This window comes from Paraplanobispora takensis (genome assembly GCF_016863195.1).
Classification (GTDB): Bacteria; Actinomycetota; Actinomycetes; order Streptosporangiales; family Streptosporangiaceae; genus Planobispora; species Planobispora takensis.
Genome location: NZ_BOOK01000070.1, coordinates 1 through 43,569, shown reverse-complemented (window position 1 = coordinate 43,569; position 43,569 = coordinate 1). Strand labels below are relative to the sequence as shown.

Annotated in this window: 46 protein-coding genes and 3 pseudogenes; 20 read left to right on the top strand and 29 right to left on the bottom strand. The window is 70.6% G+C overall.

Features of this window, described 5'->3' with window-relative positions:
* A partial coding sequence (locus Pta02_RS37375) for a hypothetical protein (RefSeq protein ID WP_203879749.1) occupies positions 1 to 352 on the top strand: 352 nt, incomplete at its 5' end.
* A gap of 54 nt (positions 353 to 406) precedes the next feature.
* Here Pta02_RS37375 and Pta02_RS37370 read toward each other — a convergent pair.
* A complete protein-coding gene (locus Pta02_RS37370) occupies positions 407 to 1,339 on the bottom strand; it encodes a WD40 repeat domain-containing protein (protein ID WP_203879748.1) in 933 nt (310 codons plus the stop codon).
* 245 nt (positions 1,340 to 1,584) lie between these two features.
* Between Pta02_RS37370 and Pta02_RS37365 the strand changes: the two genes are divergently transcribed.
* Positions 1,585 to 2,583: a hypothetical protein gene (locus Pta02_RS37365; protein WP_203879747.1), complete on the top strand. Its 999-nt coding sequence runs from the start codon at positions 1,585 to 1,587 to the stop codon at positions 2,581 to 2,583.
* A 142-nt stretch (positions 2,584 to 2,725) separates the two neighbouring features.
* Here Pta02_RS37365 and Pta02_RS37360 read toward each other — a convergent pair whose 3' ends face one another.
* Together Pta02_RS37360 and Pta02_RS37355 are read right to left on the bottom strand one after the other, a co-directional pair.
* On the bottom strand, positions 2,726 to 3,487 hold the full coding sequence (locus tag Pta02_RS37360; protein ID WP_203879746.1) for a phytanoyl-CoA dioxygenase family protein: 762 nt from the start codon (positions 3,485 to 3,487) through the stop codon (positions 2,726 to 2,728).
* Between the two features lie 142 nt (positions 3,488 to 3,629).
* On the bottom strand, positions 3,630 to 4,586 hold the full coding sequence (locus Pta02_RS37355) for a radical SAM protein (protein ID WP_203879745.1): 957 nt from the start codon (positions 4,584 to 4,586) through the stop codon (positions 3,630 to 3,632).
* A 281-nt stretch (positions 4,587 to 4,867) separates the two neighbouring features.
* Here Pta02_RS37355 and Pta02_RS37350 point away from each other — a divergent pair, with 281 nt between their 5' ends.
* The 4 genes from Pta02_RS37350 to Pta02_RS37335 all read left to right on the top strand — a co-directional run bounded on the left by Pta02_RS37350 (position 4,868) and on the right by Pta02_RS37335 (position 7,039).
* Positions 4,868 to 5,563 (top strand): DJ-1/PfpI family protein, encoded by a 696-nt coding sequence (locus Pta02_RS37350; RefSeq protein ID WP_203879744.1) that lies wholly within the window; start codon positions 4,868 to 4,870, stop codon positions 5,561 to 5,563.
* 43 nt (positions 5,564 to 5,606) lie between these two features.
* On the top strand, positions 5,607 to 5,933 hold the full coding sequence (locus Pta02_RS37345) for a DMT family transporter (protein ID WP_203879743.1): 327 nt from the start codon (positions 5,607 to 5,609) through the stop codon (positions 5,931 to 5,933).
* 162 nt (positions 5,934 to 6,095) lie between these two features.
* Positions 6,096 to 6,656 (top strand): GNAT family N-acetyltransferase, encoded by a 561-nt coding sequence (locus tag Pta02_RS37340; RefSeq protein WP_203879742.1) that lies wholly within the window; start codon positions 6,096 to 6,098, stop codon positions 6,654 to 6,656.
* Positions 6,657 to 6,715: 59 nt separating this feature from the next.
* Positions 6,716 to 7,039: a DUF952 domain-containing protein gene (locus Pta02_RS37335; protein WP_203879741.1), complete on the top strand. Its 324-nt coding sequence runs from the start codon at positions 6,716 to 6,718 to the stop codon at positions 7,037 to 7,039.
* Positions 7,040 to 7,154: 115 nt separating this feature from the next.
* On the opposite strand, the gene Pta02_RS37330 is transcribed toward Pta02_RS37335, so the two are convergent.
* The 5 genes from Pta02_RS37330 to Pta02_RS37310 all read right to left on the bottom strand — a co-directional run bounded on the left by Pta02_RS37330 (position 7,155) and on the right by Pta02_RS37310 (position 11,062).
* Complete coding sequence (locus Pta02_RS37330) at positions 7,155 to 7,958, bottom strand: ABC transporter permease (RefSeq protein ID WP_203879740.1); 804 nt, start codon at positions 7,956 to 7,958, stop codon at positions 7,155 to 7,157.
* A 4-nt stretch (positions 7,959 to 7,962) separates the two neighbouring features.
* Positions 7,963 to 8,721: an ABC transporter permease gene (locus tag Pta02_RS37325; RefSeq protein WP_203879739.1), complete on the bottom strand. Its 759-nt coding sequence runs from the start codon at positions 8,719 to 8,721 to the stop codon at positions 7,963 to 7,965.
* A 3-nt stretch (positions 8,722 to 8,724) separates the two neighbouring features.
* Entirely contained in the window at positions 8,725 to 9,630 is a 906-nt protein-coding gene (locus tag Pta02_RS37320; protein ID WP_203879738.1) for an ABC transporter ATP-binding protein, read from the bottom strand.
* 135 nt (positions 9,631 to 9,765) lie between these two features.
* A complete protein-coding gene (locus Pta02_RS37315; RefSeq protein WP_203879737.1) occupies positions 9,766 to 9,945 on the bottom strand; it encodes a DUF6203 family protein in 180 nt (59 codons plus the stop codon).
* 148 nt (positions 9,946 to 10,093) lie between these two features.
* Positions 10,094 to 11,062: a tyrosine-type recombinase/integrase gene (locus Pta02_RS37310; RefSeq protein WP_203879756.1), complete on the bottom strand. Its 969-nt coding sequence runs from the start codon at positions 11,060 to 11,062 to the stop codon at positions 10,094 to 10,096.
* Between the two features lie 238 nt (positions 11,063 to 11,300).
* Here Pta02_RS37310 and Pta02_RS37305 point away from each other — a divergent pair, with 238 nt between their 5' ends.
* The gene (locus Pta02_RS37305; protein WP_203879736.1) at positions 11,301 to 11,552 is read left to right on the top strand and encodes a hypothetical protein; all 252 of its coding nucleotides are present in this window, start codon (positions 11,301 to 11,303) and stop codon (positions 11,550 to 11,552) included.
* A gap of 69 nt (positions 11,553 to 11,621) precedes the next feature.
* Here Pta02_RS37305 and Pta02_RS37300 read toward each other — a convergent pair whose 3' ends face one another.
* The 5 genes from Pta02_RS37300 to Pta02_RS37280 all read right to left on the bottom strand — a co-directional run bounded on the left by Pta02_RS37300 (position 11,622) and on the right by Pta02_RS37280 (position 15,354).
* Complete coding sequence (locus Pta02_RS37300; protein ID WP_203879735.1) at positions 11,622 to 12,218, bottom strand: CBS domain-containing protein; 597 nt, start codon at positions 12,216 to 12,218, stop codon at positions 11,622 to 11,624.
* 210 nt (positions 12,219 to 12,428) lie between these two features.
* The gene (locus tag Pta02_RS37295) at positions 12,429 to 13,481 is read right to left on the bottom strand and encodes a zinc-dependent alcohol dehydrogenase family protein (RefSeq protein WP_373872437.1); all 1,053 of its coding nucleotides are present in this window, start codon (positions 13,479 to 13,481) and stop codon (positions 12,429 to 12,431) included.
* Positions 13,482 to 13,619: 138 nt separating this feature from the next.
* A complete protein-coding gene (locus tag Pta02_RS37290) occupies positions 13,620 to 14,090 on the bottom strand; it encodes an SAM-dependent methyltransferase (protein ID WP_203879734.1) in 471 nt (156 codons plus the stop codon).
* Between the two features lie 11 nt (positions 14,091 to 14,101).
* Entirely contained in the window at positions 14,102 to 14,374 is a 273-nt protein-coding gene (locus tag Pta02_RS37285; protein ID WP_239131531.1) for a DoxX family protein, read from the bottom strand.
* A 170-nt stretch (positions 14,375 to 14,544) separates the two neighbouring features.
* Positions 14,545 to 15,354, bottom strand: a complete 810-nt coding sequence (locus tag Pta02_RS37280) for an ABC transporter permease (RefSeq protein WP_239131530.1) — start codon at positions 15,352 to 15,354, stop codon at positions 14,545 to 14,547.
* A gap of 128 nt (positions 15,355 to 15,482) precedes the next feature.
* On the opposite strand from Pta02_RS37280, the gene Pta02_RS37275 reads away from it, so the two are divergent.
* Complete coding sequence (locus Pta02_RS37275; protein ID WP_203879733.1) at positions 15,483 to 16,115, top strand: TetR/AcrR family transcriptional regulator; 633 nt, start codon at positions 15,483 to 15,485, stop codon at positions 16,113 to 16,115.
* Between the two features lie 50 nt (positions 16,116 to 16,165).
* On the opposite strand, the gene Pta02_RS37270 is transcribed toward Pta02_RS37275, so the two are convergent.
* Both Pta02_RS37270 and Pta02_RS37265 read right to left on the bottom strand, forming a co-directional pair.
* Complete coding sequence (locus tag Pta02_RS37270) at positions 16,166 to 16,831, bottom strand: response regulator (protein WP_203879732.1); 666 nt, start codon at positions 16,829 to 16,831, stop codon at positions 16,166 to 16,168.
* Positions 16,828 to 18,117 carry a sensor histidine kinase gene (locus tag Pta02_RS37265; protein WP_239131529.1) on the bottom strand — a complete coding sequence of 430 codons (1,290 nt, stop codon included), beginning with the start codon at positions 18,115 to 18,117 and terminating at the stop codon, positions 16,828 to 16,830. The genes Pta02_RS37270 and Pta02_RS37265 overlap by 4 nt, the downstream gene beginning before the upstream one ends.
* A 1,082-nt stretch (positions 18,118 to 19,199) precedes the next feature.
* On the opposite strand from Pta02_RS37265, the gene Pta02_RS37260 reads away from it, so the two are divergent.
* A complete protein-coding gene (locus Pta02_RS37260; RefSeq protein ID WP_203879731.1) occupies positions 19,200 to 19,469 on the top strand; it encodes a DUF1876 domain-containing protein in 270 nt (89 codons plus the stop codon).
* 296 nt (positions 19,470 to 19,765) lie between these two features.
* Here Pta02_RS37260 and Pta02_RS37255 read toward each other — a convergent pair whose 3' ends face one another.
* Genes Pta02_RS37255 through Pta02_RS37245 form a run of 3 tightly spaced genes read right to left on the bottom strand, consistent with a single transcriptional unit; the run spans position 19,766 to position 21,456 of the window.
* Entirely contained in the window at positions 19,766 to 20,251 is a 486-nt protein-coding gene (locus Pta02_RS37255; protein WP_203879730.1) for an OsmC family protein, read from the bottom strand.
* A 57-nt stretch (positions 20,252 to 20,308) separates the two neighbouring features.
* Positions 20,309 to 20,863: a GNAT family N-acetyltransferase gene (locus Pta02_RS37250; RefSeq protein ID WP_203879729.1), complete on the bottom strand. Its 555-nt coding sequence runs from the start codon at positions 20,861 to 20,863 to the stop codon at positions 20,309 to 20,311.
* A gap of 44 nt (positions 20,864 to 20,907) precedes the next feature.
* A complete protein-coding gene (locus Pta02_RS37245) occupies positions 20,908 to 21,456 on the bottom strand; it encodes a helix-turn-helix domain-containing protein (protein ID WP_203879728.1) in 549 nt (182 codons plus the stop codon).
* Positions 21,457 to 21,826: 370 nt separating this feature from the next.
* On the opposite strand from Pta02_RS37245, the gene Pta02_RS37240 reads away from it, so the two are divergent.
* The 5 genes from Pta02_RS37240 to Pta02_RS37220 all read left to right on the top strand — a co-directional run bounded on the left by Pta02_RS37240 (position 21,827) and on the right by Pta02_RS37220 (position 26,470).
* Positions 21,827 to 22,678, top strand: a complete 852-nt coding sequence (locus tag Pta02_RS37240) for a pentapeptide repeat-containing protein (RefSeq protein ID WP_203879727.1) — start codon at positions 21,827 to 21,829, stop codon at positions 22,676 to 22,678.
* A 102-nt stretch (positions 22,679 to 22,780) separates the two neighbouring features.
* Positions 22,781 to 23,218 (top strand): alpha-ketoglutarate-dependent dioxygenase AlkB, encoded by a 438-nt coding sequence (locus Pta02_RS37235; protein WP_373872436.1) that lies wholly within the window; start codon positions 22,781 to 22,783, stop codon positions 23,216 to 23,218.
* 78 nt (positions 23,219 to 23,296) lie between these two features.
* Positions 23,297 to 23,830, top strand: coding sequence for a PadR family transcriptional regulator (locus Pta02_RS37230; RefSeq protein WP_203879726.1), 534 nt, complete (start codon positions 23,297 to 23,299; stop codon positions 23,828 to 23,830).
* Complete coding sequence (locus Pta02_RS37225; RefSeq protein ID WP_239131528.1) at positions 23,827 to 24,609, top strand: ABC transporter ATP-binding protein; 783 nt, start codon at positions 23,827 to 23,829, stop codon at positions 24,607 to 24,609. Before Pta02_RS37230 ends, Pta02_RS37225 begins: the two co-directional genes overlap by 4 nt.
* 7 nt (positions 24,610 to 24,616) lie before the next feature.
* On the top strand, positions 24,617 to 26,470 hold the full coding sequence (locus tag Pta02_RS37220) for an FtsX-like permease family protein (RefSeq protein ID WP_203879724.1): 1,854 nt from the start codon (positions 24,617 to 24,619) through the stop codon (positions 26,468 to 26,470).
* Positions 26,471 to 26,495: 25 nt separating this feature from the next.
* Here the strand turns inward: Pta02_RS37220 and Pta02_RS37215 are convergent, their stop codons facing one another.
* From Pta02_RS37215 to Pta02_RS37200, 4 genes are all read right to left on the bottom strand, one after another.
* The gene (locus tag Pta02_RS37215) at positions 26,496 to 27,653 is read right to left on the bottom strand and encodes an RNA polymerase sigma factor (protein ID WP_203879723.1); all 1,158 of its coding nucleotides are present in this window, start codon (positions 27,651 to 27,653) and stop codon (positions 26,496 to 26,498) included.
* 6 nt (positions 27,654 to 27,659) lie between these two features.
* Positions 27,660 to 28,067: a YciI family protein gene (locus Pta02_RS37210; RefSeq protein ID WP_203879752.1), complete on the bottom strand. Its 408-nt coding sequence runs from the start codon at positions 28,065 to 28,067 to the stop codon at positions 27,660 to 27,662.
* Positions 28,068 to 28,187: 120 nt separating this feature from the next.
* Entirely contained in the window at positions 28,188 to 28,685 is a 498-nt protein-coding gene (locus Pta02_RS37205) for a pyridoxamine 5'-phosphate oxidase family protein (RefSeq protein WP_203879722.1), read from the bottom strand.
* A gap of 184 nt (positions 28,686 to 28,869) precedes the next feature.
* A complete protein-coding gene (locus Pta02_RS37200) occupies positions 28,870 to 30,078 on the bottom strand; it encodes a coiled-coil domain-containing protein (RefSeq protein WP_239131527.1) in 1,209 nt (402 codons plus the stop codon).
* Between the two features lie 197 nt (positions 30,079 to 30,275).
* Between Pta02_RS37200 and Pta02_RS42415 the strand changes: the two genes are divergently transcribed.
* Both Pta02_RS42415 and Pta02_RS37195 read left to right on the top strand, forming a co-directional pair.
* A complete protein-coding gene (locus Pta02_RS42415; RefSeq protein WP_373872438.1) occupies positions 30,276 to 30,410 on the top strand; it encodes a hypothetical protein in 135 nt (44 codons plus the stop codon).
* Positions 30,368 to 30,932 (top strand): annotated as a pseudogene (locus Pta02_RS37195) (transposase family protein); the annotation flags it as partial. The gene Pta02_RS42415 and the pseudogene Pta02_RS37195, both read left to right, overlap by 43 nt.
* Before the next feature lie 241 nt (positions 30,933 to 31,173).
* Here the strand turns inward: Pta02_RS37195 and Pta02_RS37190 are convergent.
* On the bottom strand, positions 31,174 to 32,334 hold the full coding sequence (locus tag Pta02_RS37190) for a glutathione-independent formaldehyde dehydrogenase (protein WP_203879720.1): 1,161 nt from the start codon (positions 32,332 to 32,334) through the stop codon (positions 31,174 to 31,176).
* 341 nt (positions 32,335 to 32,675) lie between these two features.
* On the opposite strand from Pta02_RS37190, the gene Pta02_RS37185 reads away from it, so the two are divergent.
* Positions 32,676 to 33,785 carry a DUF2267 domain-containing protein gene (locus Pta02_RS37185; RefSeq protein ID WP_203879719.1) on the top strand — a complete coding sequence of 370 codons (1,110 nt, stop codon included), beginning with the start codon at positions 32,676 to 32,678 and terminating at the stop codon, positions 33,783 to 33,785.
* A gap of 347 nt (positions 33,786 to 34,132) precedes the next feature.
* Here the strand turns inward: Pta02_RS37185 and Pta02_RS37180 are convergent, their stop codons facing one another.
* Positions 34,133 to 36,643, bottom strand: a complete 2,511-nt coding sequence (locus tag Pta02_RS37180; protein WP_203879718.1) for an ATP-dependent Clp protease ATP-binding subunit — start codon at positions 36,641 to 36,643, stop codon at positions 34,133 to 34,135.
* Positions 36,644 to 36,755: 112 nt separating this feature from the next.
* Between Pta02_RS37180 and Pta02_RS37175 the strand changes: the two genes are divergently transcribed.
* The gene (locus tag Pta02_RS37175; RefSeq protein WP_203879717.1) at positions 36,756 to 37,010 is read left to right on the top strand and encodes a hypothetical protein; all 255 of its coding nucleotides are present in this window, start codon (positions 36,756 to 36,758) and stop codon (positions 37,008 to 37,010) included.
* Positions 37,011 to 37,152: 142 nt separating this feature from the next.
* Here the strand turns inward: Pta02_RS37175 and Pta02_RS37170 are convergent, their stop codons facing one another.
* The 3 genes from Pta02_RS37170 to Pta02_RS37160 form a co-directional block, all read right to left on the bottom strand.
* Positions 37,153 to 38,328, bottom strand: coding sequence for a zinc-dependent alcohol dehydrogenase (locus Pta02_RS37170; protein ID WP_203879716.1), 1,176 nt, complete (start codon positions 38,326 to 38,328; stop codon positions 37,153 to 37,155).
* Positions 38,325 to 38,867: an SRPBCC family protein gene (locus tag Pta02_RS37165; RefSeq protein ID WP_203879715.1), complete on the bottom strand. Its 543-nt coding sequence runs from the start codon at positions 38,865 to 38,867 to the stop codon at positions 38,325 to 38,327. The genes Pta02_RS37170 and Pta02_RS37165 overlap by 4 nt, the downstream gene beginning before the upstream one ends.
* Positions 38,868 to 39,263: 396 nt before the next feature.
* On the bottom strand, positions 39,264 to 39,644 hold the full coding sequence (locus Pta02_RS37160) for a hypothetical protein (RefSeq protein ID WP_203879714.1): 381 nt from the start codon (positions 39,642 to 39,644) through the stop codon (positions 39,264 to 39,266).
* Between the two features lie 293 nt (positions 39,645 to 39,937).
* On the opposite strand from Pta02_RS37160, the pseudogene Pta02_RS37155 reads away from it, so the two are divergent.
* Positions 39,938 to 40,204: pseudogene (locus Pta02_RS37155) on the top strand (ArsR/SmtB family transcription factor); the annotation flags it as partial.
* On the opposite strand, the gene Pta02_RS37150 reads toward Pta02_RS37155, so the two are convergent.
* Positions 40,103 to 40,747 carry a phosphotransferase gene (locus tag Pta02_RS37150; protein ID WP_239131526.1) on the bottom strand — a complete coding sequence of 215 codons (645 nt, stop codon included), beginning with the start codon at positions 40,745 to 40,747 and terminating at the stop codon, positions 40,103 to 40,105. The pseudogene Pta02_RS37155 and the gene Pta02_RS37150 sit on opposite strands and share 102 nt — an antisense overlap.
* A gap of 135 nt (positions 40,748 to 40,882) precedes the next feature.
* Positions 40,883 to 42,451 carry a Tn3 family transposase gene (locus Pta02_RS37145; RefSeq protein ID WP_203879713.1) on the bottom strand — a complete coding sequence of 523 codons (1,569 nt, stop codon included), beginning with the start codon at positions 42,449 to 42,451 and terminating at the stop codon, positions 40,883 to 40,885.
* A 730-nt stretch (positions 42,452 to 43,181) separates the two neighbouring features.
* Between Pta02_RS37145 and Pta02_RS41665 the strand changes: the two are divergent.
* A pseudogene (locus tag Pta02_RS41665) lies at positions 43,182 to 43,316 on the top strand (DUF5999 family protein); the annotation flags it as partial.
* Between the last annotated feature and the right edge of the window lie 253 nt (positions 43,317 to 43,569).

The following is a 43,569-nucleotide window of genomic DNA, read 5'->3' as shown; positions in this document are numbered from 1 at the left end:
GAAGAACGGGCAGACGAGCGGCGGCACCGTCACCGGCGCGATCACCTTCAAGGAACTGCGCAAGTCCTCCCGCTGGTTCGGCCACTCATCCCACAGCTCCTGGGGCGATGACACGAAACTCTCCTACACCCTCACGCTGACCCGGGCGGGCCTGATCGGCAGAGTGCAGAGCACCTGCACCCTGGCCGGGGGCCCGGACGAAGTGGTGGGCAAGACCTTCCACGTCGACACCCGCTACGACCGGTGGGGCGACAAGGCGTCGATCAAGGCGTCGATCAAGGCGCCGGACCGCCGTGAGACGACCACCGAGCTGTGTGTCGAGGGTGTGTGCAACTGGCGCCTTCCGAGCTGACGCGGCCCGCGCGTGAGCGGCATGCCGTACGGCGCGCAGGCGCGGCCGGTGTGATCAGAGGTCGGGCAGCCCGGCGATGACGTCGATCTCGTCACGTGAGCGGTTCGTGAAGGTGTCGAGCACGCGCATGTCGTCGCTGGCCCTGCGCCAGCGGAAGGTGGTGAGGTCTCCGTGGGAGCTCTCGGTCACTCTGGTCAGGAGGTCGAGGTTGCCGGCCCGGTCCCACAGCAGCCACCGCCCCTCCTCACCGAAGGGGATCTCCAGCGGAGCCTCGGCCGGGCGGCCGGTGGCCAGGTCGACGAACCGGATGCGGTGGGTTCCGTCCCGGCGGTGTCCGCGGTCGATGTAGGCGATCGTCGTGCCGTTCATGTGGAGCGCGCCCGGGGGCGTGCGGACCTTGCGCACCACGCTCCAGTCGGCGGTCGAGTACACCACGACCGTGTTGTCGCCCTCGTAGGCGAGCAGATAGGCGTTGTCGGGGCTGAAGCTCCACGGGACCCGCAGGGCGGGCAGCGGGTGCGTCCGGCCGGTGACGGTGTCCAGCACCCGGCGCGGCTCGAGATGATCGCCTCGCAGGGTGACGAAGCGCCCGCCGGGTGAGAGGCCGATCTGCAGGGGGAGCTCTACGGGCCACTTGATCCCCGGTACGGCGCGCGCGACGCCGGTGGTGACGTCACGCACGACCAGGGCGCCGTCCTTCAGACGGAAATAGGCAGCCTTGCTGCCGTGCGGCGACAGGGCGAAGGGCGCCCGGGCCCCTCTTCCCGGCCCGGTGAACACCCGGGCCTCCTTCAGGCGGATCACTTTTCCGTTCCTCAGCGACAGCCGCCACGGCGCGCAGACGTAGTACTCCTCGTCCTCACCCAGACAGCTGTCGTCGGCGTAGCGGACGAAGTCCTTCCTGGCCGTCGCGTCCACCGAGGACCCGGAGACGGCCGACAGCGTCACCGCGAGAGCAAGAGCCCCCCATCGCCATGTGCGCCGCATCGCCGCCCCTTGATCGCCGAAGTTGGTCCGATTATCCATCGCGCAATCTGGGAGAAGAACCGCCCGCCGTACCACCGGATCCTGTGGGAGGCGCGGCGGCCGTGGGCCGGGGACGTCCCCCCCGGGCGGGACGGGCGGCTGCGATCCGGGTGCCGGCGCCGCACCGTGCGAGGTCCTGTCGTGCTGTCCTGTCGTGCTGTCCTGTCGTGCTCTGACAACCGTTGTGCTCGTCTGAGGAGACGCCCATGGCGCAAGACCACATCGTCGCGGCCCCATCGGACAGGCCCGGCCGGCCGGTGGCGCAACCCGCCGCGGCGGCCACCTCCGTCTTCGTCAACGGCGCTTTCCCGCGCAGGCGCGGGCTGATCATCCTGGTCGGCAGCCTGGTGGGCTTCCTGCTGACCGTGGTCTGGTCGGCGGAGTTCGTCGACCAGACCATCGGCGACAACGTCGCCAACACGCTGCTGGGGCACGACGCCAAGCAGACACCGATCGCCGGCATCGCCGCGGGCATCGCCTTCGCCTTCGTCAGCGGGCTGGCCGGGTCGTTCACGGCCTGCAACATCGCCGCGTTCGGCGCGGTGGCGCCGATGCTGGGCGGCGTCGGGAGCCGGTGGGGCCGCCTGGTGCACACGCTCAAGCCACTGGGCTGGCTGGCGGTCGGCATGACGGTCGTCTCGGCGCTCTACGGGGCGCTCGTCGGATTCGTCGGCACCGCCATGCCGCAGTTCTCCACCGCGCAGAACGTGCCCGGGTCTCTGTCGCCGCGCGGCATCCAGTCGATGGTGGTCTACGGGGTGATCGGCCTGGTCATGATCTACATGGGGCTGGCCGCGCTCGGCCTGGTGCCCGACCCGTTCGCCCGCCTGTCGCGGCGCTTTCCCAACGCCCCGATGGTGTTCATGGGCGCGCTGATCGGCGCCTTCCTGATCGGGCGGCCGTTCCCGCTGTTCCGGCAGATGTTCCGGGACGCCGCCGAGAGCGGCAACCCGCTGTACGGCGCGGCGGCCTTCGTACTGCAGTCGCTGGGCAACATCCTCATCATGGCGGTGCTGTTCGTCGTCCTGTCCTATGCCGCCGGCAGCCGGCTGCAGCGGTGGCTGACGGCCAAGCCCTCCCGCATCGCCGCGCTGACCGCCGTGTCCCTGATCGTGGCCGGGGTCTTCACCTTCCTGTACTGGGACGTGCGCATGCTCGCCCGGCGGGAGATCATCCCGTGGTATCCCACGGCGCCGTGGTCGTGAGGCGGCCCATACCCTTCGTGAATCTACATTGTAAAGCCAGGGTCGGGGGAAACGCCGAAGATCGGAGAAGGAACCGCGTCGTCTACGGCGGTCTCACCGCCCAGGAGGCGATTCTCGAGAAGAACCGCTGAACGAAGCCCGATCAGGCCAGGCCCAGGCCGAGCCGTATGGCCTGCTCGACGGGGGAGTGGGCGCCGTCGGGGCGGTCGAGCTCCAGCGGCCCGGTCGGCAGCAGGGGAGGCTGGGACATGAACCGGGGCCGGGTGCCGGTGTGCTCCTGGGCGGCGTGCACCAGGAACGGGTGGCACACGAACACGTCCCCGGCCCGCCCGGTGGCGTGCACCACGGGGCGGTGGGCGCTGGCGGCCTCCACCAGCGGGCCCAGCTCGAAGAACTCCACGCCCTGCTCGCCGTGCGGCTGCAGCAGTTTGGGCACGTCCAGGTGGGAGCCGGCGCGGATGCGGGTGGGGGCGTCGTCGGGTCCGACGTCGGAGAACAGCAACAGCAGCAGCAGCGCCCGGCCCTGCGAGCGCAGGTTGACACCGTAGGTGCCGTCGCCGCGGTCGATGCTTGCGTCGATGTGCCAGCCGCGGTCGTCGTCGGGCGGGTTGACGGGGAAGCGGATGGGGAAGACGCCTGCCTCGCGGCGCGGCACCCAGCGGCCGGGCCCGACGAGGGTGTCGAAGGCCTCGTGCAGGGCCGGGGCGTTGACCGCCTGATCGAAGACCGGGCTGCCGCTGTGGTCCATGGCCCACACCACCGGCTTGGTCCAGCCCGCGGGGTCCTCGGGGCTCAGCCCGATCTGCTGCCACAGGATCTGACGGCCCCGCTCGGCCAGCTCCGCCGGGAACGCGCTTTCCATCTTGACGAAGCCGTCGGCGAGGAACCGTTCGATCATCTGCATGCCCGCACGTTAGGCCGCCCTCCCGGCCCCTGTCGAAAGGTTTTCCGCGCCGGACTTTGAAATCTACATTGTAAAGCCGATGGGATTGTGAAACCCATCGAAAAGCAGGCACCCCGGCAGCGAAGGGGAAGGGGGCCGGGCCTCAGATGAGGAACAGCTGGCGGGCGGCGGCCTCGGCGGGCTGGGCCGGGGGGCGGCCGGTCTGCAGCCCGTAGCGGGCGGCCAGGGCCTGCACCTGGGCGGTGAGGCGGGTGACATAGCCGGAATCGGCGTCGGGGCCCTTGCCGTACAGCTCCTGATAGCGCGCCACGAGGCCGGGGTGGCGTTCGGCGAGCCAGGACAGGTACCACTCGCGGGCGCCGGGCGGCAGGCGCAGCACGCGGGGGGACAGGCTCAGGGCTCCGGCGGCGGCGATGCGGCGCACGGTGGCGGTCAGCTGGTCGGGGGAGTCGGTCAGCAGCGGAAGGATCGGCGCCATCGCCACGCCGCACGGCACACCGCGCTCACTCAGCTCCGCCACCAGTTCCAGGCGCTTTTGCGCGCTGGGCGCGCCCGGTTCGACGGCGCGCCGGATCTGGTCGTCGACGAAGGCGACCGAGACCATCACGCCCGCTCCGGGCAGGTCGGCCAGCAGGTCGGCGTCGCGCAGGATCAGCGGGCTCTTGGTGTGCACGGTGAACTCGGCCCCGGCCTCGGCCAGCGCGCCGGTCAGCGAGGGCATGAGCTTGTAGATCTCCTCGGCGTGCTGGTAGCAGTCGCCCGACAGGCCCACCGAGATGTGGCCGCCGTCCCACTTGCCGGTCAGTTCGGCGCGCAGCCGCCGGACGATGTCGGTGCGCACGACGATCCGCGAGTCGAAGTCGGTGCCGGTGTTCAGGCCCAGGTAGCGGTGGCCGCGCCGCGCCGAGCAGTAGCGGCAGGCGTGGGCGCATCCGCGGTAGGGGCTGAGCGCCCAGCCGTCGGCGACCGCCTCAAGGGCGGTGCGCGCCTTGACCTCGTAGCAGGTCAGCGCGCCGTGGACCCGGGTCACCGCGGTGCGTTCGATGCGGGGCCGGGTGTCGGGGGCCGCGGCCAGCAACGCGGGGGAGTCCCATCCCATGCGGATCAGTGGAACACGCTTTCGACTCCGCTCGCAAGGGCTTCGCGGTGATGGGGGTGATCGTGTCGTCGCGGTGGAGGCGCGGGCGCCCCGGTCCGGATCCCTGCGATCCGCAGGTCGCCGCGCGCTTGCGGGCCCCGGGGCGGCGCAGGGGAGCCGGGGCGGGATGCCGGGGTCGGCGGGAAAAGACAGGGCGCCCAAGAATCCGGACCGGCGCGCGGCCGCGGCTCGCGCCCCGGCGGCGGGCCCGGCCACGGTGGGGAGGACGAGAGGAGATTTCCGTGAGGACCGTCGCGTTCGTGCTCTATCCCGGGATCACCGCCCTGGACCTGGTCGGCCCGTTGCAGGTGATGTCGGTTTTCGCTGCCTTCGATCCCTCCTGGCGCATCGTGGTGGCCGCCGAGGCCCGCCGGGCGATGCCCACCGACACGCCGCTGAGTCTGGCGCCCAGTCACACCTTCGAGGAACTGGAGAAGGAGGAGGCGCCGTACGCGGTCATCGTGCCCGGCGGGGTGGAGCCGACCTTCGCGGCGATGGCCGACGATCGGCTGCTGGAGCGCATCCGGTTCGCCGCGCGGCGGGCGGAGGTGATCGGCTCGGTGTGCACCGGCTCGCTGTTGCTGGGGGCGGCGGGGCTGCTGCGGGGCCGGCGCGCCACCACCCACTGGGCGGCCCTGGAGCTGCTGGCGAGGCTGGATGCGGTGCCGGTCGGCGAGCGCGTCGTACAGGACGGTCCCGTCGTCACCGCGGCCGGGGTCTCGGCCGGCATCGACATGGCGCTGGCGCTGGTGGCCCGGCTGGCGGGTGAGGAGATGGCCCGCACCGTCCAGCTCATGATCGAGTACGACCCGCAGCCGCCGCACGGGCCCATCGACTGGCAGGCGGTCGACCGGCCCGCGCTGGCGCCGCTGGTGATGAGCACGCTGACGACGGCGCTGGCCGGCCACCCCCGGCTGCTGGAGCGTCTCACCTCCTAGACTTGGATGCCCGTACGGGTTCGTTTGGGAGAGAAGTCCATATATGGCCTGGTTTATGCTGGCTGGTGCGATCGTCGCGGAGGTGCTGGCCACCTCCGCGCTCAAGCTCAGCGAGGGCTTCACCCACAAGGGCTGGTCGCTGGTGGTGCTGGCCGGGTACGGCACCGCCTTCTACCTGCTGTCGCAGGCGCTGAAGCTGCAGATGGAGGTCGGCGTCGCCTACGCGGTGTGGGCCGGGGCCGGTACCGCCGCCATCGCCGCGATCGGCGTGCTGTTCCTCGGCGAGACCATCTCACTCGCCAAGATCGCGGGAATCGTCCTGATCATCGGCGGGGTGCTCGTGCTCAACCTGGCCGGGGGCGCCCACTGACCGCCCGCGGCGCCGCCGGGGCGTGATGCGTGGCGGCGCCGTATGGCCGGGGAGGAGACGTCCGGGCCGCGGATGCGGGAACGCGCGGGAACACCGGTGTGGAAATATCAGTGTGGAAATATCGCATCGCCTGCCACCTTTGCCCTGTCCTAGGCTGGCCGGGTGCTGAAGCCTGAATACCCGATCCGCACCGAACGCCTCCTGCTGCGCCCCTACACCCCCGACGACCTGGAGGCCATGTACGCCTTCCAGTCGCTGCCCGAGGTCACCCGCTATCTGTACTGGGGACCCCGTGACCGCGAGCAGGTCCGTCAGGCTCTGGAGATCAAGCTGTCGCAGACGCAGCTGCTGGAGGAGGGCCAGGCCCTGGCGCTGGCCGCGGAGGTCGCCGACACCGGGGAGGTCATCGGCGACGGGCTGCTGTTCTGGCACAGCCGCGTGCACCGCTCCGGCGAGATCGGCTACGTCTTCCACCCCGGCCACCACGGCAAGGGGTACGCCACCGAGCTGGGCCGGGTCCTGCTGAGGCTCGGCTTCGAAGGACTGGACCTGCACCGGATCACCGGGCGCCTGGACGCCCGCAACACCGCCTCGGCCCGGGTGCTGGAGCGGCTGGGCATGCGCCGCGAGGCTCACCTGGTGGAGAACGAGTGGGTCAAGGACCAGTGGACCGACGAGCTGGTCTACGCGATCCTGCGGCGCGAGTGGCAGGCCCGCGACTGACGGGCCGATCCCCCGGGGGACCTCTCCGGCCGACAGGCCCGGCCGGGCACACTGGTCCGGTGACGATTTTGCACCTGGCGCTGAGCGCCGACTGGGACCGGGCCCGCGCCGCGGGGGAGTATCGCATCTCCACGCTGGGCCGCACCCTGGAGCAGGAGGGCTTCATCCACGCCTGCGCCGACCACGTCCAGCTGGCCGGTGTGGTGAGGCGGTACTACCGCGACGTCACCGAGCCGCTGACCCTGCTGACCGTCGACCCCGAAGGGCTGGACGTGCGCCTGGAGGTGCCCCCGGGCGCCGCCGAGGCCTTCCCGCACATCTACGGGCCCATCCCCGTCTCCGCGGTCCTCTCCGCCACCCCGTTCACCCTTCCCCCTCCCTGAAATCCCCGGTCTCCCCCTTCCGCGCGCTCAGCGGCTCTGCCGCCTGTCCTTGAGAGACGACCCGGCACGGAGGATCACCCAGAGCAGGCCGGCCTGCATCAACCCGCCGGCCGGCTCACACGCACAGGGTGCGCTGGATGCGCCGGGCCGCGAAGACCAGGCCCGCGGCGCCCATCGCCAGGAGATACGCCGTGTTGCCCAGCAGCCCCCAGCTCAGCTCGCCGATCGCCAGGCCCCGCACCAGCTCCACCGCGTGGTACAGCGGTGTGGCCGCCACCAGGATCTCCATCGCCGCCGGGTAGTCCTGCACGGGGGAGAACGTCCCGGAGAACAGGAACAGGGCGAACTGCCCGGTGGTGAGCATGTCGAAGTCCTGCCAGCCGCGCATCAGCGTGCTGATGGCCATCCCGACGCCGCCGAAGGCCAGGCCCACCAGCAGCGTCGCCGGCAGGGCCGCCAGCGCCCACCCCGGTGAGGTCAGTCCCAGGGCCACCATCACCACCAGGAACGCCCCGGTGTAGACGGAGCTGCGCACCAGCGCCCACGACAGCTCGCCCAGCGCGATCTCGAACGGCTTGACCGGCGTGGCCAGGATCGCCTCGAAGGTCTTGGCGTACTTCATCTTGAAGAAGAAGTTGAACGTCGTCTCCGACAGCGCCCCCGACATCGCCGAGACCGCCAGCATCGCCGGGGCGACGAACTGGGCGTATTCGATCACCCGCCCGTCGGGCAGGGTGATCGGGCCGACCAGCGCGCCCACCCCGATGCCGATCGACAGCAGGTACAGCAGCGGTTCGAAGAAGCCCGAGAGCAGGACCAGCCAGTAGGACGGGCCGCTGCGCAGCGCCCCCACGTTGCGGTTGATCACCGCGCCGACCCGGGAGGGGGAGATCCGGGCGGCCAGCATCGTGGTAACCATGGCCTCAGTCCTGAAGTCGCTTGCGGAAGGCCGTCATGGCCCACGCCAGCCCGGCGACGGCGAACAGCGCCAGGCATCCCACATGGAGCGCCGCGGGCCACGGGGGGGCGACGCCCAGCGTCGCGGCCCGGCTCAGCTCCACCCCGTGCCACAGCGGCGAGAGGTAGGCCAGCAGGCGCACCGGCTCCGGCAGCTGGTCCACCGGGAAGAACACCCCGGCGAACAGCGTCGAGGGGATCATGACGAACCGGAACAGCAGCGCGAAATAGCTGTCGTGCTCGATGCTGGCGGCGAAGGCCGTCACCGGCGCCGCCGCGGCGACCGCCACCAGTGCGGCGATCAGCGGTGTGAGCGCGGCCCACGGCGAGTGCAGCGCCCCGAACAGGCCGGTGACGCCCAGGAACACCACTGCGGCGATCTCCACGCGGAACAGGATGTAGAGCATCCAGCCGGCCACCATGTCGTGGACCTCGACCGGGGTGGCGCGCATGGCGTGGTAGGCCCGCACCCACTTGAAGTCGCCCAGCACCGAGTAGGTCGACTCGCCGATCGCCATCTGGAAGGCGGTGGAGGCCATCACCCCCGGCACGATCCACGCCAGGTAGTCGACCCCCTGGATCTGGCCGACGTAGCCGCCGACCCCGATGCCGATGCTGATCAGGAACAGCACCGGCAGGATGAAGGAGGAGAACACCGAGGCCCGCCACAGCCGCCGGTACAGATGAAGGTGCCGCTCCAGCACGGCCACCGTCGGATGGGCCATGGCTCAGTCCACCAGCGTCCGGCCGGTCAGCTGCAGGAACACATCCTCCAGGGAGGATCGGCGCACCAGCACGCTGGAGGGGGTCAGCCCGCGGCGGTGCACCTCGTTGACGGCGGCGTCGCCGTCGTCGGCGTAGAGCAGGATGCGGTCGGGCAGCGGGTCGATGCGGCCGATGCCCTCCAGCTTGCCGGTGTAGTCGACCTCGTCGGTGAAGCGCAGCTCGACGACCTCGGGCGTGGAGTAGGTCTCGATCAGCGAGCGCGGCGAGCCCTCGGCGACGATGCGGCCGCCGTCCATCACCACCAGCCGGTCGCACAACTGCTCGGCCTCGTCCATGTAGTGCGTGGTCAGCACCAGTGTCGTGCCCTGCTGCTTGAGCCGGAACAGCCGCTCCCACAGCAGGTGGCGCGCCTGCGGGTCCAGGCCCGTGGTCGGCTCGTCCAGCAGCACCAGGTCGGGGGCGTTGATCAGCGCCCGTGCGATCGTCAGGCGCCGCTTCATGCCGCCCGACAGCGGCTCGACGGTGCTGGTGGCCTTCTCCTGCAGCTGCACGAACTCCAGCAGGTTCTGCGCCCGGCTGCGCGCCTCCGACTTCGACAGCCCGAAGTAGCGGGCGTAGGTCGTGAGGTTCTCCCGGACGTTGAGATCCGGGTCGAGGTTGTCCAGCTGCGGGCACACCCCCAGCCGCGCGCGGATGCGCGAGCCCTCGCGCACCGGATCCATGTCCAGGATGCGCAGCTCACCGGCCGTCGGCATCGACACGCAGCTGATCATCCGCATGGTCGAGGACTTCCCGGCCCCGTTGGGTCCCAGGAACCCGAACGCCTCGCCCGGCGCCACATCCAGATCGATGCCGTCGACCGCGGTGAAGTCGCCGAAGCGTTTGATCAGGCCACGCGCGTGGATCATGGATTGTTGAGACACGCCCGCGACCGTAACAGACCCCTCCGACAATTCCGCAAACGGTTTTCGGGGCGGGGGAGGGGCCCGGCGCGCGGGGTGCGGCAGGAGACACGGCAGGCGGGCGGGAGGGAAACCCCCTGCTCAGACGCGGACGCGGGATCTGCGGCCCGAGCTCATCTGCCGCAGCGCCTGCGCCTCGCGCGCCTGGCGGGCCCGCCGCTTCCTGCGCCGTCCCAGCAGCCAGCCGGCGCCCAGCACCGCCATGCCGAATGGAGTGCGCGCCAGCCACCGGGTCGCCATGAGTTTGAGGAACTTGTTCATGACGTCCTCACCTGCCCGCCAGGGCCGATGCCATGCCCGCCACTTATAAATCTATATTGTAAAGGCGAGTCCTCTGTTCGACCCACCAAGATCAAAAGCCTGGAGAAGCACAACGGCGGAAGAAGGGCGCGCATCCCCAGGAGATCGGTCAGCTTTCCAGGCGGCCGAGCACCTCGTAGGCCGGGTTGCCCCGGGCGGCCCGGCGCACCTCGCGGGCGGTGGAGGCCACATACGCCTGGCCCGTGACGATGGAGGAGTGGCCCAGCAGTTCCATCAGCTCGTGCGCCGAGGCGCCCCGCTCCGCCAGGCGGGTGGCGAACTCGTGGCGCAGCGCGTGCACCAGCGTGCCCTTCTGCACCCGGTCGTGGACGCCGGCGTGGCGGTAGCACTGCCGTACCAGATACTGCAGGCCGCCCCGGCGCAGCGGCCGGTTGGCGGTGTCGACCAGCAGCGCCGCCGAGCGGGGCAGCGTCGCCAGTCCGAAGCGCTCCAGTCTGCTGTGCAGATAGCGCTCGAGGAGGTGCTCGATGGGCGCTTCGATCGGCAGGGAGCGGGATTTGCCGCCCTTGCCGACGACCTGGATGCGGCGGTCGCCGGGGGAGCCGCCGATGGAGCCCAGGGTCAGGCTCAGCAGTTCGGCCGAGCGCATGCCCGTCACCAGGGCCAGGGCCAGGACCGCCAGGTCGCGCTCGATCCAGGGGTCGCGGGCTTTGCGGGCTCCGGCGGCGATGCGTTCCAGCAGCGTCGCCGAGGCGCTGCCGTCGCCCAGCAGCGGTTTGGGGGCTTTGGCCGGTTGCCTGGGGCGGGGTACGGCGGCCATGGGGTTGCCCGCCAGCATCCTCTCGGCGACGCAGAAGGTCAGGAACTGGTTCCAGGCGCTCCAGGCGCGGTTGACGCTGGCCGGTGAGCGCGGGCCCGCGAAGTCGGCGAAGGCCGTGCGGATGAGGCGTCCCGACAGCCGGCGCACCTCCAGGTCGGCGGGTGCGAGCGCGGCCGCCGCGGCGGCGATGCCGGTGACGGTGCGCAGGTCGCGGCTGTAGCCGGCGATGGTGTGGGCCGAGAGTTTCTTGGCGCGCAGGGAGGACAGGAACTCCTCGACGGCCTCGGGGACGCGCATGAGCACCAGTGGGTCGTGGGCGGCGGTTTCCTGGGCCGTGGGGGCGGGCTCCTGGTGACGCATAGGTGAAATTATGCGTACGCAACGGATCCTGCAGGAGGGCGACACGCCTGGGAGGGGTGGAACGGCCGGCCCCGGTGAACCCGGTGAGCAGGGGACGGGTCCGGCGTGGGCCGTCATCCCGGGATGCTTCGCCGTGCTACAGACACCGGCCGATCGGCGGGGCTATCCTCGTGCCATGGCGGACATGATCAGAATCGTCGTGCTGACGGCGGTCGTCGTGATTGCGATCATCGGTTTGATCTGGTTCGCCGTCCGGCTGGCGCACCGGCCGCGTAACACCCTGCTGGGCGGGGCGTTGAGTCCGGAGCTGGTCAGCAGGGCGCGGGAGATCAAGGAGAGCGGCCAGTTCGATGAGGCGGTCTTCCTGATCCGTGGTGAGACGGGCATGAGTCAGCGTTCCGCCGCCCGCCTGGTGCGCCGCCTGTGAGGGTGCGCGCCTGACGGGCGTCCCGGCGGGTGTCCGCCTGTCGCCGGGACGCGTGCGTGCGGGGTGCGGTTATGCCAGGTGGCGTACGCGCACGATGCCGGGGACGGTGCGCACGATGAGGTCGGCGATCTGGTCGTGGTGTCCGCCCGCGTGGCCGCGTAGTTCCGCCACTCCCTGGCGTACGGCGACCTCCCAGCTGGGCCCGAACGGGTACTGCTCGGCCAGTGCCGCCAGGGCGTCGGCGCGCAGGTCCTCGTCGGGGCGGGCGAGCACGGCCATGAGGTCGCTGCGGCTGACCATTCCCACCACCTGGTCCTCGGCGACCACCGGCAGGCTCTTGATGCGTTTGACGACCAGCAGGTCCACCAGTTGTGTGGCGTCGGTGGAGGGGGTGACGGTGACGACCTCGCGTGTCATCACCTCCGAGACCCGGTAGGGCGGTGGTGTGGCGTGTTCGGGTACGGCGCGCACGGTGGCGCGCGGATCGGGCTGGAACTCGCCCTGCAGCAGGTCCATTTCGCTGACGATGCCCACCAGTGCTCCGGACTCGTCCAGGACGGGGGCGGCGGTGATGCCCTCGGCGTACAGCACCCGTACCGCTGTGCGCACCGGGTCGGTGGACAGGACCGTGATGGCGGGGCTGGTCATGACCTCGCGTACCAGCATTACCGGTTCCCTTCGATCATGTCCGTGTTCCGGGCCGGGCCGGATGCGTCCGGTCGTCCCTCACCGATCGCGCTTTGGCCGATCTCGCCGTGCTGCACGCGCATCGCCTCCCTCGTGGCATCGTCGTGTCCTCCATACCCCACCCCCACATACCGGCATATATCAGTACTTCTGGTCAACCGGCGACACGGCCCGATGCGGCTCGGCTCTTCATCCGGAGTCCTTCACCCGCAGTACGGCCGCGCCGGTGACGCGGCCGGCCGCCAGATCGGCCAGGGCCCGGTCCGCCTCGCCGAGGGCGTAGGGGGTGGTGCTCACCCGCAGGGGATGACGGGCGGCGAAGGACAGCAGCTCGCGCCCGTCGGCGCGGGTGTTGGCGGTGACGCTGCACAGGGTCCGCTCGTTGAACAGGTGCCTTTGGTAGTCCAGCGCCGGGATGTCGCTGAGGTGGATGCCCGCCACCGCCAGCGTGCCGCCGCGCTCCAGCGCCTGCAGGGCCACCGGTACCAGGTCGCCGACGGGCGCGAACAGGATGGCGGCGTCCAGCGGCTCGGGGGGAGCGGCGTAGGCCTCGCCGGCCGAGGCCGCCCCCAGCTCCAGGGCCAGGCGCCGGGCCTGCTCCGAGCGGGTCAGCACGTGGACGGTGGCCCCCTGCGCGAGCGCGACCTGGACGGTCAGGTGCGCCGAGGCGCCGAACCCGTAGACGCCCAGGCGCCCGCCCCGGGGCAGTTGCGCGCGCAGCAGCGCCCGGTAGCCGATGATCCCGGCGCACAGCAGCGGTGCCAGCTGCTCGGCCGGCGGCCCGTCGGGCAGCACGTAGACGAAGTCCTGCGGCGCCGTCAGGTACTCGGCGTAGCCGCCGTCGGCGTCCCAGCCGGTGTAGCGCGAGTCCGGGCACAGGTTCTCGGCTCCGCGGGCGCAGTGGAGGCATTGGCCGCAGGTGCCGCGCAGCCACGCCACTCCCACCCGGGTGCCGGGGGCCGGCTGCTCGGTCCCCGCCCCGCAGGCGACCACCCGTCCGACCACCTCGTGGCCGGGGACCGTCCGCGGCCGGTGGGGGAGCAGGTCGCCTTCGGCCAGGTGGAGGTCGGTACGGCAGACGGCGCAGGCCTCGACCTCGATCAGCACTTCTCCGGGGGCGGGGTGGGGGACGGGCAGGCGTACGCGTCGCAGGGGAGCGGTGGCCATGGGGCCGGGCCGCCGTACCACCCATGCCGTCATCGTCGGCGCGGCCGTTCGCCGATCCCCGGAGGTCGGGCTCACCCGGTCAGGGTATCCGGCGGCCGTGCCGTGCCGGAAGGACGATCCCCCTTTTATTAATCTACATCGTAAAGGCCATCGCATTTGTCAAAAACCAGACAGACAGTACAAAAAACAGCAGCAGCCCGGGAGAGCGGCACGCTAGTAGTAGCGGGCCATGAGCTCACTCGCCCAGCTCGGCTGGATGACGGGCTGACGAGGGGCGAACTCGGCCAGATACGGCTTGACGTCCAGCACCGGTGAACCCGAGAGCGCGTCCAGGTCGGCGACGTGGAGATCCAGCCCGTCGACGCCGAGCAGCCGGCAACGGGAGACGCCCAGACGGTTGGGGCGGTACGGCCCGCGGTGGGCGAAGACTCCGACGGGTGCCGCATCGGGGTTCCCGCGTGGGGGACGGGGCCGGCTGTCCACCGTGGCCGACTCGATGCGATCGAAGAGGAAGACGACTTCCAGGTGGGAGAAGTACTCCAGACCGAGCACCGCCGAAGGGGTGAAAGACTCTCCGTCGAGCCGGATCACGGCTCGCACGTCGTGCCAGTCGTCTTCGTACATCTCACTGCGACCGCCTGCGACGTGGCCGACGGGGCGCACAGTCACGTTCTGTGTCGTCATGTGATCTCCCGTCAGAGGGGGTGGGGGCCGAGGCGGCCCCAGGCGACGACCGCGGCCAGTGCGAGCAATGTCAGGTTGACCGCGATGGCCGCCGGTTCTCTGCGACGGGCGTGGGTGGCGGCGGCGCCGAGCATGGTGAGGGCCAGGCCGGCGGCGGCCAGCGGGGTGAGGATCGAGGCGATGCCGGTGGCGGCGGGCAGGATCAGACCGAGGGCGCCGAGAAGTTCGGCCGCGCCGATCAGGCGGATCCGGGCGGGGGTGAAGTCCTCCACCCAGGGCGTCATGGGGCGTAGCCTCTCCTTGGACCGGGTGGTGTGCATGATCGCTGCCAGGCCGAAGACGCATGATCGCTGCCAGGCCGAAGACGGCGGCCAGGACGGCCTGCAGTATCCACAGGAACACATTCACGTCAGTTGCTCTCTTTCCTTCCGGTTCTCGGCTTGCGGGTTCCCTGCTAGTGGCGGCCGAGGGTGCCGCGGTGGCGGGCGAGGTTCTCCAGCCGGTTGAACAGGACCACCCCGGCGGCGGTGATGAGCAGTGGCTGGGCCAGCAGCCAGCCCAGACCCCAGCCGGTGGGCAGGGCGGCCAGGGAGTGCCCGCCGAGCAGGATGTCGCGCATCGCCTCGATGCCGGGCGCGATGGGGACGACCAGCCGGCTGAGGAGGGCGATCGGGTCGGGCACGGCGGCCAGGGGGACCAGGGTGCCGCCCGCGATGGCGTAGACGGCCACCGACAGCTGGGTGATGATCTCGATGCGTTTGAAGACCAGGGTCAGGCCGCACAGGATGAGCGCGAGCCCGCAGGTGCCGCCTGCGATGGCGGCCAGCGGCACGATCACCTGGGCGTCGACGGGCAGCCGCCCGCCCTGGAGGGTGATGGCTGCGGCGCCGGTGGCCAGGACGGCCAGCGCGGTGGGCACGGCCGCGATCACGGCGGCGACCTGGCGGCCGAGGATGCTCGCGGCCGAGGGCAGCGGGGTCAGATGGGTCTGTTCCAGTACGCCGGACTGGATGTCGCCCAGGTAGCTCCAGAAGACCCGGTTGACCTGCTCGTGGATGAAGGTCAGCGCCACCATGCCGAGCAGTACCGGCGCCAGCAGGTCCGCGCGCAGCTGCCCGCGTCCCATGAACAGCACGATGAGCAGGTAGAACAACGGAAACGTGATCATCTCCATGAGGGCTTCGCGCCATCCGGCGAGCAAGTTGAGCAGGCCCTTGCGGCCCAGGAGGCCGAGGACCGATCCGGCGCCGATGTGCAGGGACACCTCGTCGACCGCCCGGATCTGCGCCGCGCCGCGCCGTACACCTTGGTCAGCGCGTCGACCTCAATCATGACTAGCCTCGATCTCTAGAGTTGGCTTCTAGTGAATGAATCTAGAGATAGACTCTAGCCATGAGCGATGTCAAGCGGCCCGGCAAACGGGCCCGAAAAGCACAGGAAACCCGCCGGCGCATCCTCGCGGCGGCACTGGAACTGTTCGTGCAGGACGGATACGGCGCCACGAACCTGCAAGACGTCGCCGACAAAGCCGGAGTCGCGATCCAGACGATCTACTTCGTCTTCGGCAACAAACGCGCCCTGCTCAAAGAACTGGTCGACGTCACCATCGCAGGCGACGACCAGCCGGTGGCCACCATGGACCGGCCCTGGTACCTCGACGCCCTGGCCGCCGACACCGCCCATGACATGCTGCGAGCCCACGTCGCGGGCACCACCTCGGTCCTGGAACGGGTCGCACCGATCGGCAAGGTCCTGGACGCAGCATGCGCCAGCGACCCCGAAGTCGCCGCACTGTGGCCCGACGACACCGATCCGCGATACCTCGTCCAGGAAACAGCGGCCAAAGCCCTGGTCGGCAAACCCGGGGCACGAGCGGAGATGTCAGTACAGCAAGCCGCCGACATCCTCTACGGCCTGCTCAGCCCCGAGCTGTACCTATTGTTCGTGCACGCACGCGGCTGGTCACGCGAGCACTGGGAACAATGGGCCTTTCAGACCCTGCACACCCAACTGTGCGCAGACTGAAACCACCGACGCCACCACCCGGCAGCCACGCCCGGCCGACACATGAGGGATCAGGACTGCTCGGACGCCCGGGGGAGGAGCAACCTGCGGTTGAACGCCTCGCTGACGGCGGCTGCACGATCCTTCACACCGAGCTTGGCGTAGATGTTCAGCAGATGACTCTTGACCGTCGCCTCGGTGATGAACAGCCGGGCCGCCGTCTCACGATTGGTGTTCCCCCCCGCCACGAGCTCGAGGATCTCCAGCTCCCGCTGACTGAGCAACTGCGGCGCCGGCGTCCTGACCCGGTTCATCAGCCGGGCCGCAACCGACGGCGACAGCACACTCTCACCCCTGGCCGCGGCACGCGCACCCCGCAGCAGATCCTCCCTGGGGGAGTCCTTGAGCAGATAACCGGTCGCACCCGCCTCGATCGCCGGCAGGACATGAGTATCGGTGTCGTACGTCGTCAGAACCAGCACACGCGCGGTCACCCCGAGCCTGTTCAACTCCGTGATGGCACTCAGCCCGTCCATACCCGGCATACGCAGATCCAGCAGGATCACATCAGGCTGCAACCGCTGGGCGAGCCGTACGGCCGCCGCACCATCCGAAGCCTCACCCAGCACCTCGAACCCGGGCGCGGAGGCGAACATGCTGCTCAGCCCGTCCCGCACGATCGGATGGTCATCTGCGATCAGCAGCCGGATCGGATCCCCGCCCGTGTGAGCGCTCATGCGTGACTCCCAACCGGCACAACAGGGATACAGGCCGAGATCCCGGTGCCGGAACCGGGCTCGGACTCGATGCGCAACGTCCCCGACAACCCTTCCACACGCTGGCGCATGATGCTCAGACCGAACCCGCCCTCGCGCACCGACGACCCCGGGCCGCCTCCGGGCCCCGCGAGATCGAAACCCCTGCCGTCGTCACGCACATCCAGCGCCACCTCGCTCTCCAGATAGGACAGCGTCACCCCGACCCTGCTCGCACCCGCGTGCTTGGCCACGTTGGCCAACGCCTCCTGCGCCGTACGCAGCAACGCGAACTCCGCCTCCGGCGTCATCGGCCGCGCCGTACCGGTCGTCGTGACCTGAACGGCCAGCCCGTGCAACTTCGACCACCCCTCGGCCACCTCGGCCAGCGCATCACTCAGACGCGCACCGTCCAGCGACTCGGGCCGCAGCGCGTCAACCGAGCGCCGGGCCTCCCTCAGGCTCTCCCTGGCCAGGTTCTTCACCGCCTCGAAGGGCCGCACCCACTGCGGCGGCACCTCATGCATCTGCTCGGCCGCCTGCAACTGCGCGATGATCCCGGTCAGGCCCTGGGCGAGGGTGTCGTGGATCTCGCGGGCCATCCGCTGACGCTCGTCGAGAACCCCCGCCTCCCGGGCCTGGGCGAGCAACTGGGCATGCAGACCGGCGTTCTCGGCCAGCGACGCCTCCAGCAGCCGATTGGTCCGGCTCAGCTCCGCCAAAGTCTGCTCGCGCTGTTCCCTCTCCTCCTCGGCCAGCCGCAGCACCCAGGCCGTGCCGCCCATCAGCACCACGTTGGCGACGATGATGGCCAGAGCCAGCACCAGACCGAACCCGCTCGTCGTATCCACGTTGGAGGCCTGCGCGGCACCGGCCACCACCGCGACGGCGGCCACACCCAGCAGCCGCCACGGCCACAGCAGCACAGTGAAGGCGTAGATGTAGGGGATGGGCGTGAACAACCCGAACGCCGGATCCCGCGCCACCAGCACCGCCGCGATCACCAGGAGGCCGGCGAAGAACACCCCCATGATCCGGGGCCGGTCCCACCAGGCGGGACGCACAGTGAACATCCCGAGTATCCACGCCGCCGCCAGAGCGCACACGCCCAGATCGACGAACAGGGACCCGCGCTCCGAAGGCTCCTCGATCATTATCTTGAGGACGACGAGGGCTGCCAGCAACGTGTAGGGCACCGCGGTGACCAGGAAGAACGGTAGCTCCTGCCGCGTCGCGGCCCGGCATCCGGACTGTGTCTGCCCGCTCAAGATCCCCTCGTCCCTACCTGAGATCCGTCCAAGATCTTCTACTTCACGGTGAGTCTATTCCCAGCCGATCGCCCGGCAGGGGAGAGGTGGCAGGGGAAGGAGCCCGTATAGGGCTTTTCGCCGCCCCTTCAGGCTTCCCCACCGGTTCTGTGCTGCATTCAGCGTGCCGGAGCGGGGCTTTCCCCGGCATCGATCAGTGGGATGAGACGGACCCACCGATCGGTGGATTGGCGCAGGACTCGGCTCCGATCGGTGCACGGTCGATACGCGGCCGGTACGGCTCGCGCGTCGATACGGTCTCCCGGCTGCGGGGGCGGGGTTGGGCGGTCACAGGGGAGAAATCACAAGTGATGCATAAGTGCGATTATGCATCAAACGCGGGAATCCACCTGGCGAAAGGCCCACCGGAGACCCTGCGATGCATCTGCGCACGCCCGCTGCATGCATCGGTCGCACACACGACGCCACTCCGCACGCCTTGCGCCTTCGATGCGACGCCCGCCATGCACGCACGTGTCGAGCACCTCGAGGCGCGAGCATCCAGACGACAGCCGTACGGCGTGCATGCGCGCCGTACGGCCGATCCTTGATCATCACCCGGAGTGAGCCCCGGGCCGGACCGCTCCCTTCGCCCCCTCGGCTTCCTGCGGGGTGTTCTGCTGTCGATCGTCATCTGCGGCCGTCACGGAAAGCCGCATACGGATCGGTGCGGACCCGATCCGGAGCGACGCGTGGTTCCCCGTCCCCGAACACGGACATATGGTGCGATAAATCCCTATACCAGACAGAAGCTGAATTCTGTTTGGTATAAGTAGTTTCTGCCCTTATGTCAGTGTGGTGTGCTCACACCTCTCCCTTGAGGCGCTCGACACCCGCGAGGCGCTCGACCGCACAACCCGTCCCCGCCGCACTCTCACCACATCCGATGTGAGAGCGCTCCGGGTGCGGACGGCCCCGGCCGGAGTGATCACTCATGCGACGGTCCCCTCCCCTTCCCGCGGGGGGCCGGCCCCGGGGCGTTTGAGTCGGGGCCCTTGCGCGCGGGGCCGGGAGGAGGACTCTGTAGGTGGGAGGTGTCCGTCATGCAGGCCAAGCAGTGGAACGTGCAGATCTTCATCAACGAGGACGACGACGATGACGTCACCACCGCCCGGGCGGTGCTGTTCACGCGCGACGGCAAGCGGCACGAGAGCGTGGCCTATGCCCGGCGCAATCCGAGTGACCGGCCGATGCCGGAGATCGGTGACGAGCTGGCGGTGGGCCGGGCGTTGTCGGATCTGGCGGCGAAGCTTCTGGAGGACGGCGCGGAGGATGTGGCCCAGATGGCGGCGCCGGCGCGTCCGTCGCGGTGAGCTGTCTCGTTTCGTTCGGGGGCGGGGCGTGGAGGTGATCCTGGGGCCCGCCGGGCCGCGCCGGTGTGGGCTTTCGGGCGCCGGGCCGGTTCGTGCCTCGGGTGTGGGCCGGCCCGGCGGGGCGTCTGGTCGCGTGGCCGGGGTCGGGGGCCGGCCCGGAGTGCGGGTGGTGGGGTCTTCCGGCCGGTGAGGGCGGGGCCGATCTCCGGTCGGGATGTGATCGCTGCCGAGCGGGTGTCGGGTCGCCGGCTCGGCTGGGCATTTCGGCTGGGTGTCGCCTGGATCGGCGTGCCGGGTCAGGCCTGCTGGTGGGTGTGGGCGAGGGTGAGGGTGGGCGCGTGCCGTACGGGGAAGTTGACCGAGCGGGCGATGAAGCAGGCGCGGTGGGCCTCGGCGTGCAGGCGGGTGGCGGTCTCGGTCATGTCGGGTGAGGTGACGGTGACGTGGGGGTGCAGGGTCACTTCGGTGAATTGGCCGCCGTCGCCGGTTTCGGCCATGGTGCCGGTGGCGTGGTCGGTGTAGGCGGTGACGGTGACGCCGTTCTCGGCGCACAGGTGCAGGTACCACAGCATGTGGCACTGTGACAGGGAGCCGACCAGGAGTTGTTCGGGGTTCCAGCGGGTGTCGTCGCCGCGGAAGGCGGGGTCGGAGCTTCCGGCGATGGGGGTGCGTCCCTGGGCGTGCAGGTCGTGGTCGCGGGAGTAGGCGCGGTATCCGCTGGTTCCGGTGCCGCGGTCGCCGGTCCAGGTCACGACGGTGTCGTAGGTGTGCAGTCGTGTCACGGGCGGGCCTTTCCGGTGGGGGTTCCTGCAGGGGTCGGTCGGGGGTGCTCCCCCACCCTATTGCGGGGCGTGTCCGCCTCCGGTGGGGGTCAGTCGCTTGTAGAAGAAGCTGCAGTCGCGCAGGACGCCGGAGGGGTCGGTGGCGTAGCCGGGCACGATGCCGTAGCGGGTCCATCCGGTGGCGTGGTAGAGGTGCTCGGCCGGGCTGCCGGTCTCGGTGTCCAGGAGCAGCAGGTCGGCTCCGGCCTGGGCGGCGGCGTGTTCGGCGGTGGTCAGGAGTCTGCGGGCCAGGCCGCGGCCGCGGGCGCGGGGGTGGACCATCAGTTTGAGGATTTCTGCGCGGTGGCGGCCGTTGGGTTTGGGTTCGAAGGCGAGGCTGATGGTGGCCTCGGTTCGGCCGTCGTGGTGGGCGGTCCAGATGATGAGGGTGCCTTCGGTCAGGGCGGGTGCGTGTTCGTTCCACCAGGTGGAGGCGGCGGTGTGGTCGAAGGGGGTCAGGAAGCCCAGGGAGGCGCCGTCGGTGACGACTTCTGACAGGAGGGTGGCCAGGGCGTGGAGGTTGTCGTGGAAGTGGTCGGCCGACAGGCGGGTGATGGTGTGCGCGGTGTGCATGGGCGGGGTTCCTTCGTTGATCACTTCGCTGGTTCTTTCGCCGGTCAGGGTGGGACGACCACCAGGGCGTAGCGGGCGGGTTGCGGGCCCAGGCAGCGGAAGCGTGAGGGGCCCCACAGGCGGAAGCGCAGGCAGTCTCCGGTGTGCACTTGGTGGGTGTGGCCCTCGGCGGTGATCTCGGCTGCTCCCTGCAGCATCCAGATGTGCTGTTCCAGGCCGGGTATGGGTGGTTGCCGGTAGGAGATGTCGGCTCCGGGGTGCAGTACGCCTTCGACGAGTTCGGCGCGCAGGCCGTTGTGGGGTGGGGAGACCGATCGGCGGGTGAACTTCGAGGCGTCGTCGCGCCACACGCTCTGCTGGGCGGCGCGGACCAGTTGCGGGGGTTCGGATTCCACTTCGGCCAGGAGGTGGGACATGGTGCGTTCGTATGCGGCGCACAGCCGGTTCAGTAGTGCCGCGGTGGGGCTGATCTGTCCGCGTTCGAGGCGTGAGAGGGTCGAGCGGCTGACTGCGGTGCGTGCGGCCAGGTCCTCCAGTGACCAGCCGCGTTCGGTGCGCAGTTGGGCCAGGCGGGTGGCCAGGCGGGTTTCCATCGGGTCGGGTTGGGCGGGTTGGGCGGGTGGTTGTGGGTTCTGGTCGTCGGGCTCTCCACCGTTTCTCACATAGGAGAATATATCTCATATATGAGACTCCGCTCCCCCGGTTGTACGGGCTCGCCCGCTTCGGCACGCGGCGGGCTCGCGGGTACCCTCGAAGGCGTCGTATCGAGCAGTGAGGCCCCGGCGGCGAGGCCTCCAAGGCGGCAGGAGAGCCCCGCAATTGTCCGGTGAGCACGAGCGTGCGCATCCCGTTTCGAGCCTCGCGCCCCTGGCGGCGGATCCGGCCGCGGATCAGGCGACGGAAGATCAGGCGACGGAGGGGGGTCTGCGCGCCGACTGCGGCAGCTGTTTCGCCCTGTGCTGTGTGGCGCTGCCGTTCGCGGCCTCGGCGGACTTCGCCCTCGACAAGCCCGCGGGGCGGCCCTGCCGAAACCTGCAGCAGGACTTCGGCTGCGGCATCCACCGCGATCTGCGCCAGGAGGGCTTTTCCGGCTGCACCGTCTACGACTGCTTCGGCGCCGGGCAGAAGGTCTCCCAGGTCACCTTCGGCGGGCGTGACTGGCGTGCCTTCCCGCAGTCGGCCCGGCAGATGTTCGAGGTGTTCCCCGTCATGCGGCAGTTGCACGAGCTGCTGTGGTACCTCAGCCAGGCGTTGCGGCTGCAGGCGGCGCGGCCGCTGCACGAGCGCGTCCGCCTGGCCTTGCAGGAGACCGAGCGCCTGACCCGTCAGGACGCGGCCGCCCTGCTGGAGGTGGATGTGGCGGCGCATCGTCAGAGCGTCAACGAGCTTTTGCTGCGCGTCAGCGAGCTGGTGCGGGCGGGACATCGCGGCAAGGAGCGCCGGGGCGCCGATCTGATCGGGGCCAGGCTCAAGGGGGCCGATCTGCGGGGGGCGAACCTGCGCGGTGCCTATCTGATCGGTGCCGACCTGCGGGGGGCCGATCTGCGGATGGCCGACCTGATCGGGGCTGATCTGCGGGGCGCCGATGTGAGCGGCGCCGATCTGACCGGCAGCATCTTCCTGACCCAGGCGCAGGTGAACGCGGCCAGGGGTGACGGCGCGACGAAGCTGCCGCCGTCGCTGAGCCGGCCGGCGCACTGGCCGGCCGGGCGCGGCCCCGGGCAGGCTCCGGCCCGGGCGCGCGGGGCGCAGGCGGGGCGGGCGGCCGGTGAGCAGGCGGGGAGGCCCCGCCGCAGGACCCGTCGGGGCAGGTGAGGTCCGGGGTCCCGTCGCCGGGCGCCGGGGGGCAGGAGGGTCAGCGGTGGGCGCGTTGTTCGATCTGCCCCGCAGGCGCATCGCTCCCGGAGCGGTGCGCATGTGCCCGGCTGGCTGAGTCTGCCGCGCCAGCGTGAGCTGGTGCAGGCCTGCCGGCGTTGGGCGGCGGGGCCGGTGCCGATGCGCAGGGTCCGCATGCCGGGCGGGCGTTTCATGTCGGTGCGGACGGTGTGCCTGGGCTGGCACTGGCAGCCCTACCGCTACAGCCGTACCGCCGATGACGCCGGCGGGCGGCCGATGACGCCGGTGGTGTCGCTGAGCCTGGGCGACAGCTGCCTGTTCCGCTTCGGCACTCCCCTCTCCCGGGGCAGGCCCTACACCGATCTGGAGCTGGCCTCCGGTGACCTGTTCGTCTTCGGCGGTCCGTCCCGGCTGGCCTATCACGGTGTGCCCAAGGTGTATCCGGGCACTGCCGATCCGGCGCTGGGCATGGGCGGCGGGCGGCTGAACATCACTTTGCGGGTGAGCGGGCTGAGTTGATCGTTTCGTTTCGTTCCGGGGGTTGACACATGCCCTGGGATAACCGTTATCTATAGCTAACGGTTATCTGGGAGGGGCATGCATCAGGAAGTGATCCTGGCGATGTTGGCCAAGGAGCCCTCGCACGGCTACCAGCTGCGTGCGCGGCTGCGTGAGGCGCTCGGCCCCCTCGGTGAGGCGTTGAACGCCGGGCATGTCTACGTCACGCTGACCCGGCTGGAAAAGGCCGGGCTGCTGGCGGCCGACGACACAGACCGGTCAGATCGATCGGACCGCTCCGATCGCAAGGTGTACGCGCTCACCCCCGCCGGCCAGCAGCGCGTCGCCGAGTGGATCGCCGAGGTGAGCTGGCCGAAACCCGACCTGGCGCAGTTCCACCTCAAGCTGATCACCGCCGCGGCGGCCGGGCTGAGCGACCCGCTGGCCATCCTCGACGCCCAGCGCCGCGAGCTGCTGCGCCGGCTGCGCGAGGCCCAGCGCGCGGCCATGGCCGAGCCGGCCCATTCGGACGCGGCGTTGTTGCTGGAGGGCATCGTGCTGCGGCTGCAGGCGGACCTGCGCTGGCTGGAGGCATGCGAGAAGAACTGGACCCTTCGAAGGAACCGATCGTGAACGACACCACGGACGACATCGCAGATGAGAGCACAGATGACGCCGCCGGCACGCCCGTGCTCCGCGTGCGGGGCCTGCGCAAGCAGTACGGCGCGGGGGAAGGCATGGTGCGCGCCGTCGACGGGGTCGATCTCGACATCGGCGCCGCAGAGACGGTGGCGGTGATGGGGCCCAGCGGCTGCGGCAAGTCCACACTGCTGCACCTGCTCGGCGGGCTGGAGCGGCCCTCGGGCGGGCAGGTGTGGCTGCAGGGCCGCCGCATCGACGGTATCGGGGAAAAGGCCCTGGCCCGGATGCGGCGCACCGACATCGGTTTTGTCTTCCAGTCCTTCCACCTGATGGAGGAGCTGACCGCCGTGGAGAACGTCGAGCTTCCCGCGTTGCTGGCCGGGCGCTCGCCGCGGGCGGCCAGAGAGCGGGCCGCGCAACTGCTGGAGCAGGTCGGGCTCGCCGAGCGGGCGCATTTCCTGCCTTCCGCGCTGTCGGGCGGCCAGCGGCAGCGGGTGGCGCTCGCCCGGGCGTTGAGCAACGAACCGCCGCTCGTCCTGGCCGACGAACCGACCGGGAACCTGGACAGCGCCGCCACCGTGGAGGTCCTGCGGCTTTTCGAGAGCCTGCACCGGCGCGGGCAGACGCTCCTCATCGTCACCCACGACGCGCGGATCGCGGCCACCGCCGACCGGCTCATCTCGATGCGCGACGGCGCCTTCGTCGATGAGACGAGGCTCGGCGGAGGCAGCACCGGTCGGCTCGGCGCCCTCGTCGGACTGGAGGACTGAGGAAGCCATGGGCCGCATCCTGCTGGTGGGCCGCCTGGCCGTACGCGATCTTCGGCGGCGCCGCCTGGAGACCGCGCTCTTGCTGCTGGCCATCATGGCGGCCACCACGACGCTGACGCTCGGGCTCGTCCTGAGCGAGGCGGCCGGTGACCCCTACCGCAGCACCCGCGAGGCCACCAACGGGCCCGATGTGGTCGCCGGCGTCGGCCGCTCCGCCGGGCTCGCCCGGCTGGAGGAACTGGCCGGCGCTGACGGCGTCGTCGAGCGCGGCGGGCCGTACCCGGTCCTCAGGGCCCGGCTGCAGACCTCCGGCGGTGCGTGGGATGTGCAGGCCGTGGGGCGCCGCGGCGCGGATGCGCCGCTCGACCGGCCGCAGCTGGTACGGGGCGGCTGGGTACGCGAGGGCGGCGTGGTGGTCGAGGCCGCCTTCGCCGCGGCGCTGGATGTGGGCGTGGGAGATCGGCTCACGCTGGACGGTGAGTGGTTCGAGGTCGCTGGGGTCGCCATCACCGCCGCCATGCCGCCCTACCCGGAGGCGTTCTGTCTTCTGGCCTGCCGCGCCGACGGCGAGCCGGCCGATACCGGAGCGGTTGCCGGATCGGCTCGGGAGGCGGTGCGCAACCCCGGCCTGCTCTGGCTCACCGAGGCCGATGTGCGCGGCCTGACCTCTGATCCGGACGCGCTGGGCTATGTGATGAACCTGAAGCTGGCCGACCCGGACCGGGCCCAGGCGTTCGTCGATGCCAACCTCCGGATGGGCGCTCAGGGGGCGAAGGGCGTGCCGTACCTGCTCTCCTGGCAGTACATCCTCCAGGAGAGCACCGAGCTGGCCCAGGACGCGCAGGTGATCTTGGTGTTCGGGTCGTGGCTGCTGGCTCTGCTGGCCGTGGCCAGCATCGCGGTGCTGGTCGGCGGGCGGATGGCCGAGCAGAGCAGGCGCGTCGGGCTGCTGAAGGCGGTCGGCGGCACACCGGGCCTGGTGGCCGCCGTGCTGCTGGCCGAGTACGTTGTGGTGGCGATCGTGGCGGGTGCGGCCGGGCTGGCGGCCGGGGCGCTGACGGCTCCGCTGCTCACCGGCCCCGGTACCGGTCTCATCGGCGGTGCGGGCACCGCGCCGATCACCGTGTCCACGGCCGGTGTGGTGCTCGCCGTGGCGGTCGCGGTCGCGGTGGCCGCGACGTGCCCGCCGGTGGTGCGCGCCGCCCGCCCCGGCACGCTCGGGGCGCTGGCCGCCTCGGTGCGCCCGCCCCGCCGGGTGGGCTGGCTGATCGCCGTGTCGGCGCGGCTGCCCGTCCCGGTGCTTTTGGCCGTGCGGGTCGCCGCCCGCCGGCCGCGCCGCCTCGCGCTGACCGTGGCCGGCATCGCGATCACGGTCAGCGGGATCGTCGTGGCGCTGTCGGCCGGGGCGGGGCTCGCCGCCCAGCGGCTGGCGGGCCTGTACGATGCGGCCCAGGCCGCGCTGCTGGGTCAGGTGCTCTTTATCGTGACGCTCATCCTGCTGTGCCTGGCGGGGGTCAACGCCGTCTTCCTGACCTGGGCGACCGTGCTGGACAACCGGCACCTGTCGGCGCTGGCCCGCGCCCTGGGCGCGACCCCCGCCGCGATGAGTGCGGCGCTGGCGGGCGCGCAGGTGCTGCCCGCGCTCGCCGGTGCCGTCCTGGGCATCTTCCCGGGCGGTGCCGTACTGCTGGCCGTCATAAACGCGATGAACGACAACGGCAACGACGCGGCGCTCCCGCCGCTGTGGCAACTGCTCGTGGTGGTGGCCGGGACCGTGCTCGTCGTGGCGGTCCTGACCGCTCTGCCCGCCCGCCTGGGTGGCCGCCGTCCGGTGAGCCGGGCGCTGCAGGCCGAAGTGTGAGGCAGCGGCGCGCCCGGGGTGCCGGTCATGTCGCGGCGTGGCCGCGCAGCTGCGCGTTGAGCCGGGCGGCCTGGCGGGTGAGGTGGTCGCGTTCGGGCAGGTTGGGTGCCGACCGGGCGGCCTGGGCGTACAGCCGTGCCGCGGCCGCCGGGTCACCGGCGCGCTCGTGCAGGTAGGCCGCGGCGGCGGTGTGGCGGGGCAGATCGGGGTCGAGGCCGGCCAGGGCGGCCAGCCCGGCCCGCGGGCCGTCGGCCTCGCCGAGGGCGACGGCCCGGTTGAGGCGGGCCAGCGGGTTGCCGGTCAGGCGCACGAGTTCGTCGTACCACTCGACGATCTGCACCCAGTCGGTCTCCTCGGCCGTTCGGGCGTCGGCGTGCAGCGCGGCGATGGCGGCCTGGGCCTGGAACTCGCCGAGCCGGTCGCGGGCCAGGGCCGCCTGCAGGATGTCCACGCCCTCGGCGATCAGGCAGGTGTCCCACAGGCTGCGGTCCTGCTCGGCCAACGGCACGAGCCTGCCGTCGGGGCCGGTGCGTGCCGGGCGCCGCGCGTGGTGCAGCAGCATGAGCGCCAGCAGGCCCGCCGCCTCCTGGTGTGTGGTTTCACCCGCCAGCCGGCGGGTGAGCCGGATCGCCTCGGCGGCCAGGTCGACGTCGCCGCAGTAGCCTTCGTTGAAGACGAGGTAGAGCACGCGCAGCACCGTGGCGAGGTCACCGGGCTGGTTGAACCGGACGCAGGAGACGGTCCGCTTGGCCCGGCTGATGCGCTGGGCCATGGTCGCCTCGGGCACGAGATAGGCCTGCGCGATCTGGCGCGTGGTCAGGCCGCCGATGGCGCGCAGGGTGAGCGCGACGGCCGAGGCGGGCGTCAGGGACGGGTGCGCGCACAGGAAGTACAGTCGGAGGGTGTCGTCGGCCGCCTCGCAGGGGCCGGGGGCGGGTTCGGTTTCCAGGAGTTCCTCGCGGTGGCGCCGGGAGCTGTCGGCGCGGGCGGCGTCGAGGAACTTGCGCCAGGCCACCGTGATGAGCCAGCCCTTGGCCTCGCGCGGCGGATCGTCCGCCCACACGCGCAGGGCCTCGAGCAGGGCTTCCTGTACGGCGTCCTCGGCCGCCGCGAAGTCGGCTCCGCGGCGGACGAGAATGCCGATCACCGTGGGCGTGAGGGTCCGCAGCAGGGCCTCATCCACGGTGCGTCACTCCGTGATGGTCGGGGGCGCGCTCAGCAGCGGGCGCACCTCGAGCCACTCGTGGATCGGTTCGCCGCCGGCGCCCGGGGCGGCCGACAGCTCAGCGGCCAGCTCCAGCGCCCGTTCGCGGCTCTCGACGTCGATCACCATCCAGCCGGCGATCAGGTCCTTGGTCTCGGCGAACGGGCCGTCGGTGACCGGTGGCCGTCCCCGGCCGTCGTAACGCACGAAGGTACCCTCCGGGGAGAGCGCCTGGGCGTCGACGAACTCGCCGCTCTCCTCCAGGCGGCCGGCGAAGTCCTCCATGTACTTCATGTGCGCCGAGATCTCCTCGGGCGTCCACTGGTCCATCGGTACATTGTTGACCGGTGCCGGGGCGCCCCGGTAGTGCTTGAGCAACAGGTACTTGGCCATCGTGATCTCCTGGGTGGGGCGGTCCATTGTGGCCGCGTTCGGTGCGGGGACTTCGGTGCGGGGACGGAGCGGGGTACGGATTCTCGACATCGTGCCGGAGTATTTCTCCGGGTGGATTTTTCAGGCGGGCGCACGCTCTTGCCGCTGTCGCAGGAGTTCCTCGACCGCGCTCGGCAGCGTCGTCTCGAAGTCGATCAGTTTCGCCCACGTCGGGGTCACGACGATGCGGACCATGCCGTCGTAGAGCGAGCGGACCTCGGCCTCCCACGTGATCCGCTGCTCGGGGGTCATCTGGTAGCTGCCGTTCATCTGCAGGTACTCATCCGGGATGCCCTCGACGGGGTCCAGTTCGGCCCGGCCGCGGATGAGCAGGATCTTCGGCGGGTGCACCTCGGTGTCGACGGTCAGGGCGACCATCGGGTTGGCGCGCAGGGATCGCAGCTTCGGCGCGTTCGTCGAGGTGCACATGACGATGTGCGTGCCGTTGTAGGTGAACGCGATCGGAATGGTGCGCGGTGTGCCGTCGGTGGCGACGTAGGCCAGGCGGGTCAGGTCGCGGGCCAGCAGCTCCTGGCTGAGCGGCCGGTTCAGGATCTCGGTGATCTCGTCGTGGTCCATGGTCGTTCCTTCGTCGGGCGGGCGGCCCGTCATGGCCGCCGATGTCCCGGGGACGGAGCCCGCCGGTCGTTCTCGACATCGCGCGGGCACCGATTTCCGGCAAGGCCTGCGAAGGCTTACGAAGGTCTGCGACGCCCTGCGCCGGTGTGATGTCCGTGTGCCCCCTTGCGGGCCTGTCCGCCTCTCAGCTCTGCCCGCCCGCCTTCGGGCCGCCGGCGCGTAGTTCCGCCGCGACCGCCCGCTCGAGCAGACGCGCGGCCTCGGCGCGCAGTGTCTCGATCTGCTCGCGCAGGTCGGCGGTGCGCGCCTGTTCCAGCGCCAGGTCCATCACGCTCTTGTCGCGTTCGGCCAGTACCCGGGTGCTTTCGCGCCGTAGTTCCTCGGCCTGGGCTTGGGCGTCGGCGGCGCGCTTTGCGGCGCGGGTGGCCTCCTGGCGGGCCTGGGCGGCCTGGGCCAGCGCCTGGGCGCGGGCTTCGGCGTCGCTCTGGGCGCGGGTCAGGGCCCGGTCGCGTTCGGCTTCGGCGGCCTGGGCGCGAGCGGCGGCCGCGGCTGAGGCCTGTTCGGCCTTGGCCGCGCTCTTGCGTGCGGTGGCTTCGGTGGCACGGGCGGCGTCGCGTTCGGCCGCAGCGTGGGTGCTTTCGCGCCGTAGTTCCTCGGCCTGAACTTGGGCGCTGGTGGCGCGTTCGGCGGCTTCGGCGACGCGTTCGGCGGCTTGGTCGCGGGCGGCCTGCACCTGCTGGGCCGCCGACCTTTCGGTGGCCTCGACCCGCTCGGCGAGTTCTCGCGCCGCGGCGTCGCGGGCGGCCTCGGCCTGTTCGGCGCGCCGCCGGGCCTCGGCTTCGGCGTTGCGGGCACGGCGTTCGGTGGCCGAGGCCTCGCGCAGGGCCGCCAGCGCCTGCTCCCGCGCGGTCTCGGCGTCGGCCAGGGCGGTATCGCGCTCGGCGTCGGCCTCGGCCGCCCGGCGGGCCATATCGTCGCGCTCACGGCGGGCGTGCTCGGCGGCCTCGCGTGCCAGCCGTACCTGCTCGAAGGCCTGTTCGCGTTCGGTGCGTGCGATGGCCACCCGGGTGTGCGCCTCGGCCTGCATCGCGCTGAGCTTGGCCTCCACTCCGGCGGGACTGAGCTCCTCGGCCAGCACCCGGGCCAACGGCTCGATCACCGAGGCCATGCCCTTCTCCATGCGTTCGTAGAACTCCTCGGCGCGCGCCAGCGTGCCCTCCAGCCCGGGGGTGGCCCGCCGTAGCTCCCGCTCCCGCTTGGCCGCCGCCTGGCAGTCCCCTTGCGCGCAGTAGGAGCGCGGGCGTCCCCGCCCGGGCCGTTGCTCGATCGGCGTCCCGCAGTGTTTGCACGGCGTCAGCGTGCCCTTGTCCCCCAGCTGTGCGTTCTCGGCCACTCAGACACTCTAGCATTATTATTTTCTAGAAATTAGAAATCAGTAAGTCGTATCCGTTGCGTCGTGCTGTGAAGTCGACAACTACCGAGAATGCCAATTCCCGCAAGTTGAGAAGTCGGCGCGCCCGAGTGCGAATGGTCATTTCGTTGACCTGGGGTTTCGTCACTTAGCTCGTAGAGCTTGAACTCGCCCTGGCCGTGCAATCCGGCCTGGCGGTGATGTTCGCCCTGCTGGACGAGGACGTCACCGCTGTGTGCGGCCCATGCGGCAAGCACAACCCCGAGCGCACCGCCGCTACCGGCTCGGCCTGGACCCGGTCGGCACCCGGGTGAAGGACGCCGCGGCCGGCACCTCCAAGCCGGCGATCTCGCGGCGGTTCATCGCCGCCACCGAACGCGCCCTGGCCGCCCGCGCTGATGAGCGCCGACCTATCGCAGCTTGAGCTGGCCGCGCTGATGCTGGACGGGGTGCACTTCGGCGAGCACACCTGCATTGTGGCACTGGGGATCGGCGTCGATGGCAGCAAGCACCCGCTGGCGCTGGCCGAGGGCTTTACCGAGAACGCGACCTTGGCCCGGGAGCTGGTCGTGTCCTTGCGCGAGCCGCGCACGCTGCGCTCGACCAACCCGATCGAGTCGATGATCTCCATCTGCCGGGACCATGCGATCAACGTCAAGAACTGGAAGAACGGGCAGATGGCGCTGCGCTGGTGCGCGGCCGGCATGGCCGAGGCCGCCAAGCAGTTCCGCCGGGTCGATGGCTTCTTGCACCTGCCCAAGCTCCAGGCCGCCCTGCAACGGCACGTCGCACCCCAAAAAACGGCCTCAGGCTGCTACAACGAGAACGTCGCCTGACCACGGGGCCGCCCTTCAAGTTCCACGAACCGCGGGACATCCTCCACAGGACGTTGCGCGGGCCCAGGTCAGGTCGCCACGGCGCGCTGTGATGCGCTCGCGCAGCGGCCGGGCGTGGCGGTCGGGCGGTCGCCGCGGTGGCGGCGGCCGGTCAGCTGGTGGCGGCCGCTCCATCTCGACTCACTCCACCCCGTCGGCCGCGAGGACGGCGATGCGGCGTCCGTTCAGCTCTGCGGCCATGTCAGGCACCCGTCCCCGCCATCGCCGGGTGCAGGACGACCTTCGTCCAGCCCTCATCCCGCTTGTCGAAGTGCTCATAGGCCTCTGGCGCGCGGTCGAGGGGCAGCTCATGGCTGACGATGAAGGACGGTTCGGCCTTGCCCGCGGCGATCAGGTCGCGCAGCTGCCGGTTGTACTTCTTGACCGGGGCCTGGCCGCTGCCGATGTGCTGGCCCTTGAACCAGAACATGCCGTAGTCGAAGGCGAGTTTGCCCTGCTTGGCCAGCTCGTCGCCGGCTCCGGGGTCCTGGGGCACGAAGACGCCGACACAGCCGATCTTCCCGGTGAAGCGCACCGAGGCGACCAGCCGGTTCATCGTCAGGTTGGGCTGCTCCTGGCCGTCGGGCTCGTGCGCCTGATAGCCGACGCACTCGCAGCCGTTGTCCGCGCCCAGCCCCATCGTCTCCTCCAGCACGACCTGTACCGGGTCGACCTTGGAGTCGTCGATGGCGATCGCGCCGATCGATTCGGCCAGGCGCAGCCGGTCGGGGTGGCGGTCGACGACCATCACCTTGCTCGCTCCTCGGATGGTCGCCGAGAGGGCGGCCATCAGCCCGACCGGGCCCGCGCCGTAGATGACCGTCTGGTCGCCGGGCTGCACGCCGGCCATCTCGGTGGCGTGGTAGCCGGTCGGGAAGATGTCGGCGAGCATCACGTAGTCGCTCTGGCGCTGCTCGGCGTCCTCGCCCAGCCGCAGGCAGTTGAAGTCGCCCCAGGGCACGCGCAACAGCTCGGCCTGCCCGCCGCCGTAGGGGCCCATGTCGGCGAAGCCGTAGGCGGCGCCGGCCATTTTCGGCTCCGGCTGGGCGGTCAGGCAGTAGTTCGTCAGCTGACGTTCGCAGTTCTTGCAGTGCCCGCACGAGATGTTGAACGGCAGGACGACCCAGTCGCCCACCTGGACCTTGTCGACTCCGGCGCCGACCTCGACCACCTGACCCAGGTTCTCGTGCCCGAACCAGCGGCCGGGCTCGAAGTCGGTGCGGCCCTCGTACATGTGCAGGTCCGAGCCGCAGATGTTCGCCGAGGTGATCCGCACCAGGACGTCGGTCGGCCGCTCGATCCGCGCGTCCGGCACCTCCTTGACACTGACCTGCCGCGGCCCCTCGTACACCACTGCCTTCATGATCATCCCCCGTCGCAGATGCCGCCCTCCCCACGGGCGGCCCCTCAGGCCGATACCCCCGGAAAACCCTCTGAACCCACAGCCGGACGCCTTCAGTGGCCGGACGGGTACCAACCGTCACACAGCAGATGGTTCGGAACAGTCCGACGGTAGACCTGGCACACGTCCTCGCCTGCGGATTCTGGCGGCTCCCCATCCGCCGGCTTCGATCAGTGGGCGATGTGAAGGCTCCTCAAGATGAGCCCAGGGTGTTCAACCATGATCTGGTACAGAACGCATGTGTCGCGCCACGGTGGGTAGTCACTGTCGGGATTTCGCCCGGCTACCGGCGAGGAGCGCCCATGGCCATCAGTGAGCAGCATCGGCCGGAGATCGTCGTCGGACTCGTGGCGACCCCGCCGGACTATCCGGCGCAGGTGGTCGCGCGGCTCGCCGCCGAGCTGGCCGACCGGCTCGCCGAGCGGGTGGACCCGCACGTGCGGTGGACCGTCCGGGCAGGCTGGGGTGAGGTGGCGCCGCGCCGCGACGGCGGCGTCGAGGCGCTGCTGGACGATGTCGCCCGTCGGCGCGCCGACGCCCGGTGGGACGTCGCGATCTGCCTGACCGACCTGCCGCTGCACACCGAGCGGGTACCGCTGGTGGCGCAGACCTCCGCCCGGCGCCGAGTGGCGATGGTGTCCTTGCCCGCGCTGGGACTGCGCCAGTTGCGAGCGCTCCGCGCGGCCGTCCCGGCTCTGGTGGGCCGGCTGCTCACTGACGCTTCCGAGGAGCGGGTGCCGCCGGTCGGCCGGGCACCGGCCGAGCTGGCCGGCCAGGTCGCCGCCATCCACCGGGTGGTGGGCGGGGCCGATGCCGGGGAAGTGGGCTACCTCGCCTCGCGGCTGGCCGGCCGGGTGCGGCTGCTGACCGGAATGATCCGGGCCAACCGTCCGGGACGCACCCTGCTGGGCCTGTCCAAACTGCTGGCCGGCGCCTTCGCCACGGCCGCGTTCGCGCTCACCACCAGCGCCATCTGGGAGATGGGCGATGCGCTCGGCGGGCTCCGCCTCACCGTGATCATGCTTCTCGCCCTGGCCACGCTGGTGACCTGGCTGATCATCGCGCACGACCTGTGGGAGAAACCGGGCCGGCAGACACCGGCTGAGCTGGCCCGGATGTTCAACCTGGGCACGGTCCTCACCCTCGCCCTGGCCGCCGCGGTGTCCTACCTGGTGCTGTTCGCCGCAACGACACTCGTCGCGGCGCTGCTGATCGACACCTCCGTGCTGGAACGGAAGCTGCAGCGGCCGGTCGATTTCACCGACTACCTGATGCTGGCCTGGATCATCAGCTCGCTGGCCACCGTCGGCGGCACGATCGGTTCCGGGCTGGAGGACGAGGACACGGTGCGGGCCGCCGCCTACGGCTACCATCCCGAACCCGGCGGCTGGCGGGAGGAGAAGGAGGCGTGATTCCCGCACACGCCGCCCCGACCTCGTCAAACCGTTCAAGCGTCAGCCGATGACCGCTCATCTGCTCTCGGCTCGTGAATCTGATCCCATGCCAGGTCCGCTGCTCATGGCGCCGGCATCATCGCCGTTCGGGACTTCTCGCGGTCCTGGCGGGCAGGACGGTACGAGCGATCCGCTGGGAGGCATGGGGTAAAAGTTGTGCCTGCGGCGGTCTGCGACGTCCTCGCCGCGCATCCGTACCGGCCGCGCGGTGAGTGTTCTCATGCCTGGCTGAGGCGAAGCCTCAAGCGGGAGCCAGCCTGTCCGCTGATCGTCGTGGCCGAGGAGCCCGCGGCAGCCAGCGGCCGTCAGGCGGCCGGCTCGGGGTTGTGTGCCCTGAGCCGGAGTGCGCCGTCATCGACGTCCACCGTGACTTTGCCGCCCTCGGTGACCTCTCCGGTGAGCAGCATGGCCGACAGCCGGTTGTCCAGCTCGCGCTGGACGGTGCGGCGCAACGGCCGGGCACCGAACTCCGGCTGGTAGCCGCGCTGGGCGAGCCAGTCCTTGGCGGCATCGCTGACCTCCAGCGCGATGTTCTGGCCGCGCAGCCGCTGCCGGGTGCGCTCCAGCAGCAGGTCGATGATCTGGCGGAGCTGATCGCGTTCGAGACGCTTGAAGATGATCGTCTCGTCGATGCGGTTCAGCAGCTCGGGACGCAGTGAGCGGCGCAGCAGGTCCATCAGCCGCTCCTCCAACGCGGCGGCGTCGCCGGTGGCCTCCAGGACGATCTCGGCGCCGATGTTGCTGGTCATGATGACGACGGCGTTGGTGAAGTCGACGGTGCGGCCCTGGCCGTCGGTGAGACGGCCGTCGTCGAGCATCTGCAGCAGGATGTTCATCACGTCGGGGTGGGCCTTCTCGATCTCGTCGAGCAGGATCACGCAGTGCGGGCGGCGGCGGACGGCCTCGGTGAGCTGCCCCGCCTCCTCGTAGCCGACGTAGCCGGGCGGCGCGCCGATGAGCCGCGAGACCGTGTGCCGCTCCTGGAACTCGCTCATGTCGATGCGGACCATGTGGTCTTCGCCGCCGAACAACGCCGCGGCCAGCGCCCTGGCCAGCTCCGTCTTGCCGACCCCGGTCGGGCCGAGGAACAGGAAGCTGCCGATGGGCCGGTTCGGGTCCGACAGGCCCGCCCGGGCGCGGCGGACGGCCTCGGCGATGGCGGTGACGGCCTCGTCTTGGCCGATGACCCGCTCGTGCAGGTGCTCCTCCAGCCGCATGAGCCGGTCGCGCTCCTGCTCGGTGAGCTGGGTGACGGGGATGCCGGTGCGGCGCGAGACGACCTCGGCGATGTCCTCCACCATGACCTGCGGGACGGTGTCGCGGCCGTGACGGACGCGCTCCAGCTCCGGGCGGAGCTTGTCGATCTGGCCGGTCAGCTCCTTGGCCCGATCGAAGTCGTCGGAGGAGACGGCCTGGTCCTTGTCGCGGCGCAGCGACTCCAGGTGTTCCTCCAGCTCGCGCACGTCGCTGCCAGGTGTGCGGGCGCGCAGCCGGACGCGGGCGGCGGCCTGGTCCATCAGGTCGATGGCCTTGTCGGGCAGGAAGCGGTCGGTGATGTAGCGGGCCGAGAGGTTGGCGGCGGCGTCCAGGGCCTCGTCGGTGATGCGGACCTGGTGGTGGGCCTCGTAGGCGTCGCGCAGCCCGGCCAGGATCTCGACCGTCTGCTCCACGGTGGGCTCGGGGATCAGGATCGGCTGGAAGCGGCGTTCGAGCGCGGCGTCCTTCTCGATGTTCTTGCGGTACTCGTCGATCGTGGTGGCGGCGATGACGTGCAGCTCGCCGCGGGCCAGGGCGGGCTTGAGGATGTTGGCGGCGTCCATGCCGCCCTCGGCCGAGCCGGCGCCGACCAGTGTGTGCACCTCGTCGATGAAGACGATGATCTCGTCGGCGTGTGCGCGGACCTCGTCGATGACCTTCTTGATGCGCTCCTCGAACTCGCCCCGGTACTTCGATCCGGCGACCATGCCGGTCAGGTCGAGCGCGATGACCCGCCGGTCCTTCAGCGTGTCGGGGACGCTGCCGTTTATGATGCGCTGGGCGATGCCCTCGACGATCGCGGTCTTGCCGACGCCGGGCTCGCCGATCAGGCACGGGTTGTTCTTGGTGCGGCGCGAGAGCACCTCGATGGACTGCTCGATCTCGTCCTCGCGGCCGACGACCGGATCGATGCGGCCCTGGCGGGCCTCCTCGGTGAGGTCGCGGCCGTACTCGTCGAGCGAGGGCGTGTCGCCCGTGCGGCGGGCTGCGTCGCCTCCGGCGCGCTGCGCCGCCGCGCCGGACAGGACGGCCTGCTGCAGCTCGCTGGCGGAGACGCCCTGCTCGCGCAGCAGGCGGGCGGCGCCGGAGTCGGGGTTGGCGGCCAGCGCGAGCAGCAGGTGCTCGGGCCCGATGTAGGAAGAGCCGAGGGCGCGCGAGATGCGCTGGGAGTCCAGGACGGCGCGCTTGGCGGCCGGTGAGAGCGTGGTGGGCGGCTCGGTGGCCTCGCCCGGCCCGGCGAGATCGTCGATGCGGTCGCGCAGCCGGCCGGTGTCTACGCCGGCGGTGGTCAGCAACGAGCGGGTGGCGTCGGTGTCGATCAGGGCGTCGAGGAGGTCGAGCACGTCGAGATCGGGCGCACCGCGCTGCCCGGCCCTCTCGACGGCGCGTTGCAGCGCCTCCCGGGCCGAGGCGCTGAGCAGCCGGCCGACGTCCACCCGCTGGACGCCGGGCCGGGACGGCGGCCAGCCCTCCACGCCGCCGAACACCCGGCCCGTGAGCTCCTCGAATCCCCGGAACGGGTCCCCGCCGAAAAACGACCTGAACGGCATGTCCGCCATGGATATCCCCTCTCATGCTCCGGAGGGACACCTAGCCAGTGGGGCCGCGAGGCAATGCCAGGGATCGGCAAAGCCTTGAACAGCAGCCGCTGCCAAGGGCCGGTCAGGAGCGGTGCGGGGACGGGCCGGCGAGCTGCGACTGCTCAACGAGCACACGCGCTCGCTCGGCTGGCGCGCCGACGAATACAGCGTCGAGGACCTGCAGCGCGTCGCCGACTCGCTCTGCGGCATGTCGATCCGGGCCGCGATGTCCAGCGACGACGCCGACATCGTCAGCATGGTGATGGGCAAGCCCATGAAGCGGATCGCGCCCGAACGTCCACCTCGGCCTGAGCGACGGCCAGGGGGGAAGCGTGAGAGACGGTGAGTGGGCAGTGAGGCTTCCTCGCCCTCACCCCTTCCGGGGCGGGGCTCGTCCGCGCCGCCGGGCGGACACTGCCGACCAGCGCCGCCGGATGGACCCGCATCGGGCCACCACGCTCGCCGCGGCGGCCCGATGCGGGTGGCCGTCAGGGTTTGAGGACGACCTTCTCGCAGTCGTCCTGCTTGTTCTTGAACAGCTCGAAGCCGCGTTCGGCCTCGTCGAGCGGCAGCGTGTGGGTGATGATCCGGGTCGGATCGAGCTCTGCGCGCTCGATGCGCTGCAGCAGCGGCTTCATGTAGCGCTGCACGTGGCATTGCCCGGTACGCAAGGTCAGTGACCGGTTCATCCACGCGCCGGCGGGGAACTTGTCCAGCAGGCCTCCGTAGACGCCGATCACCGAGACCACGCCGCCGCTGCGGCATGACAGAATCGCTTGACGCAGCGCGTGCGGGCGCTCGGTCTCCAACCGTACGGCCTGCTTGAGCCGGTCGTAGGCGGCGATGTGCGCGCTGCCGTGGGTGGCCTCGAGGCCGACCGCGTCGATGCACTTGTCCGGTCCCCGGCCGCCGGTCAGTTCCAGCAGCCGGGACCGTACGTCGACCTCCTCGAAGTTCACCGGCGTGTGGCCCGCCCGTTCGGCCATCTGCAGCCGGTACGGCTCCTTGTCTATGGCGATGACCTTCGCGGCGCCGAGCACCCGGGCGCTGTCCATGGCGAACTGGCCGACCGGGCCGGCCCCCCACACCGCCACCACGTCACTGGACTGGATGTCGCACATCTCGGCACCCATGTAGCCGGTGGGCAGGATGTCGGACAGGAACAGCACCTGCTCGTCGGTCAGATCGGACTCGATCTTCAGCGGACCGACGTCGGCGAAGGGCACCCGCGCGTACTGCGCCTGACCGCCTGCGAAGCCGCCGGTCAGATGCGAATAGCCGAAGATCCCGGCGACCGGGTGACCGAACATCTTCTCCGCGATTCCGGCGTTGGGGTTGGAGTTCTCGCAGCAGGAGTACAGCTCGGCGGCACAGGCGGCGCACGCGCCGCAGGCGATCGGGAACGGCACGACGACCCGGTCCCCGATGCGCAGCCGATCCGGATCGATGCCCGGGCCGACCTCGACCACCTCCCCCATGAACTCGTGACCCATGACGTCGCCGTCCTGCATCGTGGGCACATATCCGTCGACCAGGTGCAGGTCCGAGCCGCAAATCGCGGTGGAGGTGATCCGTACGATGGCATCGCGCTTGTTCAGGATCGTCGGATCCGGCACGTCGCGGACCTTGACCTTGTTGCGGCCCGCCCAGGTGTTCGCCCTCACTCGTCTGCTCCCTTCGCGAGCTCGGAGTCCGACAGCGGTTGCGCCGGCCGCTGCGGGAACTCCTTGCGGGCCCGCTTGCCCCACGGGGCGCCGTCGGATCGGACCACCTCGCCGGTCTCCAGCACCTGCTTGAGCCGGCGCAGGTCGTCGTCGAGCTGCTGGTGCGGTTCCTCGCCGAAGTACTTGGCGACCGCCTTGCCGACCGTGCCGCCCGGAATGTCGTACACCAAAACCACCTGCACCTCGGTGCTCACACCGTCCGGGGCCGGCATGAACCGGACCGTGCCGGTGTTCGGCACGTCGGCGTCACCGATCGACCGCCAAACGATCTTCTCACCGGGCGCCTCGTCGACGATCTCCGCATCCCACTCGACGTCCTTGCCGAACGGGGCACCGGCGACCCAGTGGCTCCTACGGTCACCGGTGCCGCGGACCTCCTCGAGATGCGCCATGAACGTCGGCAGGTTCTCCAGATCGCGCCAGAACGCGTAGACTTCCGGTACGGGTTTGCGAATGGTTGTCGTGGCCGTCAGTTCCATGGATTCCCCTCTGCATATGCCTCGCGCCACCAGCAGGGAATCGATCTGCGTCACCCGCCTGGCCGGCAGGCCCCCCACTGTGATCCCGATGCCGCCGGTGACACCGCCGAGCCGCCGCCGAATGCGCTGGCCACGGTGGGCGCCGGCCGGCCGGGCGAGGTCAGGTTTACCGCGTCACCCATGATCCAGAGCGCGGTTGATCCGAGCTGTGTCTACCCCTCGCAATGCCCCCCAACCCACCCATGGACCGCTGCGCGGGAATCGGGGGTTGAGCAGCAGTGGAACGGCCAGTGGCGTTAGCGAGCCCTCAGAGGGAGCAGGCCAAGTAAGCTCCAAAGAGGCGAACCGCAGGTCAGAGGCTATATTGATCTTTGAAGCGCGGTGGCTGCATAGCTATCACGACAGCCCTGCATGATCGACCTTTCCTGTGCTTTCCCGGGTCAGCGTGCCGTGCCGGCCAGATGGAAAACGACAGGTCCCGCCCGAGGGGCTGCGTCGTTGGCGGGTGCGTGCGCTGCCCCCAAACTGCTCTGTCTGCCGCTGATGCAACTGCATCAGCGGCAGGACCACCGGGCTGGCCAGGTGGTCTGCCAGGTCTTCTACCCGCATGGTGGAGGTGAGCAGTCGAGGAGCGCTGGTGTGGTCGATGGGCCCGGCAACGGTGATTACCGCGAGAAGCGACGAACCTCGATCTCCACGTGCATGACCGCTCCGATGCAGGCTGGCCGGGGTGTGCGCCATCATCGCGCGGCGGGCGGCGGATCGACTCTCATCCACGACTTCACAAATTGCGAATTTGCGCAATCCAATACAACAGGGTGCAGACTCTGAACTGGATCGACGGAGAGGGGAGCTGTGAGCGGGTCTTTCGCTGCGGCGGTCAGGGAACGGGCAGGCCGGGCGAGCACGGCGTTGGAGACGGCCCGCCATGGCGATGACGTCGACGCGCTCGCGTTGGCCGAAGCCGAATGGGAGCACGTGATGCGGCTGGCTCGCACGCACGGCATAACGCTCAGCTCGCCGGAGGCCGGGTCAGGTGAGGTTGATCCGGCCGTGGGGAGCGGGCTGTGATGTCGGTGCCGTTGTATGAGGCCAAGGCGGAGCTGTTCCGGCTGCTGGGCCACCCGGTCCGGATCCGGGTGCTGGAGCTGCTGCAAGAGGGGCCGAAGCCGGTGCGGGATCTGCTGGCGGCCATAGAGGCCGAGCCGACCGGGCTGTCGCAGCATCTGGCCGTGCTACGCCGTTCGGGCATGGTCAGCGCGCATCGCGACCGCTCCACCGTCGTCTACGCCCTGGCCGGCGGGGACGCGGCCGAGCTGCTGCGCGCGGCCCACCGCCCATCCGCGGGCGCGGCGCAGGGTCGCGACGTCCGAGGCCGGCTGATAGGCGTCATGGAAGCGGTCGACGGCGCCGTCCGGCAGCAGAATCCACGCGGCGGCGAGGTCGCAGGCCGGATCGCCTGTGCACAGGTCGCCGAAGTCGACCACGCCGCAGAAGGTTCCGCCCGCGGTCAGGACGTTGGCCGGATGCAGGTCGCCGTGCAGCCACAGCGCCGGGCCAGCCCAGCCGGGCGCGGCGGCGGCGTCGTCCCAGACCGCGCGAACAGCGTCCGGGTCGGGGATGAGCCCCAGCTCGGTGGCCGCAGCGAGCTGGTCGGCGAACCCCTCGAAGCAGCCAGCCAGCGGCCCTCCGCGGCCGAAGCGACCGGCGGGCGCCTCAGCAGGGGCGGGCCGGTGCAAAGCCGTCAGGAAAGCGGCCAGGACGTCGGCGGCCTGCGCGGCGCGGGTGACGGGGGCGCGGTCGGCCGGCTCACCCGGCACCCAGGTGGTGACGATCCAGGGCCGCGGAAACAGAGCGGAGGACTCGCCAGATGAGGTCATACCCGGACACCGAGGCGCTGCGGGACGGGAACCGGCAGCGGCAGGCACGGGGCGAGGGCGGGCAGCCAGGTGTGCTCCTTGCCCAGCAGCGCGTCCGCGGACTCCGTCGCCCAGGGCAGCCGGACGGCGAGGTCGTCACCGAGCCGCCACAGCTGGTTGTCCTAGCCGCGCGCGCCAAGCTTCACCGGGTAATCGGCCAGGTCGGGATGCTGGTCGCGCAGCAGATCCCGGACCAGCTCCGCGGTGATCTCGATCTCGGCATGCGTCATACGGAGCAACGGTAGCCCGAGGGAAACTGGCTCGTGGAAGGGTGGAGCCGATCCGGCTACCGCCACACCTTGGCCCGATCTCCGTCGCGGACACGATGGGCCAGATGTCGTCGTCCTCGGTGGCGTCCGGATCGCGGAAGTCGCGGATGGCGCCGGGGGCCAGGTCGGGCAGGGCGAAGGTGTAGGTGCCGTGGACGCCCAGGTGGGAGTGGACGAACGGCGACAGCCGGGCCATGTCCTCGGTCCGGACCGCATATCCCTGGGCCTTGAGCCGGCGCACGGCAGCGTCCAGGTAGACGGTGTTCCAGAGCGTGAGGCAGTTACGGCCGTAGGAGGCGATCGCCTCGCCGAGCGCGGCGGGGTGACCATCACGCTGGAGCATGGTGACCACATCGTAGGCGCGCACCGTGCCGGTGTAGAGCGAGGCGACCACGCGCAGGATGTCCTCCCAGTTGCGGCGGATCTTGCCCAGGTCGATCTTCCCCCGGGCGAAGGTGCCCAGCGGCCCGTAGTCGGCGGAGCCGCTGATCCGCCAGCCCTTCTGGTCGGGCAGATCGGCCAGGGCCGGCCGATAAGAGATACCGAGCAGCTCCAGCAACCCGAAGACCAAGTCGCTGTAGGAGCCGGTGTCGGACACCACGATCTCGGGCAGGTCGCCGCCGTCCAGGCCGAAGATGACGTCGATCATGTGCAGAGAGTCCCGGATGGTGCCCGACACGATTTTCGCGCCGCGGCCCATGCCACGGTCGTTCACGGCGTTCAGCCAGGTCATGCCGCGTTTGGAGCCGAAGTACTTGCGGTTGGGGCGGGCGAAGGCGGCTGGGACCGGGACGACGAAGCGCATCCCGTCGACCGCGGCGACCAGGCCGCCGCCCCACGCCTGGGCCAACGGCAGATCGGCCTGCTCGTCGACCAGCGGCGCGTTCGCCGGGCCGAGGGTCTCGGGCCGGACGTAGTTCTGGAACACGTGCGATAGCCGTGAGCGCTCCAGGGCCTCGACGCCCTTCTTGGCGATCGGCCGGTAGCCGACGTTCAGCGAGTGCGCGGCCAGGCAGGCCACGATCGAGACCGGCAGGTCTTTGAGCCGGGACCGGCCGCCGGACACCGCGGTGAACGCCTCGGCCATCTGCGGCACCCACGCCATGACCTCCAAGATCACCTCGGGCAGCTCCACGCGCGGCAGCATCGCGCTGGTGCGAGCCCGCAGGTCCACCAGGGACGGCGGCTCCTCGATCGCTTTGACCCCACTCAGGTGGATCTTCCCTGATCCGTCGACCCGCACATCGGGGTTGGCGATCAGCCGCCCGCCGACCTCCCGCAGAGCGGCATCCAGGGTGCGGGCGTGCTCGGCCAGCAACCGGTCGGGATCGGCGGGCAGGCTGAGCGCCGTCAAGGCGTCGGGGCGGACCGCCTCCCAGCGCGCGCCGTCCAGCAACTCGGCCTGCGGGTTTGCACCACCGGGTGGAGGCGCCGGCGTAGATCTCACGGCGCTTGAGGGCCCGCCAGAACCGCTCCAGCACGCACAAGGCGTAGGCGTGCCGGCTCACCGAGGCATCAGCGTGCACCGGATGGCCGAACACCAGGCGCCTCCCCGGGCCGTTCACCACGCCGGCATCGATGAGACGGCCCGGGATCAGCGGAGCGGGCAGGCGACTGCGATAGGCGAGCACACCCGGTAGCGCCTTCGTCGCCTCCAAAACGGGCGTTCCCTCGGCGTTCGCGCCGAAGACGATCACCTCGGGCAGCACCTTCAACAACCCCGACACCGTGGGGTAGCGGCCGACCAGCTCGGCCCGCCAGTCGTCGGGGTCGGTGGCATCCGCCGGCAGCACGTGCTCGTTGACCACCACCAGCGCGGCCCGCAACTCCGACCGGGAGATGACCGCCCCGCTGCGCGATCTGCACCCGGCCCTCATCATCGAGAAAGAACACCCGCTCCAGATCCGCCCGCGATGGAGGCCCCGCGAACCGCCCGTACGCGGCAGCCTCATCGTCCGTCAAGCACTCCACCGGCATGCCCGCAAAGTAGGGCCAACCGACAGAAAGATCACCCACAGCAATCAAACCGTTACAGGGTGCCCGCCTATTCGACGCTCCGCCCGGATCGGAACGGCCAGTGACGATAAACCCCGCTCCGACGCCTCGCTAACGCCACTGGCCGTTCCATTGCTGCTCGACCCCCGTGCCCGCATCAGCCCGCCTGTCCCAGCGCCCGCGCCTCCGACCGAGACGCCGCCCACGTCGTCTCGACCTACCCCGACCAGGGATGGAGCCTGCTGTGCAACGGCATCGTGCTGTTCTAGGACACCGGATTGCTGCTGCCCGACGGCGCCGCGGTCGCTCCGCACCGGTGTTCGCCGCCGCCTGACCGCACCCGGGCGCCCAGCAATTCCGGCGCGCAGCGGTTCGCCAAGGGTGACGACGTGGTGCTGATCCACACCACGACCACCGGGCCCCCGAGCCCGCCGCCGCTGGCTGCCGGATTTTCTGGGATTCCGGAGAAATCTCCAACGAAGTAGCCTCTGGCCAGGGGTAACCCTGGACCTCATGATC

Coding starts and splice junctions, on each gene's coding strand:
- Pta02_RS37185 (WP_203879719.1), top strand. CDS start 32,676: ATGGCCATCAGTGAGCAGCATCGGCCGGAGATCGTCGTCGGACTCGTG.
- Pta02_RS37220 (WP_203879724.1), top strand. CDS start 24,617: ATGGGCCGCATCCTGCTGGTGGGCCGCCTGGCCGTACGCGATCTTCGG.
- Pta02_RS37370 (WP_203879748.1), bottom strand. CDS start 1,339: ATGCGGCGCACATGGCGATGGGGGGCTCTTGCTCTCGCGGTGACGCTG.
- Pta02_RS37245 (WP_203879728.1), bottom strand. CDS start 21,456: ATGGAAACCCGCCTGGCCACCCGCCTGGCCCAACTGCGCACCGAACGC.
- Pta02_RS37205 (WP_203879722.1), bottom strand. CDS start 28,685: ATGGACCACGACGAGATCACCGAGATCCTGAACCGGCCGCTCAGCCAG.
- Pta02_RS37300 (WP_203879735.1), bottom strand. CDS start 12,218: ATGCTGGTACGCGAGGTCATGACCAGCCCCGCCATCACGGTCCTGTCC.
- Pta02_RS37315 (WP_203879737.1), bottom strand. CDS start 9,945: ATGAACAAGTTCCTCAAACTCATGGCGACCCGGTGGCTGGCGCGCACT.
- Pta02_RS37260 (WP_203879731.1), top strand. CDS start 19,200: ATGCAGGCCAAGCAGTGGAACGTGCAGATCTTCATCAACGAGGACGAC.
- Pta02_RS37230 (WP_203879726.1), top strand. CDS start 23,297: ATGCATCAGGAAGTGATCCTGGCGATGTTGGCCAAGGAGCCCTCGCAC.
- Pta02_RS37360 (WP_203879746.1), bottom strand. CDS start 3,487: ATGCAGATGATCGAACGGTTCCTCGCCGACGGCTTCGTCAAGATGGAA.
- Pta02_RS37250 (WP_203879729.1), bottom strand. CDS start 20,863: ATGCACACCGCGCACACCATCACCCGCCTGTCGGCCGACCACTTCCAC.
- Pta02_RS37305 (WP_203879736.1), top strand. CDS start 11,301: ATGGCGGACATGATCAGAATCGTCGTGCTGACGGCGGTCGTCGTGATT.
- Pta02_RS37355 (WP_203879745.1), bottom strand. CDS start 4,586: ATGGGATGGGACTCCCCCGCGTTGCTGGCCGCGGCCCCCGACACCCGG.
- Pta02_RS37150 (WP_239131526.1), bottom strand. CDS start 40,747: ATGACCTCATCTGGCGAGTCCTCCGCTCTGTTTCCGCGGCCCTGGATC.
- Pta02_RS37210 (WP_203879752.1), bottom strand. CDS start 28,067: ATGGCCAAGTACCTGTTGCTCAAGCACTACCGGGGCGCCCCGGCACCG.
- Pta02_RS37165 (WP_203879715.1), bottom strand. CDS start 38,867: ATGGAACTGACGGCCACGACAACCATTCGCAAACCCGTACCGGAAGTC.
- Pta02_RS37365 (WP_203879747.1), top strand. CDS start 1,585: ATGGCGCAAGACCACATCGTCGCGGCCCCATCGGACAGGCCCGGCCGG.
- Pta02_RS37275 (WP_203879733.1), top strand. CDS start 15,483: ATGAGCGATGTCAAGCGGCCCGGCAAACGGGCCCGAAAAGCACAGGAA.
- Pta02_RS37310 (WP_203879756.1), bottom strand. CDS start 11,062: ATGCGCGTCCCCGAGGCCGTCGAGGAGTTCCTGTCCTCCCTGCGCGCC.
- Pta02_RS37270 (WP_203879732.1), bottom strand. CDS start 16,831: ATGAGCGCTCACACGGGCGGGGATCCGATCCGGCTGCTGATCGCAGAT.
- Pta02_RS37180 (WP_203879718.1), bottom strand. CDS start 36,643: ATGGCGGACATGCCGTTCAGGTCGTTTTTCGGCGGGGACCCGTTCCGG.
- Pta02_RS37320 (WP_203879738.1), bottom strand. CDS start 9,630: ATGATCCACGCGCGTGGCCTGATCAAACGCTTCGGCGACTTCACCGCG.
- Pta02_RS37345 (WP_203879743.1), top strand. CDS start 5,607: ATGGCCTGGTTTATGCTGGCTGGTGCGATCGTCGCGGAGGTGCTGGCC.
- Pta02_RS37325 (WP_203879739.1), bottom strand. CDS start 8,721: ATGGCCCATCCGACGGTGGCCGTGCTGGAGCGGCACCTTCATCTGTAC.
- Pta02_RS37330 (WP_203879740.1), bottom strand. CDS start 7,958: ATGGTTACCACGATGCTGGCCGCCCGGATCTCCCCCTCCCGGGTCGGC.
- Pta02_RS37285 (WP_239131531.1), bottom strand. CDS start 14,374: ATGACGCCCTGGGTGGAGGACTTCACCCCCGCCCGGATCCGCCTGATC.
- Pta02_RS37190 (WP_203879720.1), bottom strand. CDS start 32,334: ATGAAGGCAGTGGTGTACGAGGGGCCGCGGCAGGTCAGTGTCAAGGAG.
- Pta02_RS37290 (WP_203879734.1), bottom strand. CDS start 14,090: ATGACGACACAGAACGTGACTGTGCGCCCCGTCGGCCACGTCGCAGGC.